Origin of the sequence: Micromonospora endophytica (assembly GCF_003236305.1) — a bacterium.
Taxonomy (GTDB): Bacteria; Actinomycetota; Actinomycetes; order Mycobacteriales; family Micromonosporaceae; genus Micromonospora; species Micromonospora endophytica.
Map to the genome: position 1 here is coordinate 1 of NZ_POTX01000029.1, position 40668 is coordinate 40668.

The window sequence follows — 40668 nt, forward strand, 5'->3', positions numbered from 1 at the left end:
GGGGTCGACAGGGGCGCGGGGCGAGGCCATAGACTCTCGGGAACCAGATCCTCTGGTGCCAGCGGGAGTGGCGTAATGGCAGCCGCGGTAGGTTTAGGTCCTATTGTCCGAAAGGACGTGGGGGTTCGAATCCCCCCTCCCGCACCTGTCCCTCTGTCTGCCTGGTCACCTGTCTGCCTGGTCACCATCGCGGGCGGTCCGACGCCCGGGTCGGTGAGGATGAGCGCCGTGAGTCTGCGCTTCGTCCTCGATCCCGAGCTGACCCCCGAGCTGCGCACGGCCATCGTCGCGCTCTGGGTCGACGTGACGAACGCCGGCGGCGCGGTCGGCTTCGTCGCACCGACCACCGCCGAGCAGGTACGCACCATCGCCGACCCGACGCTGGCCGGCATCGCGCACGGCCCGGACCGGCTGCTGCTCGGCTACGACGGGGACCGGCTGGTGGCGATGGCGATCCTCACCGACCCCCGGTTCCACCTGAAGACGCACCTGCGGGTGCTCACCCGGGTGATGGTCCACCCCGACACCCAGGGGCGCGGCGTCGGCGAGGCACTGCTGCGCCAGGCCGAGCGGGTGGCCCGCGACCTGGGGCTGGCCGCGTTGCACCTGACCGTGCGGGACGGCCTGGGGCTGGACCGGTTCTACCGCCGCCTCGGCTACCGCGAGGTGGGCCGCTGGCCTGCCGCGCTTCGGGTCGGCCCCGGCGACGACCGGGACGAGATCCTCATGTGGCTCGACCTCACCGACGACCCCGCGCACCTCAACTGACCCCGGCAGACACGGGGTAGCCGGCCGTCAGGTGTCGCAGCCCCCGGAGGACGCCGCCAGTGAATCGGTCTCCGCCAGCGCCACACCGTCCAACAGGGCGGTCGGCGAAGGCGTGGATGCTGCGGCGGTCGTGGTCGCGGCAGTGGGCGTGGGCGTGACGGTCGCGCTCGCCGTCGGCTTCGGGCTCGCGGTCGGCTTCGGGCTGGCCGAGGAGGGTCGGGACGAAGCGGCAGGTGCCGCCGTCCCGCCGTACATCCGTACGGTGCTGCGCTGGACCTGGCCCGGCGCCATCCGGATGCCGGTCGCGGTGACCCGGTGTCCGCGGGTGTCGGTGACCCGGACCTGGTACGGGCCGGGACCGGCACCCGAGTCGATCAGCCAGTAGTTGTACGACTCCCGGCTGGCCGTCCGCCACGCCCCCGAGCTGCCCTGGCGTACCTCGACCGCACTCAGCGGGTTGCCGTGGCCGGCGACCAGCACGGCGAACCAGTACTGCGACGCGCCTTCCTTGATCCGGAAGGTGAGCGGTCCGGACAGCGGCGGGTCGACCGCCAGCCGGTAGCTGACCTTGATGATGCCCTGCACCGGGTCGCCGATCCGGGCGAACGCCTCCTTGGACAGGTCGATGTGCCCGGCGGCGCACTCCGGGCACTGATCCATGATCATCACCCGGACCGAGCCTTTGGGGCCGGTCACGTCGAGATATCCGCCGCAGGCGGCACCGGCGGCGTACTCGCTCGGGCCGAGCGCCACGTAGAGCCGGTCGGCAGGCGCGGCCGGGTAGGAGCAGTTCCCGCCCTCGCCCTTCGAGTCGTAGAAGGTTGCCTTGCCCTGCTGGGTGCTGCCGGCGGCGGGCGGCGCGGCGCAGGCGGGCGCGGCACCCGTGCGGAGCACGAGGGTGAGCCCGAGAACTGTCGCCAGCGCGGCCACGGCCCCGCCGGCCAGCCAGCGGCTCCGGTGGGAACGCTGGACTGCTGTCCGCGCGGCGGGGCCGTTCGTACCGTCGGTCACGTGCTCTGATGCTGCCGGATCATGGCCATGCCAGACAAGCCAGCTAAGCGAAAGCTAAGAGAGCGCGATGGCGTCGCCGAGCCGCACCCGGCCCGACTCCAGCGGCAGGAGGTTCAGCCCAAACAGCAGCTTGCGCCCGATGTTGCGGTGCCGGGCCAGGGCGCGCAACGGCTCCCGGTCGCGTACCCCGGTCTGCTGGTCGATTGTGGTGACCAGGCAGCGGGCCGACGGACCGGCGGCGCGGAAGGCCACCCCGCCGATGCGCAACGGCCGCCCGACCCAGTCGTCCTCCGCCCAAGCGGGAGCGCCCTCGACCACCAGGTTGGGCCGGAACCGGGCCATCGGCACCGGCGACGCGCCCGCGTCGAAGATCGCGGCCAGCGACGTGGTGCTGGTCAGCAGCACCGGGTACGCGTCGGCGAAGCTGACCTGGTCGCCGGGGTCGTACTCCTTGTCCCCGCGCCGGACGTGCCGGGCCGGCTGCGCCAGCCAGACCAGCCGGACCGGTCGCTGCACCACCGCGCCGAGCCAGGCGTCGGCGCTCGGGCCGGCGGGCAGCGCGTCGACCCGCAGCGGTCGGCGGCGGAAGGTGCGCACCTGCACCGGACTGGCCTCGGCCGGCTCCGGTACCAGCAGGTCGGGCTGGCCGGCGGCGCGCAGCAGCAGGCCGCCGGTGACCGGCTGGGCGTGCACCCGGACCAGGGCGTTGGTTTCCCGCTGGGTGATGCCGACGCCGTCGGCGTCGACCACCATCCAGCGTCGGTCGGCGGCCAGGCCCCACGGCGCCACCTCGGCCGCGTCGTGGTCGAGCCCCTGACAACCCTTGATCGGGTACGTGTGGATCGCGCTCAGGTACACCCGGTTACCATGCCACGCCGATGCCGTCGCCCGGGTACCAGTGATTGGCCGGGGTCTCCCGGTAGGCGAGGAAGCGGCGGCCGGTGCCCTCGGCATGCTTGGCCAGCACGTTGGTGTGGGTGACGTTGTCGGTGAGCAGCATCGCCCCCGGGGCCAGCTTCGCCTCGACCGCCTCGAACTCGCGCCGTTCGTACTTGCCGCTGTGGTCGCTGTCGTGCAGGAACAGGTCGACCGGCCGGTCCAGCGCCTCGATCGACTCGACCGAGTCGCCGATGACCAGGTCGATCACGTCCGACCAGGGCGCGGTACGGGCCAGGTAGCCGGCCTCCGGATTGATGTCGATGGAGCTGACCCGGCCCGGGTGCCCCTCGGCGGCGTTGCGCAGCAGGGCGGCGGCAAGCACGCAGCTGCCCAGTCCCTTGTCGACGCCGGTCTCGACGATGTGCCTCGGTTTGCGGGCCCTGACGATGGCGTACCAGCCGACCCGGCGGGCGTACCGGACCTGCTTGTCGGCCAGGCCACGGCGGGCGGCGGACGCGGTGGCCGAGGTGACGTGCCGCCGCAACTCGTCGTCGGACTCGATCTCGGCCAGGTACGCCCGGACCTGGGCGACCGGCAGGTCGCAGACGACGCTGACGAACCAGCAGAGGTGACTACGGCTGAGTTTGGTCAGGTCGTACGTGTAGTTGTGATGCTCCCGCGAGCCGACCAGCCAACGAGCCGAGACGCGCAGCACCTTGGCGTCGTGTCGGGCGACCGTGGCCAGGCGTTTCGGAAAGGCGGCAACAGGGGCGAGGCGCGTACGGGCCAGCGCCCGACGCAGCTTGACGGCGTCCACGGCGAGGTTGTACCAGACCAAGGGAAACATGCGGGTAACAATGTGCCCGAACTGCCCGGTTCCGGGGACCCCGCAGCAAACGTGAACTCAGTAGCATCACCGCCATGCGCCAACAGCACGGGGACGGCGAACCCGACACCATGCTCTTCGACAAACCTCCGGCAGAGCAGGCGGGCAACGACGACCAGCAGGTGTCGGAGCGGGCCACCAGTAACCCGCCGCGTCGACGCCGGTGGAAGCGGATCGCACTGATCAGCTTCCTGGTGCTGGTGCTCCTGGGCGGTGCCGGCATGGTCGCCGGCGGCCTCTACTACCGCTCGGTCGAGTCCAGCATCGAACGCGTCGACGCCTTCGAAGGCGTCCCTGAGGAGTCCCGCCCACAGGCCGTGGCGACGGGTGCCATGAACATCATGATCCTGGGCAGTGACACCCGCGACCCGGACAGCGACTCCGGTTCCCGCACCGACACCATCATCCTGGCCCACCTGCCGAAGGACCGGTCGAGCGCCCAGCTGATCTCGATTCCCCGGGACACCTGGGTGCCCGTGCCCAAGTCGCCGGAGGGCCGGGGCGGCCGAGACGCAAAGATCAACGCCGCGTACGCGTGGGGCGGCGCGCCGCTGATGGTCCAGACGGTCGAGAAGTTCACGGGTGTCCGCATCGACCACGTGGCAATGGTGGACTTCGCCGGCTTCAAGGAGATCGTCGACGCGCTCGGCGGCGTCGAGATCACCGTCGAGGAGGGCTTCACCTCCCGACACTCGCTCAACCCGGACGGCCGGCGGGAGTTCGTCGCGGGCAAGCAGACCATGGACGGTGCCGCCGCCCTCGACTACGCCCGGGAACGGTACGCCTTTGCTGACGGCGACTTCACCCGCATCAAGCACCAGCAGCAAGTGATCAAGTCGATCCTGGACACCGCCGCCTCGGGCGGCACACTGGCCAGTCCCACCAAACTGAACTCTTTCGTCCGGGCCACCGCCGACGCCGTGGCGGTCGACAATTCGATGTCCTTGCTGGACCTCTCGATGGAGCTACGCCACCTGCGTGGCGGCAACCTGACCTTCCTCACCTGCCCCACCAAGGGCACCGGCACCATCGGCAACGAGAGTGTGGTGTTGGCCGACAAGGCCAAGGCCGACAAACTTTTCGACGCGGTCCGCCGGGATGCAGTACCGGACATCCTGAACGCCGTGAAGTAGCAACTCGAACCGGCTTGCCGACTGTGGTGGCGGGCCCCGCCCGGCCGTACTCTGCGGTCGCCCCAAGCCATCTCGCGAGGTCATGGGACTTACGGGGGGAGCGCACACCATGACGAGTCAACCGGCGGCCGGTCATGCCGGATCCCACCTCGGCGGGCTGGTGTCGCAGATGGTGCCGCAGCCGGAATCCCGAGTCACGGCCGGCACGACCGCGGTCCTGCCGTACGCGAGATCCCGGGCGTCATCCCGAACGCGCTGGGTCCGGGCCTGGATGGTCACGCTGCCCATCGACGTAGCCGCGCTGACCGCGCCGTTGCTGCTGACCCAGACGTACTGGCGCGGGATGCTGGCCTACGCCGCGTTGGCAGTGGCCGCCTTCTGGTCCGGCGGGCTCTACCGGCCGCGCCGGCACGTGAGCATTCTCGACGAGCTGCCGAGTCTCGGTGGTCGCCTGCTGACCTCTGCGGCGGTAGTCGCCATCATCGCGGCACAGCGGCACGCCTCGGTGGAGTACGTCAGCGGGTTCATGCGCGACGTCGCGCTCTCGGCGGGTCTCGTCATCACCGGGCGGACGGTCAGCCGCGCGCTCGTCGTCTTCGTGCGCAAGCACCGGTGGGTGGAACACAATGCCATCATCATCGGCAGCGGGCCGGTCGGCCTCGAACTGGCCCGGCTGCTGCGCCGCCATCCGCGCTACGGCCTCCGGTTCGTCGGTTGCGTGGACACACCGTCACGGCAGGAGACCGTGGCCCTACCGCTCAGCGGCAGCCTCGACGATCTCGAACATCTGGTGCGGCTGCTGGAGTGCGAGGTACTGATCATCGCCGATCCGGCCTGCGTCGAGTCACACCTCATGGAGGCCCTGATCCGGCCACGCAGCTCCCGCTGCGATCTCTGGGCTGTGCCCGGCCTGTGGGGCTCTCGCCCGCAGGGCGGCTACCCCGACCACATCGGGGCCATCCCGATTGTCAAGATCGGTGACTTCACCTTCGCCGGTCCGAAGTGGGCCATCAAACGGGCGTCCGACCTGGTCTTCGCCATGGTCGCGTTGGTGCTGTTGAGCCCGGTGCTGCTGCTCTGCGCCATCGCCACCTTTCTCGAAGGCGGGCAGGCCGTCTTTTTCCGTCAGGAGCGGGTCGGCCGCGACGGCAAGTCGTTCGAGGTCATCAAGTTCCGAACGATGCGTCCACTGGACGAACAGGAGTCGCAGACCCGGTGGTCCATCGCGGACGATCAGCGGGTCGGGCCGATCGGCCGGTTCATGCGCCGCACGTCGCTGGATGAGCTACCGCAGCTGTGGAACATCCTGCGCGGGGAGATGAGCGTGGTCGGCCCTCGGCCGGAACGGCCACACTTCGTCGAGAAGTTCTCGGCGGAATACCCGAACTACGCCGCTCGGCACCGGGTGCCCGTCGGGCTCACCGGGCTTGCGCAGGTGAGTGGCTTGCGGGGCGACACCCCGATCTCTGACCGGGCCCGGTTCGACAACTACTACATCGAGAACTGGTCACTCTGGCTGGACATCAAGGTCATGCTGCGCACGGTCGCGGAGGTCCTTCGGGGCGGTGGTCGCTGACGACCCGCGCAGCGCCCTCAGCCAGTGTTCACCAGCGGCAGCATGCGCGGCTGGTACCCGTCGAAGTAGCGGCTCGGATCAGCGTGCAGCACCGATCCCAGGACGCTGCCGAAAACGTCGCGGAAGTCCGCCGTGGCCTTGAGGTCGCCGTGGTCCAGGTCGGTCAGGCTGGGCTGCTCACCGTGGAAGCCACCCCGCACCTGGTGACCAAGAACCAGAACCGGACCGGCTGTACCGTGATCCGTGCCGTCCGACGCGTTTGCCCGCACCCGGCGGCCGAACTCGCTGTACACGATGACCGTGACCCGGCGACCCGCAGCGGACTGCGCCATCCGATCCGCGAATGCGGACAGCGCCGTGTCAAGCTGGCGGAGCAGCAGCTCCTGCGTGGACAACTCGTCGGCGTGGGTGTCGAAGCCGCCGAGGCTGACCGAGTAGACCCGGGTGGGCACGCCGACCTCGACGCAGTGCGCGACCAGGGCGAGTTGGGCGGAGAGGGCGCTCTCGCCACCGGTGCCGGTCGCGGGGACCGGTGGCTCCGGCACCTCTCTCGGCGACCCGGCCGACCCGGTCATGCCTCCGATGACCCGCTGCAAGGTGAGCAGGTCGGCGTAGGCCGAGGCAGCTCGCGCCTGCATGGCCGGTTCTCCCGGCTCTGCGATCCCCAATTCCGCCACCAACCCCGGGTCGACCCAGGGCGGCAGGTCCAGTCCCTGGTAGCTGACGCAGGAGCCGATGTGCCGGCGGCCCACCAGCAACGGCGGAATGACAGGCTCGAAGCTGACCGCCGTGCCTACAGGTGCCGCGGTGTCATCCAGCCAACGGCCGACCCAGCCGGTGGTCACCGGGCCGTGCGGCACCCCAGTCTGCCAGATGTCCATGGAACGGAAGTGGCTCCGGTCAGGCTGGGGGTATCCGACGCCCAGGACGATCCCCAGCCGCTTGTCGTCCCACAGCCGCCTCAACCCCGTCAGCGCCGGGTTCAGGCCGAGCGCACCGTCGAGCGGCAGCACCTTCTCCACCGGGTACGCCAGCTGGGGCCGGTTGGCGTGGTAGGCCGGGTCGGCGTACGGGATGACGGTGTTCAGCCCGTCATTGCCGCCGTAGAGGGTGACCACGACGAGCGTGTCGCCCGGTGGTTCAACGGCGCGAGCGGCGCTGCCCAACAGCCGGGAGAAGGCCAGCGCACCGCCACCGGCCGCCAACGCGGCCGCACCGGTCACCCCAGAGGCGAGCAGGAAACGACGTCGGGTGAGGGCGTCCATCTAGGTCACCGCGTATTCCGGGCTGATCAGGCTCAACGTCAGCAACATGCGGGAGTTGTGCACCTTTCGCAGCACTGCGTACGTCCGGTTGGTCCACCGGTCGACGCAGAGCATGGCCGCCACGTCCTCCGGAGTTAGGCGACCGGGTTCAAGTTGACTGGCCAGTTTGCCGGCGAGGCTGAGCTTCAGCCGTGCGGCGGCCGAGGTGAGCCAGGCAGCGCCGGCCGGCCAGCCACCGACGCTCGGCGGGGCGAAGGGCCGTTGCCCCAGCCCACCCAACCCGTCACAGAGTGGGATCAACACCTCGCGTGGAAAGTTCGCCGGCCGGACACCCAACTGGCGCATAGCCCCAACCATCCACTCGATCGGTTGTTTGACCATCGTGCCTGCGGTGGCGCGGAAGGCGTCGTCGGTGAAGAGAGCCCGCAGCATCGCCATCGGAACGGGAAACGCCGCGACCATCCGCTCCCGGGTGGCCGACGGGATCGGCTCGGTCGACGAGGCGTAGCGGAACCAGAGCCGGTCAGCGATGAAATCGGCGCAGCCGGGTTGCCGGAGCAACAGCTCGACCAGGCTCTGAGCGGTGAATGCGGCCTGCGTGCCGAGAATCGTCTTGCTGCCGGTGTCGTGCGTGCCGGGATCGAGGACCAGGCGCTCCGCCCGCCTGTCGAGCCGCCAGCCCGTCAACGCCCGACCAGCCTCCTTGACGTCGACCTCGGTGTAGCGCCCGCGGCCCAGCAGGAACAGTTCGAAAAGCTCCCGGGCGAGGTTCTCGTTGGGGGCCGTTCGGGTGTTGAGTTGCCCGTCGAGCCAGTACACGAGTGCCGGGTCGACCACCATACGGCGAGCCATGTCGGCGAAATCGGGAGCTAGGCGGAGGGTGCGGTGCTGGGCCAGCATCAGCTGTGGGCTCTTGACCTTACGGATGGAGGTAGCCCAGTGCCCGTGCCAGAAGAAGAGCTGCTTCTCCACCGCCTGGTGGTTGGCGACGGTCATCCGATCCAACCACCACCGCGTCAGCTGCTCCGTCTGCTCCTCCCGGGCCTGGTCCGCGGCAGCTCGTTGCTTGGTGCTCAGGTTCGGATTGGCCGCGTACCCATCAGGGCCGAGCTGTGGTACGGGGGCGCTCGTGGCACCGATGTCAGGCCCCGCCGGCACCATCATCGACAGGAGTGTGGCGGCATAGCCGACCTTGGTTGCCGCCGCCATCTCCGCTGCCGTCGGTCCGAAGCCGGCGCGGCGAAGCAGCAGCGCGACATCCTCGGCCATCCGACAACCATAGGCGATGTGGACGCGACGACGCGCACCGTCCGATGCGGACAACGCCATGACAACACGGTCATGGCTGGTCGACGAGCCTCGGCTAGCTGGTCCGTCGTGATGACGACTCAGGCCCCGACCGGCCGCCGTACCGCCACCAAATAGCCGTCGATCTCGGTCAACTCGAAGTGCTCTGCGGTGACCAACCGACTCGGGACCAGAATCGTCCTGGCCTTCGTACCGAACGGAAAATCGTCGTCGTAGGTGCGGTAGACCAGGTTGTCTCCATCCACCCGGAGCACGATGGCATCGATCCGGTCGTACGGGTTGTCGCCGGTCTTCGCGGCGAACTCGACAGGCGACACCGAGCCCGCCGCCTCTTCGAGCAGCCTCAGTCGATGGTGGTACTGGGCGGTCGGGTGTGAGTAGTTGGCGTTCCACTGCACGAAGCCGTAGTAGGGCTGGTAGGCGAAGAGATGGGTACGGTCCGAGAGGACCACCGGGTGACCGGTGCCCCGATAGGTGGCCTCGATCAGGGCGTCCACCCGGGTCGTCGCGGGCAGAGACGGCTGCTTGTCGGTGTCGTGGAAGGGGGGCAGGCTGCCATCCGGCAGTGTCTCGTTGTGCGCCGCGCGAACTCGCGGGTCATCAACCACCCGGTTGATGAATCCGTCACCGACCATGAGGGCGAGCAGACCTGCGCCGACGGCGACAACCGGCCACATCGCGGGCACCGAGATCCGGCCGAGGATCCATTGCACGCCCCGCACCAGCCCCAGCGCTGCCGCGCTCAGCAGCACCAACGGCACCAACGTCTTCATCCGGAACGACATCAGCGGCACGTCCAGCGCGAGAAAGACGAAGCCCAGAGCATGCCAGAGGTACAGCGCGACGAGCACGACCAGCAGTGATCGGGAAAGCGCCTCCCGGGCGGTGAGGACGAGGTGACCAAGACCGAAGAGGCAGAGCGCACCAACGACGGTGGGCTCGAGCATGGGTAGCGCCAGATCACCGGAGTTCAGTGTGATCCACCGGTTGTTCAGCGACTCAAAATGTGGTGCCGTGAGGAAATTCCAGGCCAGCGGCGCCCAGAAAATCGCCGAGCCCAAGGCGGCGATGGTGAGGACGACAATGCCTCGGCCCGCGACCCGCCGATCGAACTCACCGCGCAACCACTGCACGGCGAGGAACAGGGGGAAGACCAATATGAACAGGAAAAAATAGTAGTAGTAGACGCAGAACAGCGCCGCCCCGATCAATCCCAACACGATGGGGTGCCGACGACGCAGACCCGGCCTGGTCAACCCGTGGACGGCTTCCAGCCACCAGGGGATCATGGCCAACTGCACCAACCAGCCGTAGCTCTCGTACAGGTCCGGCACGATCAGCGGTACAGCCGAGATGAGCGCGGCGTGCCGGGGCGCCACAAGGCGCCGCCAGAACAGATAGGACACCAGCGGTACGGCGAAGGCGACGGCGATCCCGCCGAACTTGAGTATGTGCCAAGGAGCCACGCCGGTCAGGGCTGCGGCCCTGCCCAACAGCCAGAAGTACCCCGGGGCGTAGTAGCCCGGAAGGTCGCGGTAGGTGTAGTCGACGATCTGCCAGGTGTCTGCGAAACGCGTGACCATCGCCGTACGGAAGGACTGGTCACCCTGCACGCCGTACACGTCGAACGGAGTGCCGTGCAGCGCGGTGAGCATGGTCAACCCAGCGAGTCCCGCGAACAGGGCGGGCAGCAGGTCGCTGTCCCACGTCCGACCGGTCCGCCGAGCCCACCACACCGCACCTACGGCCAACGCAGCGACGACCATGGCGGCGGTGTGCAGCCCGTACTCCGTCCGCCCAGACCTCGGATGCGCGCCGGCTCTGAGCGCGAGGAGGTGAATCCCCAGCACGACGAGACCCACCAGGACAGCGAAGAAGATCGGGCGGGCCGACCCGCACCATCGCCGGAGCCCGGACCTCTCATGTGGTGTCTCATCCTCGGTCCGTCGCGGCCGCAGTGCGGCCTCCGCTTGGCGCGCACGCGTCAGCACGGCATCCGACCCCTCGGCAGAGTCCTGCATGTAGATCCCTCGCCCCCGTCGCTCGGGCAGCAGCGTAGCGGATCTGCCGAGCGCCAGCGGTCCTGCGCAAGGTGCCAGCGTGAGCAGTCGCGGACCCCGGTGCGGCCAGGATTCCGGTAGCATCACCGGCCGTCGGAATGCCGGTCACGCGGGGATGGGTGGATCGTCATGTCGGAGCGATCTCGCCCGATGTCCGGTGCTGCGGCACCGATCCACCGACAGGCTGCTCCCGGAGCGCAGCCGCCAGCCGCGACGCCTGCGGTGCTGGTCGGTCGCTCGGTAGCGCTCGTACACGAATGGTTCGGCGCCACTGGCGGATCGGAGCAGGTCTTCCGGCAGATTGCGGACCTGGTCCCGCATGGGGAGCGTTTCGTGCTCTGGCAGGACCGGGACGCCACCGAGCCCGGGCTCCGAGAGTCCTGGCTGGCCCGCACCCCGTTGCGGCGCAGCAAGGCGGCCGCCCTGCCACTGATGCCGCTGGTCTGGCGGACTCTCAGCCGAGAACGTTTCGACGTGGTGATCTCCTCGAGTCACGCCTTCGCGCACACCGTCAAGCTCGGCTCACCCGAAACGACCACCCATCTCAGCTACGTGCACGCGCCGGCCCGGTACGTCTGGAGCCCGGCCTTCGACGGTCGCGGATCGAACCCGCTGCTGCGGGTGCCTCGGCGGCTGCTCCAGAGCATCGACACTCGCCTCAGCGCACATGTGCACGGATACGCGGCCAACTCGCGGGAGGTACAGGCTCGGATTCGCCAGTACTGGCAGCGTGACGCGGTCGTCATCAACCCCCCGGTGGACGTCGACTGGTTCGCCGCCGCGCCAGCCAGCGACCGAGCACAGGCTCGTGAATATCTGCTCGGCGTGGGGCGCTGGATCCCGTACAAGAATTTCGACCTCATCGTGGCGATCGCGGAGGAGGCTCGCCTGCCTCTCGTGCTCGCGGGCTCCGGCCCTCAGGAGCCACAACTACGTCGACTCGCCGAGCGGGCGGCCGTGCCGATCACCTTCGAGGTCCGGCCCGACCGCAAGCGACTGCGGCAGCTCTACTGGGGTGCACGGGTGCTGCTCTTCCCCGTTCACGAGGACTTCGGCATCATCCCGGTCGAGGCCCAAGCGTGCGGCACGCCGGTGATCGGGCTGAGCCGCGGCGGCCTTCTGGAAACGGTGGTCGACGGCGAGACCGGATTCCTGGTGGGCTCCACGGAGCCCGCAGACCACGCGTCCGTCGTGCCGCGGCTCGGCGAGTTGTCGACAGAGCGGATCACCGCGCACGCCACCGCCTTCTCCCCGACTCGCTTCGCGGCGGAGATGACAGCGTGGATCGACAATGAGTGCCGCTGACCGCCCCGACGGTCAGGAACCGTCGATGCGGGTGCTGCACGTCAGTCACACCGGGCACCGGGGTGGTGCCGAACTGGCGCTGGCCCGGCTCCTCGCCGCCGGCCCAGCCTGGACGGCCGCGCTCTGCTGTCCCTCCAGCGGCGATGCTTTCGACGGGTTGACCGGTTGCGGGATCACAGTCGAGCAGCGACTGCCTCGGCTGCCGGTCGGTGGCACCCGCAGCCGCGGCCCGATGCTCGCGGCGCGGTACCTGGCGTCGCTGGGTACCGCCGCTCGCGCTCTTCGACGCAGCCCGCTGTTCGGCGAGGCTGATCTGATTCACGCCAACACCGCCGCCGCCGCGATCATCTGCGCTCTTGCCAACCGAGGTCGACAAGTACCTCTCGTGGTTCACCTCCGAGACCTGGTCACTCCCGAGAGCATGGGCCGATTCGGGTACCTGGCCTTCACCCGGCTGGCACTCCCGCACGCCGACGGAGTGATCGCCAATTCACGGACCACTCTTGCCTCGGCCGCCGAGCGGCTCCCAGCCCGGGTACGCCGGGTGGTGTTGCAGAGCCCGAGCGGTCTGCGCCACCGCGTGACCGAGCCGCGCGTGCAGGCCCAGGTCCGGGCGATCGGCATGGTCGGTCGCCTGCAACGGTGGAAGGGTCAGCATGTCTTCCTGCGTGCCTTCGCCGATGCCTTTCGGGGCACCGACGTCCAGGCACACCTGGCCGGTGCACCGTTGTTCGAAGAGGCGGCGTACGAGCGGGAGCTGCGGTTGCTCGCCGTCGAGTTGGGCATCGCGGACCAGGTCACCTTCCGGGGGCACGTGGACGATGTGCCCGCTTTCGTCGACTCGATGGATGTGCTGGTACACGCGTCCGTCCGACCAGAGCCACTCGGCCAGACCGTGCTCCAGGCCATGGCTCGCGCCAAGCCTCTCGTCGCGACCGAGGGCGGCGGACCGAGCGAGTGGATCCGCAGTGGGCACAACGGACTGCTGGTACGGCCCGACCGGTCGGAAGACCTCTCCGCCGCGTTGCGCCGGCTCGTCAGCTCGTATGAGATGCGTCTGAGACTCGCCGCCGGCGCGGCTGGGACGCCAGGCATCCTCTCCGACGCCGAATGCACGGCCGCCCATGCCGCCTTCTTCCAGGAATTCGCACCGGCAGCCAGCACGCCGCCGCAGCGAAGGCGGTCGGGATGAGCGCTGCCGACCGCCCACTACGCGTGGCGTACCTCCTACTCCGCGAACCGAGCTACAGCGAAACCTTCATCACCTCCGAGATCGACGCCGTCCGGGCCGCCGGTGCCGACGTCGAGGTCTTCGTGGCCCGCGACAATCGCGGGCCGCGTGAGCTTCGGCAGGTTGTCGACACCACGCTGCGGCATCCGATGCGCACCCTGCGGCAGGTGCACACGCTGGGGATGTCATACCTGCCGCGGGCAGCCCTCGCGGCCGCCCACGCGGCTCGGCTGACCGGGCTGATCGGGACCTTCGGGCCGGATGTGGTGCACACGCACTTCGTCAATCTGCCGACCGCCATCGCCGCGCTGGTCGGCCAGCGTACCGGGGTACCGGTGACAGCGACGGCACATGCCGCGGACTTCCTGCTGGATCCCGACGGGTACGCGCTGGATCGCCGACTGCGGCTGCTGAGTCACCTCTTCGTCATCTCGGAAGCCGCGGCCGGGCAGTTGACCGAGCGGGGCGTGTCACTATCGGCGATTCCACACAGCGTGGTCCGGGCCGCGTTCGACGGCGCGATCTCGTCACCGCCGCTGCGACCGGCCGGCGGAGTCACCCGTCTGGTCACGGTGGCGCGCCTGGTCGAGAAGAAGGGTGTGGACTCGGCGCTCGACATGGTCGCCCAACTCGTCCGGGCCGGCGTTCCGGTTCGCTACGAGGTGTACGGCGACGGGCCGCTGCGGACGAGGCTGGAAGAGCGGGCCAGGACGTCGGGCCTTACCGATGTGGTCACCTTCCACGGCGCGGTCAGCCACCGGGTCGCCACGGCAGCACTGGTCGGCGCGGACGTCGCGGTGTTGCCCTGCCGCCGCGCCGCCGACGGCGACCTGGACGGCATTCCCGTCTTCCTGATGGAGGCAGCCAGCAGAGGTGTGCCAGTCGTGACCACCGCGATGTCGGGCATCCCCGAGTTGGTCGGCTCGTCCGGCGGCTGGCAGGTGCCGCCGGACGATCCGGACGCGCTGGCCGACGCGGTACGGCAGGTGATCCACAGCCCTGAGGAGGCACAGCGGCGAGCCAGGGTGCTGGCCGACCGGTTGCGCGACGAGTTCTCTCCTGCGTTGCAGGCCCGGCGGCTGCTCGCCGAGTGGGGCCGGCTCGCTACGGCCAGAAAGGCGCGCACGAGGTGGACCTGACAGCCGTCGTCACGTTCTTCCCCCTTCCGCAGGATCGCGGTGACCCGGTCCGGGTGCTGATGATGTTGCGCGCCCTGGCTCGGGTACGACCGTTCACGTTGTTCGTGGTCCGACGCCCGGAGACCACCACCGCCCAGGTGGCGGAACTGCGCGCGCTTCTTCCCGGTGTCACCGTGCACGACTTCGTGGCCACGCCGTACCGGCTCAACGGGTGGGGGCCACTCGGCCGATACCAGGAGTCCCTGCTCGACGGCATGCCGCCGTGGGTGCGGACCCGGTACAGCAGGGAACTGCACGACGCGCTGCGCGCCCGGACGGGCGGGGGGCTGGCCATCGGCGAGGCGGCCGGTGCGTACGTCCGGGATGTGCCGCTGCGATGGCACTGGGACAAGGCGAACGTCCTCGTCGCCAGCAGCCGCCAGGACATCGATGAGGCAGACGGTCTGGCGCACCATCTCCGGGCGCAGTACCTCGCCCGGGTCTCCGCGAGGTTCGAGGCGCAGGCACTGCTCAACTGCGCCACTGTCTCGGTGACCAGTGACGAGGAAGCGACCCGCCTGGTGGAGGCGTACGGCCGCACTGCCGATTTCACCCTGCCCAGCTGCGTCCCGCTGCCCGAGGGGCACATACCCTGCCCAATCGACCGTCGGTTGGTCTGGCTCGGTAGCTTCTCCTACCGCTCCAACCTGCTCGGGCTGCACCGGTTTCTCGCGGAGGGCTGGCCGACTCTGCACCGGGCCGGATACGTCCTCGAACTCGTCGGATCAGGTCTCACGGCTTCGATCCGCGCTGGGCTGGCCGGCCACGACGGCCTGACGGTGACCGGCTGGGCACCGGATCTGCGTCCCGTGCTCGCCCGGGCCCGGGCCGCGGTGGTGCCTCTGTGGAGCGGCGCCGGGGTCAAGTTGAAGACCATGACGCTGCTCGCGCACTCGGTTCCGGTATTCGGTACGCCGATCGGCCTCGAAGGTGTCCCGCCGACGGAGGCGACCCGCTCGGCCGACACCGCGGCGGGGCTCGCCGACGCGATCCTGGCCGCCACCTCCGATCAGCTCGATCGGATGGCCGGGGCGGCGTTGCGGGTGAGCCGAGAGAGCTTCTCCGAGGCGCATTTCGCCGATCGGTTGGTCAGTTCACTCGGCCGCCACGGGTTGCTGAGCGAGGCCGCATCACACGAGGAACTCTGATGTCGGCACACAAGCTGATGTCGGCCTCCTTCGCGAACCTCCTGATCCCGGTCAGTGGCCTGCTCGTCAGTCCGTTTCTCTCCCGCGAACTGGGCCCCGAAGGACGCGGGGTGTACGCGGCGCTGACCCTGCCCATCGTGGTGTGGGGCTGGATCGGCACGTACGGTTTGCAGGACGCGTTGAGCTACCACGTCCGGCAGGGGCGGCTGTCGAGCAGGGCTGCGGCACGCTTCAGTCTGCTGGCCATGCTGCCGCTCAGCGTGCTCACGGTTGGCGCGTTGGCGACGCTCGGCTTCTTTCTGTTCTCAGACACCGCCCAGTACCGCCAGTTCCTGGTCCTGGTGGTCTTCGCGCCCTTGCACGTCCTGGCCAACCTGCTCATCGGTGCCCTGACCGGCAACGCGGACATCCGCGGGTTGAACCTGGTCAAGGTCGTGCCGGCGCTGGTCCGCACCGGCGTGGTGATCTTCGCGTGCCTGGCCTTCGATCTCGACGCGTACCAGGCCGGCCTGATATTCGCGGCCTCTGTCCTGGCGGGGTTGGCCTTCGGACTGGTCCGGCTCTGGACCGCCGCCGACCCGCCGACAGGGCAGGCGGCGGCGTCCGATCGGGGTACGACGCCGGTACCGACCGGCTCGCTGCTCCGATACTCCCTGGCGTGTCTTCCTGGCGTGCTGGCTGCCGTCTCCAGCGCCCGCCTGGCTCAGGTCATCGGTCTGCCACTGATCGGTCCCCGGGAACTCGGCTACTACGCGGTGGCCGTGAGCGTCGCGGAGATTCCCATGGTGATCGCCACTGCCGCGAGATCGGTGTTGATGGGACGCCAAGGCAGCGCTGCTCCTCGGGCAGTCACCCAGGTCGCCCGGCTGGCGGTGCTGGCAACGGTGATCGCGTGCGCGGTGCTGGCGCTCTCGGCGGGGTACGCGGTGCCATTGGTCTTCGGTGCCGACTTCGCCGCGGCCGTCGTACCCACGATCATTCTCTGCACTGCCACAGTTCTTTACGCTTGCATGATCATCTTCACCGCGGCGTTACTCGCACACGATCGTCCGATCTGGTCTTCGGGCGCGCTGGTGGCCGGTTCCGTCGTCGGCGTTCTGGCGCTGCTGGTACTGTCGCCGCTCGGCGCCGTCGGTGCCGCCATCGCAAGCCTCGCCGGCTACGCCGCCACCACGACCATGGCTGCCGTGGGCGTCAGGCGAGTGCCCGCACTGCGGTCGGTGCGGATGCTGACGGTGCCGTACGCCGACGACATTCGTCTCATTCGCGAGAGGACAGCTCGGATCGCGGCTGTGCTCCGGCGTCCGGGCGTCCCGACCGCTGGCCAGCGCGAGAAGCCCGAGACGACGGGGACGAAGGAGAATGCTCCGATGCCGGCTTCGATGACGGCCCGGGTCGTGGCCGCCGGTCGCCGACTGGGCCCCGGCACCGTCGGCGTGGGCGCGCTGTTCGTCCTGGCGTGGCTTCGAGTCGTGCCGCCCCAGGTGGTGCAGTTCCTCACCGGCGGACGGCCGGCATTCAACTCCCGCGAGGTCACCGGTTCCCCCGTCAGCGACCTGATCGGGGACGGGCTCACCCTGCTTTTCCTGCTGCTGGCTGCCGGGCTCACCGGGCACGGGCTCTGGCGACGAGGGGTCACCGGGCGCCGGTGGATTGCCGTCGCCCTCGCCGCGCTGCTGGCCATCGAAGTCGCCGGGCTGCTGCGCGGGCAGCCGCCCGGCGCGGTCGCGGCAGCCCTCCCCTTGGCGGCGCTCGCGATATGGGCGCAACGCCCTCCGGTGGAGGTGTTGGGTGTCATCGGAGCCCTGGGGGCGCTGACCGCATTCGGCTCGATGGTCTTCGCCGCGATACGTCCCGACTTGGCGTTGCTCTCCGGAACGGCCGCAGGCGAGAAACAGGTCCTGCTCGGCGGCCTGCTCGCCGGGCCCTATCTGCACTCGAACGTGCTCGGCCTGGCACTGGCCCTCAGCCTCCCGTTCGCCTGCTACCTCCGTCGCCCGGCAGCCCGCTGGGCCTGCCTCGCGCTGATCCTCGGCGCGTTGGTCTGGACCGGCTCGCGTACCAGCCAACTCGCCGCCGGGGTCGTCCTGCTGGCGTACCTCCTGATGCGGCTCTTGCGGGGTCGGAGCTGGCCGGCCTCCGCACTCGTCGCAGCCGGCGGGCTGCTGGTGATCGCCGTGCCGTTGATCACGACTGATCCGGACAGTTTCAGCAAGCGCGGCCAGATCTGGAGCGCGTTGCTCGACCGGTGGTCCGATAGCCCGCTGTTCGGTTGGGGCCCGAAGATCTTCCAGAACTCAACGCTCGCCGCCGAGCTCGGCGGCCAGTTCAACCACGGGCACAACATCATGGTGCACCTGCTCGTCGTCGGTGGTCTGACGGCCGTCGTACCGTTCGCGCTGCTGTGCTTCGTGGCCTGGCGGCGGGCGGTGTCGCTCGCGACCGACGGTGAGCAGGTGGCGCTGCTCTTCCTCGTCGCACTCGTGCATGTGTCGTGGCTCGAAGCGTCCCACCTGTCGACGACCCTGACCGGCTATCTGGCCTGGTTGCCGTTGGTGACCATCGCCCTGGCACGACCGGCGTCGTCATCCGCGCGCTCGGCGTGCCCGCCCGCCGCAGCGACCGCACCGGCTCAGTCGATGGACCCGGTGTCCGAGCCAGCATCGAACGGGAGTTGACCCCTCAGAAGAGAAGCACGTCGCGAAGGTAGTTGGCGACCCGGCGGAGGCGACCGGCGCCGTCGATCGGCGCGGTCATGCGGAAGACCAACTGGTGATCCAGTTGGCCGGTGCTCGCACCGCGCCAGTACGCGACGAAGACCAGGCCGTACCGCCGGTCTCCGTCGATCTGCAGCTGGCTGGATTCGGCATAGGCGACGTGCCGCCCTGCTCGCCTCCACTGCAGGCCCCAGGCGTCCTCAGCCTGACGCATGGCGGTCTGCTGTCGCTCATCACAGGGCTGCGCGCAGTTCCGCACGATCAATTCGCCGCCCAACGCCTGACCGCCCGCGGCGGGCGTACCGCAGTTGTACTTGACGAACCCATCGGCCCGACCGGCCAGGGTGCACTCCCATTCCATCGGAACCTTGACCGGAAAATTCAGGCCCTCGAGACCGGCAAGTGTGCTGACGGTGTCCAGTTCGGTGAAGCGCGGCCACGCATCCGGCCACGCGCCCTGCTCGGGCGGCTCGATGCCAGGCGACTGCGGCGGTGACGCCGGCGCCGGCGGAGGCAGGACGGTGGCGCTGGCGACCGGCGCCGCCGGTTCGTCCACATCGTCTGATCCAGCCCAGACGACGACTCCACCGGCACCGGCAACCAGCACCAGGACCAGGGCGGTCACCCCTAGCCAGAGGGTGGTCCGGCGCTTCGGCGGCGCCGAGGGTGTGATGCGGCGGACGGACGAGCCGAACGGGTCGTCGGACCGGGTGTCGGTCGGCGGCGGGGACGCGGGCGACGGGTACTGAGACGATGTCAGCGGGGCGCCCAGCGCCACCGGCGAGGCTGGAGTCCCCGAGATCGGAGTCCCCGAGATCGGAGTCCCCGAGATCGGAGATCCGGATATCGGGTGCGGGTGCCCGGAGACGGGTGCGCCGGACGCCGGTGACGCGGAGACGGGCGCGCCGGAGGCGGGTGCCCCGGAGGCGGGTGCGGGGGTGTAGTCCACCCCCAGCGCCCGGAAGAGCTTCTCGGGTGCCGCCCCTGCCTCGGCCGGGTACGCCACCCAGGGCTCGGTGGCGGAAAAGTCCGCGTACGCGAAGGAAAGGCCCCCCGGCGTCTGCGCGAGGGAGTTCACCGTTCCGGCGAACGCCTCCCGCCAACCTTCGGCGGCCGCGACGGTCGCGTCCAGGACGGCCACCGTCACGAAGCGGCCCTGCTGGTCGATGGCCGCCCACGCCTTGCCGACCGACGACCCGCCCAGCAGGTGGGTGTACCGGTAGGGGCCGTCCGGCTGCATGGCACAACTCCCTCTGCTCGACCGCCGTGCGGATCCTATCGACCTGCCGCACGTCACCCGGCTCACCGGTCCCCACACTCCCGGTAGTCGCCACGAATTCGCAGCTCAGTGGTGGTCCACTGGGGAAGCGAGGGAGGCCCTTCCCAATGAAAGTTTTTATGCATAGAGTCACGGCATGAATGAAGGAGCTGCGACGGGGTCGGCCGAGGGAGTCGTCGGCCTCTTCGACGGCGTACGCCTCACCCCCACGCAGCGCCGCATCGCGCACTGCCTGGTGCAGCACGCCCCCGCCGTCGGCTACCTTTCCGCCGCCGAGGTCGCCGAGCTGGCCGGGGTCAGCCAGCCCTCGGTCACCCGGTTCGCGGTGGCGCTGGGCCACGACGGCTACCCCGCGCTACGCCGCCGGCTGCGCGAGCTGACCACCTCCGCGCCCGGCCCGGCCACCGCCGGCAACGAACTTCAGCAGGCGGTACGCGCCGAGATCGGCAACCTGGACCGGCTGACCGAACAGCTCGCCGACCGGGAGCGGATCGCCGAGACCGGGCGACTGCTGGCCGCCAGCCGCCCACTGCCGGTGCTCGGGCTGCGGGCCGCCGCGCCGCTGGCCGCGTACTTCGCCTACTTCGCGGCAAAGGTGCACCCGGACGTGCGGGTGCTCGACGACGGCGGCAGCCTGCTCACCGACCGCTTGGAGCAGGCCGCCGAGGCCGGTGCGCGGGCCCTGCTTGCCTTCGTGCTGCCCCGCTACCCGCGGGAGACCCTGGACGCGCTGGCCGAGGCCCGCGCCGCCGGGCTGACCGTGGTGGCGATCACCGACTCGCCGGTCAGCCCGGCGACCGAGCACGCCGACGTGGTGCTGCCCGCCGCGGTCGGCGCCCAACTGGTGTTCGACCTGCACACCGCCCCGATGACCCTGGCCATGGTGCTGCTCCAGGCGATCTGCGACGCCGCTCCGGCCGAAACCCAACGCCGGTTGGAGGCGTTCGAAGCCTCCGCCGCCCGTCGCCAGTTGTTCCTCGGTTAGGAGGAGAATCCCGTGACACAACCCATCCGGGCCGCACGCGGCACCGAACGCACCGCCCGCGGGTGGCCGCAGGAGGCCGCCCTGCGGATGCTCATGAACAACCTCGACCCCGAGGTCGCCGAGCGCCCCGACGACCTGGTCGTCTACGGCGGCACCGGCAAGGCGGCGCGGGACTGGCCGTCGTACCACGCCCTGGTGCGGACGCTCACCGACCTGCGCGACGACGAGACCATGCTGGTGCAGTCCGGCCGTCCGGTCGGGGTGCTGCGCACCCACGAGTGGGCGCCCCGGGTGCTGCTGGCCAACTCGAACCTGGTCGGCGACTGGGCGACCTGGCCGGAGTTCCGCCGCCTGGAGCAACTCGGCCTGACCATGTACGGGCAGATGACCGCCGGTTCGTGGATCTACATCGGCACCCAGGGCATCCTCCAGGGCACCTACGAGACCTTCGCCGCCGTGGCCGCGAAGCTCGCCAGCGCCCGTGGCGATGGGCAGCCGGACAGCGGCGACACCCTGGCCGGCACGTTGACGCTCACCGGCGGCTGCGGCGGCATGGGTGGGGCACAGCCCCTCGCAGTCACCATGAACGGCGGCGTCTGCCTCATCGTGGACGTGGACCGGACCCGGCTGGAACGCCGGGTGCACGACCGCTACCTGGACGAGATCGCCGACTCGCTCGACGACGCGGTCGAGCGGGTGCTGGCGGCGAAGCGGGAGCGTCGGGCGCTCAGCGTCGGCGTGGTGGGCAACGCCGCCACCGTCTTTCCCGAGCTGCTGCGCCGGGGGGTGCCGATCGACATCGTCACCGACCAGACCAGCGCCCACGACCCGTTGTCGTACCTGCCGGAGGGGGTGGAGCTGGGCGACGCCCGGGACTACGCCGCGGCCAAGCCGGCCGAGTTCACCGATCGGGCCCGCGAGTCGATGGCCCGGCAGGTCGAGGCGATGGTGGGCTTCCTCGACGCCGGTGCCGAGGTCTTCGACTACGGCAACTCGATCCGGGGCGAGGCGAAACTCGGCGGCTACGCACGCGCCTTCGACTTCCCCGGTTTCGTGCCGGCGTACATCCGGCCGTTGTTCTGCGAGGGCAAGGGCCCGTTCCGGTGGGCGGCGCTCTCCGGCGACCCGGCCGACATCGCCGCCACCGACCGGGCGATCCTGGAGCTGTTCCCGGAGAACGAGTCCCTGGCCCGGTGGATCCGACTGGCCGGCGAGCGGGTCGCCTTCCAGGGTCTGCCGGCGCGGATCTGCTGGCTCGGCTACGGCGAACGCGATAAAGCGGGCGTACGGTTCAACGAGATGGTCGCCTCCGGTGAGCTGAGCGCCCCGCTGGTGATCGGCCGGGACCACCTGGACTGCGGCAGCGTCGCCAGCCCGTACCGGGAGACCGAGGCGATGGCCGACGGCTCCGACGCGATCGCCGACTGGCCACTGCTCAACGCGCTTGTCAACACCGCCAGCGGGGCGTCCTGGGTCTCCCTGCACCACGGCGGCGGCGTCGGCATCGGCCGGTCCCTGCACGCCGGGCAGGTCTGCGTGGCCGACGGCACCGCGCTGGCCGGGCAGAAGATCGAGCGGGTGCTCACCAACGACCCGGCGATGGGCGTGATCCGGCACGTGGATGCGGGGTACGACGCGGCGAGCACAGTCGCCGAGCGCACCGGCGTCCGCGTGCCCATGACCGAAGGAGGGGCCCCTTGTTAACGCATACGGTAGAGGAAGGGCCCCTTATTAACAGTTTCCGCCAACTCTGGGACGAGATCGCGCCGATCGGCCGCGACCCGCACAGCGGCGGCTACCTGCGGTACGCGCTCACCGAGCCGGAGCTGCGGCTGCGCGAGTGGTTCCGGGAGCAGGCCGACGAACGGGGCATGCCGGTCACCGAGGACGGCAACGGCAACCTGTTCGCCTGGTGGGGCGACCCGGACGCCGGTGACGCGGTGCTGACCGGCAGCCACTTCGACTCGGTGCCGCACGGCGGCGCGTACGACGGCCCGCTGGGCATCGTCAGCGCCTGGCTCGCCGTCGACGAGCTGCGCGCCGCCGGGGTGACCCCGGCCCGGCCCCTGGTCGTCGGCGCGTTCGTCGAGGAGGAGGGAGCCCGGTTCGGCGTACCGTGTCTGGGGTCGCGGCTGCTCACCGGGCAGCTTGCGGCCGACCGTGCGGCCGGGCTGCGCGACGCGGCCGGGGTGAGTTTCGCCGAGGCGCTGGGTGCCCGCCCGGCGGGCGCCGACCCGGCGCTGCTCGGCCGGTTCGCCGCCTTCGTGGAGCTGCACGTCGAGCAGGGCCGGGCCCTGGTCGACCAGGGCGCGCCGGTCGCGGTGGCCAGCGCCATCTGGCCGCACGGCCGCTGGCGCTTCGACGTCACCGGCGAGGGCAACCACGCCGGTACGACCCGGATGGCCGACCGCCGCGACCCCATGTTGACGTACGCGTTCACGGTGCTCGCCGCCAACAAGGAGGCCCGGTTGCGCGACGCGCACGCCACGGTGGGCCGGGTGTCGGTGGAGCCGAACGCCACGAACGCCATCCCGTCCCGGGTGACCGGCTGGCTGGACGCCCGGGCCGCCGAGCCCGACACGCTCGCCGCACTTGTCGAGGCGGTACGCGTCAAGGTCGCCGAACGGGCCCGCCGGGACGGCACCCGGGTCACCCTCACCGAGGAGTCGGCCACCCCGCTGGTGGCGTTCGACGGCGGCCTGGCCGACCGGCTGGCGGCGCTGCTTGACGCACCGGTGCTGCCCACCGGCGCAGGGCACGATGCCGGGGTGCTGGCCGCACACGTGCCGACGGCGATGCTCTTCGTCCGTAACCCCACAGGCGTGTCGCACTCCCCCGCCGAGTCGGCCGCCGACGCCGACTGCGCCGCAGGGGTGACCGCCCTGGCCAAGGTGCTGGCGGAGTTGACCACGTGAGCGGATCAGCGAGCGAAGCAGCAGGTGCCGGCATGAGCGAGGCCCTTTGGCTGGCGGAGTACGCGTGGCTGCCCGAACAGGACGCACCGACTCCGGACGTGTTGATCGAGACGACCGACGGCCGGATCACCGCCGTGACGCCCCTGACACCGTCGGGCCGACCGGACGCCGGGGTCGACGTGCTGGGCGATGCGGTCCGGTTGCCGGGGCTGACCCTGCCGGGCCTGGCCAACGTCCATTCCCACGCCTTCCACCGGGCGCTGCGCGGGCGTACCCACGGTGGGCGTGGCGACTTCTGGAGCTGGCGCGACCAGATGTACGCCGTCACCAGCCGGCTCGACCCGGACTCCTATCTGGCGCTGGCGCGGGCGGTGTACGCCGAGATGGCCCTGGCCGGGATCACCGCCGTCGGTGAGTTCCACTACCTGCACCACGGCCCGGACGGCACGCCGTACAACGACCCGAACGCGATGAGCGCGGCGCTTGTCGAGGCGGCGGCACAGGCCGGGATCCGGCTGACCCTGCTGGACACCTGTTACCTGACCGCCTCGGTGGGCGGCGAGCCGCTGGCCGGACCGCAGCGACGCTTCGGTGACGGCGACGCGTCGCGGTGGGCCGAGCGGGTCGGCGGGTTCACCCCGGACGGCGCGCACGCCCGCCTCGGTGCGGCCATCCACTCGGTGCGGGCGGTGCCCGCCGACCAGCTCGCCACCGTGGCCGGCTGGGCACATCAGCGGGACGCGCCGCTGCACGTGCACCTGTCGGAGCAGCCGGCCGAGAACGACGCCTGCCGGGCGGTGCACGGCCGCACCCCCACCGCCCTGTTGGCCGAGCACGGTGTGCTGGGCCGGTCCACCACGGCGGTGCACGCCACCCATCCGACAGGCGGTGATGTGAGCCTGCTCGGCGAGAGCCGGACCGCTGTCTGCCTCTGCCCCACCACGGAACGGGACCTCGCCGACGGGATCGGGCCGGCCCGCCGGATGGCCGACGCCGGGATCCCGCTCAGCCTGGGCAGTGACAGCCACGCGGTGATCGACCTGTTCGAGGAGGCCCGCGCGGTGGAGCTGGACGAGCGGCTGCGGACCCGCAAGCGGGGCCACTTCACCCCGGCCGAGCTGTTGACGGCCGCGAGCGCGGCCGGGCACGCCGCGCTGGGCTGGACCGACGCCGGCCGGATCGCGGTAGGTGCCCGCGCCGACCTGGTCACTGTGGCGCTGGACAGCGTACGCACGGCCGGGGTGGCACCGGCGGGTGTCTGGTTCGCGGCGAGCGCGGCAGATGTCAGCCAGGTGGTGGTGGACGGCCGGGTGCTGGTGCGCGACGGCCACCACCTGACCGTCGACGTACCGCACGAGCTCGCCACCTCGATCGCGACGGTGATCTCATGAGCAGCCTGCTGGTGGACAACATCGGTGAGCTGGTCACCAACGAGGCCGGCCGGGGCGAGGGCGGGCCGCTGGGCATCCGGCGCCGGGCCGCGCTGCTGATCGAGGAGGGCGAGGTGGCCTGGGTGGGGTCGGCCGCCGACGCGCCGGCCGCCGACCGGCGGATCGACGCCGACGGCGCGGCGGTGCTGCCCGGCTTCGTGGACAGCCACGCCCACCTGGTCTTCGCCGGGGACCGGGCAGGCGAGTTCGCCGCCCGGATGGCTGGGCAGCCGTACACCGGCGGCGGCATCCGGACCACGGTCCGCGCCACCCGCGCCGCCTCCGACGGCGAGCTGCGCGCCACCGTGCGCCGGCTGCGCGCCGAGGCGTTGCGGCAGGGCACCACCACCATCGAGATCAAGAGTGGGTACGGCCTGACCGTCGCCGACGAGGCGCGCTCGCTGCGGATCGCCGCCGAGGTCAGCACGGAGACCACGTTCCTCGGCGCACACGTGGTGCCGGCCGAGTACGCCGACCGTCCCGACGACTACGTCGGGCTGGTCTGCGGGCCGATGCTGCACGCCGCCGCCCCGTACGCGAAGTGGATCGACGTGTTCTGTGAGCGGGGCGCCTTCGACGTCGACCACGCCCGGGCGATCCTGGCCTGCGGGCAGGCCCTGGGCCTCGGCGTACGGGTGCACGCCAACCAGCTCGGACCCGGGCCGGGGGTGCGGCTCGGGGTGGAGTTGGGCGCGGCCAGTGTGGACCACTGCACCCACCTGACCGACGCCGACGTGGACGCGCTGGCATCGACCCGGTTCGACTGCATGTGTGCCGACGGTGGGCACACCACCACCGTGGCGACGTTGCTGCCCGGTGCCGAGTTCTCCACCCGCTCGCCCTATCCGGACGCCCGCCGGTTGCTCGACGCCCGAGTCACGGTGGCGCTGGCCACCGACTGCAACCCCGGCTCGTCGTACACCTCGTCGATGCCGTTCTGCATCGCGCTCGCCGTACGCGAGATGCGGATGACCCCGGCGGAGGCGGTGTGGGCCGCGACCGCCGGTGGCGCGCGGGCGCTGCGCCGCGACGACATCGGGGTGCTGCGGCCCCGCGCCCGGGCCGACCTGATCATCCTCGACGCACCCTCCCACCTGCACCTGGCCTACCGGCCAGGAGTCCCGCTGATCCGCCAGGTCCTGCACAACGGAGTTCCGCTATGACCGTCACCGTCCAGCCCACCGGGATCTCCCCCGCCGACCTGCTCGCCGTGGCCCGGGGCGGCACGACTGTCGTCCTCGACCCGGCCACCGTGTCGGCCATGGCCACCAGCCGGTCCATCGTGGACGGCATCGAGGCCGCCGGTCGCCCGGTGTACGGCGTCTCCACCGGCTTCGGCGCGCTGGCCAACACCTTCGTCGCCCCCGAGCGGCGGGCCGAGTTGCAGCACGCGCTGATCCGGTCGCACGCCGCCGGGGTGGGCGCGCCGATGCCACGGGAGGTGGTGCGGGCGATGATGTTGCTGCGGGTCCGCTCGCTGGCGCTGGGCCACTCCGGGGTCCGTCCGCTGATCGCCACCGCCCTGGTGGACCTGCTCAACCACGACGTCACCCCGTGGGTGCCGGAACACGGCTCGCTGGGTGCCTCCGGTGACCTGGCACCGCTGGCGCACTGCGCCCTGGTGCTGCTCGGTGAGGGCTGGGTGCTCGGCCCGGCCGGCGAGCGGCTACCGGCCGCCGACGCGCTGCGCCACGCCGGTCTCGCCCCGATCGAGCTGGCCGCCAAGGAGGGGCTGGCGCTGATCAACGGCACCGACGGCATGCTCGGCATGCTGCTGCTGGCGATCCACGACGCGGCGCACCTGTTCACCATGGCCGACGTGACAGCCGCCCTCGCGATCGAGGCGATGCTCGGCTCGGAGCGGCCCTTCCTGCCCGAGCTGCACGCCATCCGCCCGCATCCCGGGCAGGGCGTCTCGGCGGCCAACATCCACCGGCTGTTGCAGGACTCGGCGGTGATGGATTCGCACCGGGACGACCTGGCGCACGCGGTGCAGGACGCGTACTCGATGCGCTGCGCGCCGCAGGTGGCCGGCGCAGCCCGGGACACCCTGGACTTCGTCCGGACGGTGGCCGGACGGGAGCTGCTCTCGGTGGTGGACAACCCGGTGGTGCTGCCCGACGGTCGGGTCGAATCGACGGGCAACTTTCACGGCGCCCCGCTCGGTTTCGCCGCCGACTTCCTGGCCATCGCCGCCGCCGAGGTGGGCGCGATCGCCGAGCGCCGGGTGGATCGGCTGCTCGACGTCACCCGATCCCGGGAACTGCCGGCGTTCCTCTCCCCCGACGCCGGGGTCAACTCCGGGCTGATGATCGCTCAGTACACGGCGGCCGGCATCGTCGCGGAGAACCGCCGGCTGGCCGCGCCCGCCTCGGTCGACTCGCTGCCCACCAGCGGCATGCAGGAGGACCACGTCTCGATGGGTTGGGCCGCCACCAAGAAGCTGCGTACCGTGCTGGACAACCTGACCAGCCTGCTCGCGGTGGAGCTGCTGGCGGCCGTACGCGGCCTGCAGTTGCGGGCGCCGCTGGTCCCCTCGCCCGCCGGCCGGGCGGCCATCGCCGCCCTCGGCGGCGCCGCCGGCGAGCCCGGTCCGGACGTCTTCCTCGCCCCCGTGATGGAAGCCGCCCGCACCACGATCGCCACCCCCGACCTCCGCACCGCCATCGAGCACGAGATCGGCCCCCTCGACTAGCCCCCGACGACGTCGCGCGAGATGCCGCAAGTCGCGCCGTCAGCCACCCCGAATGCCGCGCGATGCCGCAAGTCGCGCCGGGAAGCCGGCAGGAGGCCGGTCAGAGGAGCTTGGCGACCAGGGCGGCCAGCTCGCGCAGGGCCTTGCCGCGGTGGCTGATGGCGTCCTTCTCCTGCGGGGTCAGCTCGGCGTTGGTGCGGTCCTGGCCGTCACCGAGGAAGATCGGGTCGTAGCCGAAGCCGCCGTCCCCACGCGGGGCGCGCAGCAACCGACCCGCCTGCCTGCCGTCGACCAGGTGCTCCTTGCCGCCGGGCAGCACCAGCGCGATGGTGCAGACGAACGAGGCGCCGCGATGCTCGTCCGGCACGTCGGCGACCTGGTCGAGCACCAGTTGGAGGTTGGCCTCGTCGTTGCCGTGCCGACCGGCCCAGCGGGCGCTGAACACCCCCGGCATCCCGTTGAGCGCGTCGACGGCCAACCCGGAGTCGTCGGCGATCGTCGGCAGCCCGGTGCGCCGGCAGCCCTCCCGCGCCTTGATCAGCGCGTTCTCGCCGAAGGTCAGCCCGGTCTCCGGCAACTCCGGGTACGCCTCGACGTCGTCCAACCCGATCAGGGCGATCCGGTGCGCGCCGAGCGCGGTGTCGAGGATGCGCTGCAACTCGACGAGCTTCTTGCGGTTCCTGGTGGCGAGCAGCACCTTGTTCATGAGGAAAGAGCCTTCCGCTGGGCTTCGGCGAGATCCAGACAGCCGAGGACGCCCAGGTCGAGCAGGGCATCCAACTGGTCGCGGGCGAACACACCGGCCTCGCCGGTGCCCTGCACCTCGACGAAGTCGCCGGTGCCGGTGCAGACCACGTTCATGTCGACCTCGGCGGCCACGTCCTCGTCGTAGCACAGATCCAGGCGCGGCTCGCCGTCGATCACGCCGACGCTTATCGCCGCCACCGACCGGTGCATCACGTTCTCCGGCTTGCCGGAGAGGGCCTTGCGGGCGGCGAGCCAGGTGACCGCGTCGTGCAGGGCCACGTACGCGCCGGTGATCGCGGCGGTCCGGGTGCCGCCGTCGGCCTGGAGCACATCGCAGTCGAGCACAATCGAGTTCTCGCCGAGCGCCTTGAGGTCGATGGCGGCCCGCAGGCTCCGGCCGATCAGCCGGGAGATCTCGTGGGTACGCCCACCGACCTTGCCCTTGATGCTCTCCCGGTCCGAGCGGGTGTTGGTGGCCCGGGGCAGCATCGCGTACTCGGCGGTGACCCAGCCCAGCCCGGAACCTCGACGCCAGCGGGGCACCCCCTCGGTGACGCTCGCCGTGCAGAGCACCCGGGTGTGGCCGAACTCCACCAGGACGGAGCCCTCGGGGTGGGTGCTCCAACCGCGGGTCAGGCTCACCGGTCGGAGTTGGTCGGGCCGTCGCCCGTCAGGTCGCGCCATGCCCTGCACCCTATGTGGTGGGCGGATCGGCGGATCCGCGCGGGCGGGTCAAATGTCGTAGCTGGCGCCGGGGCGGACCACTTCCAGCGGGCCGGGGTACGCGGCGGCAGCGGAGGCGACGGTGTGCGCCTCGCTGCCCCAGGCGTCCACCAGGTGGGTCAGCAGCAGCCGCCCGACGTGCGCCTTGGCCGCCGCCTCGCCGGCCTCCCGGCCGGTCAGGTGCAGGTCCGGTGGGTTGTCCACCCCGTCGAGGTAGCTGGCTTCGCAGAGGAACGTGTCGGCGTTCTGGGCCAGCCGCAGCAGCGCCTCGCAGGGGGCGGTGTCTGAGGAGTAGCAGAGCGCCCGACCGCCGTGTTCCAGCCGTACGCCGTAGGTCTCGACCGGGTGCAGCACCCGGTCGACGGTGACGGTGAACGGGCCGATCGGGAAGGTGCCGGGTTGCAGCGCGTAGAACTGGTAGACGTCCTCGACGGTACGGTCCTCCTGGCCGTACGCCGCGGCGATCCGGTCCGGTGCGCCGGCCGGCGCGTAGACCGGCAGCGGCGGATAGGGGCCGTCGGGGGCGTATCGCCGCACCACCACGTACGACGCGGCGTCGAGGATGTGGTCGCAGTGCAGGTGGGTCAGGAGGATCGCGTCCGGGGCGTGCAGCCCGGCGTAGCGCTGGAGGGTGGAGAGCGAGCCCGCGCCGAAGTCGACCAGGAGCCGGAAGTTGTCGGCTTCGACCAGATATGCCGAGCAGGGGGACTCGGGTCCGGGGAAGCTGCCCGCACAGCCCAGGACGGTCAGTCGCATCGAGTTGTCTCGCTGTCACGGTAAGTAGTAGTCCTACCGGCCATCGCCCCGGCGATGATGATCACTACCGACGCGTACGCCACGCTGGGAGCCTACGCCCGGCTCCGCAAGGGCAAGAATGATCTGCGGAAAGTTGTCGCCAACGTGACACCCACCTCGGCCGTCCGATCGACGCCGCGTTGGCTGAGTGGCCAATCAGGATGACCCAACGTGACGAGGGCCACCGACGGTTCGTCGGTGGCCCTCGCCCATGTCACTCTCCCCAGGTCAGGCCCAGAGCTGCCCCTCCAGGGCCTCCTCCGCGTCGGCGAGCGTGCCGCCGTACGCGCCGGTGCTGAGATATTTCCAGCCGCCGTCGCTGACCACGAAGGCCACGTCCGCGCGGCGACCGTCGCGGACCGCCTCGTGCGCCACGGCCAGCGCCGCGTGCAGCACCGCCCCGGTGGAGAAACCGACGAAGAGCCCCTCCACCTCCACCAACTGCCGGGTACGCAGCACCGCGTCGCGGGTGCCCACCGAGAACCGCCGGTTGAGCACTGTGGCGTCGTACAGCTCCGGGACGTAGCCCTCGTCGATGTTGCGCAGGCCATACACCAGCTCGCCGTAGCGCGGCTCGGCCGCGACGATCTGGATGCCCTCGACCTTCTCCCGCAAGTAGCGGCCGGTGCCCATGAGCGTGCCAGTGGTGCCCAACCCGGCCACGAAATGCGTGATCGTGGGCAGGTCGTGCAGCAGCTCGGGGCCGGTCGTCTCGTAGTGCGCCCGCGCGTTCGCCTCGTTGCCGTACTGGAAGAGCATCACCCAGTCCGGATGCTCGGCGGCGATCTGCTTGGCAGTGGCGACCGCCTGGTTGGAGCCGCCGGCCGCCGGTGAGAAGATGATCTCCGCACCGTACATCCGGAGCAGTTGCACCCGCTCGGCCGAGACATTCTCCGGCATCACGCAGACCAACCGGTAGCCGCGCAGCTTGGCGACCATGGCCAGGGAGATGCCGGTGTTTCCGCTCGTCGGCTCCAGGATCGTGTCACCCGGCCGGAGCTTCCCGGCCGCCTCGGCGGCCCGGACCATGAACATGGCCGCCCGGTCCTTGATGCTGCCGGTGGGGTTACGGTCCTCGAGCTTCGCCCAGAGCCGCACCGGTGGCGCCCCGTCCGGCACCGTCGGCGACAGTCGGGGCAACCCCACCAGCGGCGTACCGCCGCAGGCGTCCAGCAGGCTGTCGTACCGCGCCATGGTGGCCGCCTCAGCCGAGGGTGACGGGCACGCGGCGCCCGGCGGCGACGTGCTGGGCGATCGCCGCCGCGGCGGCGAAGCCGAACGCACCACCGGCCACCGCGGGCAGGATGGTGACGCTGTCGCCGTCGTTGAGCTTGGCGTCCAGCGCGCCGAGGAAACGGACGTCCTCGTCGTTGACGTAGACGTTGACGAAGCGGTGCAGCACACCGGCCTCGGTGACCAGCCGGCCACGCAGCCCGGCGTGCCGGGAGTCAAGGTCGGTGAGCAGGTCGTTGAGCGTGTCGCCGCTGCCCTCGACGACCTTCGCGCCGCCGGTGTAGCTGCGCAGGATGGTGGGGATGCGAACCTCGATGGCCATGATGTCGTACTCCTCGATCGGGTGTGCTCGGTGACGGAAAGGGCGTTGCGGGGCTGAGAGGGTCAGCGATCCGAACACTCGTAGTCGACCGTCGCCGGGCTCTGCCCGAACATGTAGGACTGCACGGCGTGCGGATCCACCCCGGCGTCGAGGATCCGCACCGGCTCCTCGGTCACCACCCCGTCCACGATGCGGAAGGAGCGGATCTCCTCCGTGTCCGGCTCACGGGTGGAGACGAGCAGGTAGTGCGCGCCCGGCTCACCGGCGAAGGAGATGTCCGTACGTGACGGGTACGCCTCCGTGGCGGTGTGGGAGTGGTAGATGACGACGGGCTCCTCGTCCCGATCGTCCATCTCCCGCCACACCCGCAGCTGCTCCATCGAGTCGAACTCGTAGAACGTCATCGAGCGGGCGGCGTTCTCCATCGGGATGTGCCGGGTCGGAGTGTCGCTGCCGACCGGGCCGGCGACCACGCCGCAGGCCTCGTCGGGGTGGTCCCGACGAGCGTGGGCGACGATCGCGTCAACGATCGACCGGTCGATGCTCAGCACGCCGCCCAGCCTAGCGCCCGAGGGCCGCCAGCGGCGAGGCGGTGCCCGTCACACTCACTCGATCAAGGCGTTGAGCAGGGACTCCTGGAGATAGCCCAGATAGGCGTAGACCGAAAGCTGGAACACCCGGCTGGACGAGGGGTCGGCCGAGACGGCGTCGTCCAGCTCGGCACCCAGATCCGTGCCGTCCTTGATCTCCAGGCGTACGCCCATGGCCAGCCGGGCGTCGTTGAGCGCCCGCAGCCACGCCTCGGCCGCCTCCGCGTCCAGGCGTACCTCCCCGCTGCCGTCGTCGGGCAGCGCGGCCAGGATCGCCCCGGCCTGGTCGATCTTCGCGGTCTTCAGATCACCCTCGGTGTAGCGGCGGAACTCCGCGGTCCCCGCCGCGTCGTCCGGGTACGCCTCGGGAAAGAGCCGGCACACCACCGGATCGGTGTGGTCGAAGCCGTCAGTGAGCAGGCCGACCACCTCCGAGGCGACCTTGCGCAGGACACGCACCTCGTCGATGGCGAAGGTGGCGACGTACCGGTCACCCCGGCGGCGGAACATGCTCACGACCGGTCCACCGTCGCCCAGAGGCCGTACGCGTGCAGCTGCGAGGCGTCGTGCTCCATCCGCTCCCGCGCGCCGCTGGACACCACGGCCTTGCCCTTGTGGTGCACGTCCAGCATGAGCTGCTCGGCCTTCTCCCGGCTGTAGCCGAAGAGCTTCTGGAACACCCAGGTCACATATGTCATCAGGTTGACCGGGTCATCCCAGACGATCGTCACCCACGGCCGGTCTGACGCCGGGACCTCATCGGTGTCCGGGGTCTCGACCGGTGCAACCTGCGGAGCCGCCATGCCCCCCATCGTGCCACCGGATCGGCGGAACCGAGGAACCGGAACGCCGGACCGGCCCGGCTCGTCGCCATCGGGGACCGTCCGGTGACCGTGCCCGCGACCGTCAGGCGTCCCGAGCGCACCTGCGGCGGGCCGGTCAGGCGAGCAGGGTGCCACGGTCGGCGGCATCGGAGAGCACCGTGCCGAGCGAGAGACGGATCACTTCGAAGCGGCGGGCCAACTCCCGGGGCAACTCCAGCTCGACCTCGCGCAGTGCCCGCTGGACCCAGGCCCGGGCGGCGTCCGGGTCGTTGCGTCCCGGGGTACGCCAGTGCTGCCAGCACCCACCGGCCAGCGCCACCGCCAGTGGCGGGAGCAGCTCCGTACGGACCGCGGCGGGATACGCCGACATCGCGTCGACAGCGGCGGCACCGGTCATCCCGGTCACGTCCGCGCCGCTGGTGACCAGCAGCGCCCGCCGCAGCTCCGGCCCACTGGTGTGGTAAGTCAGGCCCCAACTGACCGCGTCGTCGATGCGCCGGTGGACCCCCTCCGGCAGGGGTGCGCCGAACAGCCGCCCGGCGACGTCGCCGACGATGGTCCGGACGAGTTGGTCGCACTGCGCGGTGACCAGCAGCGAGATCGCCTCCAACTCCCGGTCGAGGAACCGGGGCAGACCGGCACAGCCGACGCCGAAGAGGATCTCCTGCACCGCCCGCCGATGCAGGTCGGCCAGGCTCAGCGCCAGGTGTTGGCGGATCCGTCGGGTCGCGGCGCGCAGCTGCCGGTCGAGCGACTCGGACCAGTCGCCCGGCTCGTCGAGCACCGGCACCCGGTCCCGGAATCCGGGCGGCTGCGGCGGCGCACTGCCCCGGCGCAGCACCTCGTCGGACGACCAGTCGACAAGTGCCTGCCGCAGCTCCTCCACGTCTGCGTCGACGATCGGAAACCACCGGGCGGCGGCCAGCCCCGGCACCACGGCGAGCAGCGCAGCCCGGTGTGCCGCGATGCTGACCGACACCTGGTCGACCACCGCGCCGGTCCTGACGTCGGCGGCCGGCACCGGGCCGGTCCTGACGTCGGCGGCCGGCACCGGGCCGGTCCTGACGTCGACGGCCGGCGTCACCGCGAAGAAGACCGGCACCGATGCCGCAGCCACCTCGGCGAGCAGGTTCAGCGCGACGCCACTGAACGACTGGTCCGCCGCGATCACGAACAGCAGTGCGCCGGCCCGGCCGACCGCGTCGAGCAGCACCCCGGTGCCGGGTTGCCCGAGCGATTCGATGTCCGGCGTGTCGACAAGTCCGAACCACTTCAGCACCGGCTTGGGCAGGCTCAGCTCGACCCGGCGGGGCGGTCGGGCCAGCGCCGGCCCGACCGCCGGCAGCTCCGGGCGGTACGACGCCGGCATCCGGTATCCGGGCACGTACGCGGCCCGGCTGGCCGTCGTGGCGTGCCGCACCACAAGCCAGCTGCCGGCCGGCACGTCCAGCATCTCGACGTCGAGGTCGGACAGTGCGGCGAGCACACCGGCCCGACCGGCGTCGGCGGGCCCCGTGGCGATCACCTCGATCGGCTCGTCCGGACCGGTGCGGCCCACCACGAGCCGTTCGGGAAAGAGGCCGGGACCGGCCGGCCGGGCACTGTCATCGGGCGTACCGAGGTGGTGGAGCGGGCCCGGCATCATCAGGCGACAGCCTCCGCGGCAGGACGGCCGGCACTGCCGGTCGCAGTGAAAATCCGGGTCACGCCTTCCGGATTCCGGAAGGTTACGGCGGTTCCGCGTCCAGACAGAGGTATTCAGATACTCAGTGGTAACTGTTGGCCTACTCAACTCCGCCGGCCGAGGCTACCTATCCGGCATCAGTTTCATCGATATGCTGCGCGAATGGGTCGGTGGCGGTTCGTAGGTCGCAGAGCGGAACTCGAACGTCTGCACAAGGCGGTCACCGGAACACTCGGGCGGGGCATCTTCTTCACCGGCAACGCGGGCATCGGCAAGAGCCGGCTGTTGCGGGAGGGCGTGGACAGCCTCCCCGCCGAGGCGTACGCGGTCGGGTGGATCGCGGCCAGCGCCACCACCGCGGCGATGCCCTTCGGCGGCATGGTGCAGGTGCTGCCGGTCGAGCAGCCGCAGGGGCTCTCACCGGCGGGTGTCCTGCGGTGGGCCGTCGACCTGTTGCAGCAGCAGGCCGCGGGGCGGCGGATCGTGCTCACCGTGGACGACGCGCACCTGCTCGACCCGCCCACCGCCGCGCTGGTGCACCTGGTGGCCCGGACCGAGAACGCCTGCGTGGTGGGTACGCTGCGCAACGGCGAGCAGATCCCGCTGCCGATCCGCGCACTGTGGACCGACGATCTGGTCGAACACGCCGAGCTGAGCCCACTGGCCCCCGCCGAGACCGCCAGGCTGCTCACCGCGATCCTCGGCGGCCCGGTCGACGGCCGCACCGCGGATCGGCTCGGTGAACTGAGCGCCGGCAACCCGCTGCTGCTGCGCGAGCTGGTGCACGCCGCGCAGGGCACCGGGGAATTCACCGAGCGGTACGGGCTCTGGAATTGGACCGGCCGGCTGGAGCTGGCTCCCAGCCTGACCGATCTGATCGACATCCGGATCGGGCAGCTCAGCCACGGCGTACGGTCCGTGGTCGAGCTGGTCGCCTTCGGCGAGCCGTTGGGCCTGCGCCTGCTCAACATGGTCGCGGAGGAGACCGACGTGGAGGCCGCCGAGGAGCGCGGGCTGATCACGATGGTCCACTCCGACCGGCGGCTCAACGTCCGGCTGGCCCATCCGCTCTACGGCGAGGTGGTGCGCCGGCAGTGCCCGGTCAGCCGGACCCGCCGGCTCCAGGCACACCTGGCCGACCTGCTGGAGGGGGTCGGCAAGCGGCGGCGGGAGGACCTGCTCCAGGTGGCGGTGTGGCGGTTGGACTCCGGCACCGCGCAGGATCCGGCCATGCTGATCGCCGCGGCCGGGCAGGCGTTCGCGCGCTACGACGTACCGTTGGCGACCCGGCTGGCCCGCGCGGCGCTCGACACCGGCGGCGGATTCGAGGCGGCCGAACTGCTGGCCAGCATCCTGATGTTCGCCGACCGGCCGGCCGAGGCGCTGGGGGTGCTCGACGCGGTCGCCACCGACACCTGTGACGAGGAGCGACTCAGCCGCTGGCTGACGGTCCGGGGCATGGTCAGCTACTGGGGGTTGAGCCAACCGGACGCAGTGGAGGAGATCGCCCGGCGCGGCACCGAGCTGACCGACCTCGCCGCTCAGGCCAGGCTCCGCGCCTTCGAAGCGATCATGCGCCTGCACCGGCTGGAAGCCCCAACCGCGCTCCGGCTCGCCCAGGGGGTGCTGGACCGGCCCGCGGCCAGCGTGGCCGCGCGCGAGCTGGCCCGCTGCACCATCGCTCACCTCCAGGCCGTGCAGGGTCGGCTGTGCCGCAGCGCGGCTGCGGTCGACCTGGTCCAGTTGAAGGCGGCCGACTGGCGGGCAGGCGCGCCGTACCTGCGATTGGCAGTGGAGCTGGCCCGGGGCACCCGGCTCGCCCTCTCCGGCGACCTGGCCGGCATCGACGCCCTGGGCGCCGACGAGTTCGCCGACCTGGCCGACCGGGGAGACTTCCGGCTCGGCAGCGGCTACCTGACGATCCTGCGGGCGTACGCGGCCCGGCTGCGCGGGCGCAGCGACACCGCGATGCAGGCCGCGTTGAGCGCCTGCGCGATCCTGGCGACCAGCCGGGTCTACGCGGGGCTGGCGCAGGCGGAGCGGGCGCAGGCCGCCGCGCTGCGCGGCGACGCCAGGCAGGCGGTCGCGGCGATGGCCGAGGCCGACAACAGCCACTCGCCGAACATGGCGGTGCTGTATCCGTGGCTGGAGCAGGCCCGGGCCACCACGCTCGCCGCCGGCGGTGACCTGTCCGGTGCCGTCGCCCACCTGCACGAGCTGGTCGCTCGGCTGCGCGCCGACGGCTTCGCCGGACACGAGACGCTGGCGCTGCACGACCTCGTACGCCTGGGCGAGGCCGCCGCCCCGACCGGGCCCACCTGCTCCGACGGCAGCCGACGCACCGTCGCGCAGCGGTTGACGGAGCTGTCGGAGAAGGTCGACGGTGAGCTGTCCCCGCTGCTCGCCCGGCACGCCCGGGCGGCGGCCGACGGCTCGCCCGAGCAGCTGCTCCACGCCGCCGACAGCTTCATGACACTCGGGCTGGTGCTGCCCGCCGCGGAGGCGGCTGCCGTCGCCGTACGGCTGCTGCGCAAGCACCGCTCCCCGGCCCTCACGGCCGCCAACGAGCGGCTCGCCGTCCTGCTCGGCTGCTGTGACATCGTGCACACTCCGGCGCTGCGGGCGGTCGCCCCGACGTTGACCGAGCGGGAACGGCAGGTGGCCCGGCTCGCGGCGGACGGCGAGACCAGCCGCACCATCGCTCAGCTGCTCTTTCTCTCCGCCCGGACGGTGGAGAACCACCTCCAGCGGATCTACAGCAAGCTCGGCGTGACCGGTCGGGCCGAGCTGCGGGCCGCCCTACGGACGATCCCGGGCCACGACGACGCGGCGGCGACGTGAAACATAGTCTGAGGGTGTGCAAACGCTTCGTCCCGCGCTGCTGACCGACCACTACGAGCTGACCATGGTCAGTGCCGCCCTGCGGGACGGCACGGCGGACCGTCCCTGCGTGTTCGAGGTTTTCACCCGCCGGCTGCCCGCCGGCCGCCGCTACGGCGTGGTCGCCGGCACCGCCCGGTTGATCGACCTGATCCGCGAGTTCCGCTTCGACCCGGCCGACATCGACTTCCTGCGTCGCACCCGCGTGATCGACGAGCCGGCCGCCGCCTGGCTCGCCGACTACCGGTTCACCGGCGACATCGACGGGTACGCCGAGGGTGAGCTGTTCTTCCCCGGCTCACCGATCCTGACCGTCTCCGGCACCTTCGCCGAGTGCGTGGTGCTGGAGACCCTGGTGCTCTCGGTGCTCAACCACGACTGTGCGGTGGCTGCCGCGGCGGCCCGGATGGTCACCGCGGCCCGGGGCCGGGCGCTCATCGAGATGGGTTCGCGGCGTGCCCACGAGGAGGCGGCGGTCGCGGCGGCTCGCTCGGCGTACCTGGCCGGCTTCCGGTACACCTCCAACCTGGCGGCCGGCCAGCGGTACGGCATCCCCACCGCGGGCACTGCCGCGCACGCGTTCACCCTGCTGCACGACGACGAGCGGGCAGCGTTCGCCTCGCAGGTCGCCACGCTGGGCAAGGAGACCACGCTGCTTGTCGACACGTACGACATCAGCCAGGGCATCCGCAACGCGATCGAGGTGGCCGGGCCGGAGCTGCGGGCCATCCGGATCGACTCCGGCGACCTGGCGGTGATCGCGCACCAGTCCCGCGAGCTGCTGGACTCGCTCGGCGCCACCGAAACCAAGATCATCGTTTCCGGTGACCTCGACGAGTACGCCATCGCCGCACTGGCCGCCGAACCCGTGGACATGTACGGCGCGGGCACCGCAGTGGTCACCGGCTCCGGAGCGCCCACGGCCGGGCTGGTCTACAAACTGGTCGAGGTGGCGGGCCGCCCGGTGGTCAAGCGCTCCGAGCAGAAGGCCACCATCGGCGGGCGCAAGGTGGCCGTCCGGCGGCACAAGCCCACCGGCACCGCCACCGAAGAGGTCATCGTCCCGCAGGGCGTGCCGGACCGGCACGCCAACGACCGGCTGCTGCAACGGTCGTACGTGGCCGACGGCGAGCCGGTGCCGCTGCCGACGCTCGACGAGTCGCGGGAGCACCTGCGCCAATGCCTGATCTCCATCCCGTGGGAGGGTCTGAAACTCTCCGCAGGTGACCCGGCGGTGCCGGTCGCCGTGGTGCCGGCCGACTGAGAGGAGCGATCCCGGTGAGCAACGCGCTGATCATCGTCGACGTGCAGAAGGACTTCTGCGAGGGCGGATCGCTGGCCGTGGCGGGGGGCGCGGGCGTGGCCGCCGGCATCTCCCGGCTGCTCGCCGCCGAGCCGGACCGCTGGGACCACGTGGTGGCGACCAAGGACTTCCACATCGACCCCGGCCTGCACTTCGCCGACTCGCCCGACTACGTGAGCACCTGGCCCCGGCACTGCGTGGTCGGCACCCCGGGCTCGGAGTTCCACCCCGAGCTGGCCACCGACCGGATCGAGGCCATCTTCCACAAGGGCGAGTACGCCGCCGCGTACTCGGGCTTCGAGGGGCACGCCGAGGACGGCGAGGGCCTGGCCGACTGGCTGCGGCGGCACGGGGTGGACCGGGTCGACGTGGTGGGCATCGCCACCGACCACTGCGTCCGGGCCACCGCCCTGGACGCCGCCCAGGAGGGCTTCGCCACCACGGTCCTGCTCGACCTCACCGCAGCCGTCGCGCCGGACACCACTGACGTCGCGCTGCGCGCCTTCGACGGGGCCGGAATCACCATGCACGGCGCACCTGTGATCAGAGCCGCATGAACCGGTAATACGTTGCGGGTGTCGTACCTCCGGTCCAGGATGTCCGACGGAGGTACGGACCGACGTGAACATGAAGCCTTACCGGGAGGCGCTCGCCCTACCCGGTCTGCGGTCGTTGCTGTTGGTGGCGGTCCTGGCCCGGATCCCACTGACCGCGGTCGGCGTCACGCTGACGTTCTACGTCGTGCAGGACCTCGGGCGCGGCTACGGTGCGGCCGGTCTGGCCGGCGGCGCGATCACCGTCGGCGCGGCGATCGGCGGTCCTTTGCTCGGCCGCCTCGTCGACCAGGGCGGGCTGCGTCCGGTCCTGGTCCTCACCACCGTGGCCGAGGCGATCTTCTGGTTCACCGCGCCGCTGCTGCCGTACCCGGTGCTGGTGCCTGCCGCTCTCCTGGCCGGTCTGCTGGCGCTGCCGATCTTCTCGGTGATCCGGCAGTCCATCGCCGCACTGGTGCCGCCGGAGCAGCGCCGACCGGCGTACGCGCTGGATTCGATGTCGGTCGAGCTGTCATTCATGATCGGTCCCGCGCTCGCCACCGTCGGCGTGACCATGATCTCGGCCCGCCTCACGCTCTACCTCGTCGGTGCCGGCATCGTCGCCGCCGGTGCCGTGCTCTGGCTGCTCAACCCGCCGGTACGCAGCGCCAGCGAGGCGGCCACCGGACCGCAGCCGAGAATCGCCCGCCGGCAGTGGCTCACCTCGCGCATGGTCGCCGTCTTCGCGGTGAGCGCCGCGGCCACCCTGGTGCTCGGCGGCACCGACGTGGCAGTCATCGCCGTGCTGCGTGAGAACGGCGACACCGCCTTCACCGGCGTGGTGCTCTCCGTATGGGCGGTAGCGTCGCTTGTCGGCGGCTTCGCGTACGGCGCGATCCACCGCTCCTTCTCCCCGGTCGCGCTGCTCGGCCTGCTGAGTCTGTGCACCATCCCGGTCGGGCTGGGCGGGTCACACTGGTGGCTGCTCTGCCTGGCGCTGATCCCCGCCGGGATGCTCTGCGCCCCCACCATCGCGGCCACCTCCGACGCGGTCAGCCGCCTCGCCCCGGCCAGCGTCCGCGGCGAGGCGATGGGGCTGCACGGCTCCGCGGTCACCGTCGGCATCGCCGTCGGCGCCCCACTGGCCGGCGCAGTGATCGACGCCTCGGCACCACTGTGGGGCTTCGCCGTCACCGGTGCCATCGGCGCCCTGGTAGCCCTCGTCGTGCTCCCCATCGAACTCCACCACCGCCGCACCCACACCC

The 40668-nt window shown here is 71.1% G+C and carries 34 protein-coding genes and 1 tRNA gene; 19 read left to right on the forward strand and 16 right to left on the reverse strand.

Annotated features, from left to right (window positions below):
- Positions 1 to 61 precede the first annotated feature (61 nt).
- Positions 62 to 144, forward strand: a tRNA-Leu gene (locus tag C1I93_RS06840).
- Between the two features lie 84 nt (positions 145 to 228).
- Positions 229 to 768: a GNAT family N-acetyltransferase gene (locus tag C1I93_RS06845; protein WP_181445046.1), complete on the forward strand. Its 540-nt coding sequence runs from the start codon at positions 229 to 231 to the stop codon at positions 766 to 768.
- A gap of 27 nt (positions 769 to 795) precedes the next feature.
- Here the strand turns inward: C1I93_RS06845 and C1I93_RS06850 are convergent, their stop codons facing one another.
- From C1I93_RS06850 to C1I93_RS06860, 3 genes are read right to left on the reverse strand one after another with little or no spacing between them, the layout of a single operon-like run.
- Positions 796 to 1779, reverse strand: a complete 984-nt coding sequence (locus tag C1I93_RS06850) for an expansin EXLX1 family cellulose-binding protein (protein WP_223256651.1) — start codon at positions 1777 to 1779, stop codon at positions 796 to 798.
- 54 nt (positions 1780 to 1833) lie between these two features.
- Positions 1834 to 2637 carry an MOSC domain-containing protein gene (locus C1I93_RS06855; protein ID WP_111242382.1) on the reverse strand — a complete coding sequence of 268 codons (804 nt, stop codon included), beginning with the start codon at positions 2635 to 2637 and terminating at the stop codon, positions 1834 to 1836.
- A gap of 4 nt (positions 2638 to 2641) precedes the next feature.
- Entirely contained in the window at positions 2642 to 3505 is an 864-nt protein-coding gene (locus tag C1I93_RS06860; RefSeq protein ID WP_223256652.1) for an O-methyltransferase, read from the reverse strand.
- 74 nt (positions 3506 to 3579) lie between these two features.
- Between C1I93_RS06860 and C1I93_RS06865 the strand changes: the two genes are divergently transcribed.
- Entirely contained in the window at positions 3580 to 4677 is a 1098-nt protein-coding gene (locus C1I93_RS06865) for an LCP family protein (protein ID WP_438819578.1), read from the forward strand.
- Between the two features lie 109 nt (positions 4678 to 4786).
- Positions 4787 to 6253, forward strand: a complete 1467-nt coding sequence (locus C1I93_RS06870; RefSeq protein ID WP_223256653.1) for a sugar transferase — start codon at positions 4787 to 4789, stop codon at positions 6251 to 6253.
- A gap of 17 nt (positions 6254 to 6270) precedes the next feature.
- Here C1I93_RS06870 and C1I93_RS06875 read toward each other — a convergent pair whose 3' ends face one another.
- The 3 genes from C1I93_RS06875 to C1I93_RS06885 form a co-directional block, all read right to left on the reverse strand.
- Positions 6271 to 7518: a DUF1501 domain-containing protein gene (locus C1I93_RS06875; RefSeq protein ID WP_111242383.1), complete on the reverse strand. Its 1248-nt coding sequence runs from the start codon at positions 7516 to 7518 to the stop codon at positions 6271 to 6273.
- Positions 7519 to 8787 (reverse strand): DUF1800 domain-containing protein, encoded by a 1269-nt coding sequence (locus C1I93_RS06880; RefSeq protein WP_111242384.1) that lies wholly within the window; start codon positions 8785 to 8787, stop codon positions 7519 to 7521. It abuts the gene before it with no gap.
- A gap of 119 nt (positions 8788 to 8906) precedes the next feature.
- The gene (locus C1I93_RS06885) at positions 8907 to 10688 is read right to left on the reverse strand and encodes an arabinofuranosyltransferase (RefSeq protein WP_181445047.1); all 1782 of its coding nucleotides are present in this window, start codon (positions 10686 to 10688) and stop codon (positions 8907 to 8909) included.
- Between the two features lie 327 nt (positions 10689 to 11015).
- Here C1I93_RS06885 and C1I93_RS06890 point away from each other — a divergent pair, with 327 nt between their 5' ends.
- The 5 genes from C1I93_RS06890 to C1I93_RS06910 are packed head-to-tail and all read left to right on the forward strand — an operon-like array spanning position 11016 to position 18426.
- Positions 11016 to 12191 carry a glycosyltransferase gene (locus C1I93_RS06890; protein WP_223256655.1) on the forward strand — a complete coding sequence of 392 codons (1176 nt, stop codon included), beginning with the start codon at positions 11016 to 11018 and terminating at the stop codon, positions 12189 to 12191.
- Positions 12178 to 13383 carry a glycosyltransferase family 4 protein gene (locus tag C1I93_RS06895; protein WP_111242387.1) on the forward strand — a complete coding sequence of 402 codons (1206 nt, stop codon included), beginning with the start codon at positions 12178 to 12180 and terminating at the stop codon, positions 13381 to 13383. The genes C1I93_RS06890 and C1I93_RS06895 overlap by 14 nt, the downstream gene beginning before the upstream one ends.
- Positions 13380 to 14561 (forward strand): glycosyltransferase family 4 protein, encoded by a 1182-nt coding sequence (locus C1I93_RS06900; protein ID WP_181445048.1) that lies wholly within the window; start codon positions 13380 to 13382, stop codon positions 14559 to 14561. Before C1I93_RS06895 ends, C1I93_RS06900 begins: the two co-directional genes overlap by 4 nt.
- A complete protein-coding gene (locus tag C1I93_RS06905; protein ID WP_146603453.1) occupies positions 14552 to 15748 on the forward strand; it encodes a glycosyltransferase in 1197 nt (398 codons plus the stop codon). Before C1I93_RS06900 ends, C1I93_RS06905 begins: the two co-directional genes overlap by 10 nt.
- The gene (locus C1I93_RS06910) at positions 15748 to 18426 is read left to right on the forward strand and encodes an O-antigen ligase family protein (protein WP_111242390.1); all 2679 of its coding nucleotides are present in this window, start codon (positions 15748 to 15750) and stop codon (positions 18424 to 18426) included. The genes C1I93_RS06905 and C1I93_RS06910 overlap by 1 nt, the downstream gene beginning before the upstream one ends.
- A gap of 4 nt (positions 18427 to 18430) precedes the next feature.
- Here the strand turns inward: C1I93_RS06910 and C1I93_RS06915 are convergent, their stop codons facing one another.
- Entirely contained in the window at positions 18431 to 19705 is a 1275-nt protein-coding gene (locus C1I93_RS06915) for a hypothetical protein (protein ID WP_111242391.1), read from the reverse strand.
- Between the two features lie 175 nt (positions 19706 to 19880).
- Between C1I93_RS06915 and C1I93_RS06920 the strand changes: the two genes are divergently transcribed.
- From C1I93_RS06920 to hutH, 6 genes are read left to right on the forward strand one after another with little or no spacing between them, the layout of a single operon-like run.
- Positions 19881 to 20729, forward strand: coding sequence for a MurR/RpiR family transcriptional regulator (locus tag C1I93_RS06920; protein WP_111242392.1), 849 nt, complete (start codon positions 19881 to 19883; stop codon positions 20727 to 20729).
- 12 nt (positions 20730 to 20741) lie between these two features.
- On the forward strand, positions 20742 to 22433 hold the full coding sequence (gene hutU / locus C1I93_RS06925) for a urocanate hydratase (protein WP_111242393.1): 1692 nt from the start codon (positions 20742 to 20744) through the stop codon (positions 22431 to 22433).
- Positions 22427 to 23644: an allantoate amidohydrolase gene (locus C1I93_RS06930; RefSeq protein ID WP_111242394.1), complete on the forward strand. Its 1218-nt coding sequence runs from the start codon at positions 22427 to 22429 to the stop codon at positions 23642 to 23644. The genes hutU and C1I93_RS06930 overlap by 7 nt, the downstream gene beginning before the upstream one ends.
- Positions 23645 to 23676: 32 nt before the next feature.
- Positions 23677 to 25035 carry a formimidoylglutamate deiminase gene (locus C1I93_RS06935; protein ID WP_111242395.1) on the forward strand — a complete coding sequence of 453 codons (1359 nt, stop codon included), beginning with the start codon at positions 23677 to 23679 and terminating at the stop codon, positions 25033 to 25035.
- Positions 25032 to 26237 carry an imidazolonepropionase gene (hutI, locus tag C1I93_RS06940; protein ID WP_111242396.1) on the forward strand — a complete coding sequence of 402 codons (1206 nt, stop codon included), beginning with the start codon at positions 25032 to 25034 and terminating at the stop codon, positions 26235 to 26237. The genes C1I93_RS06935 and hutI overlap by 4 nt, the downstream gene beginning before the upstream one ends.
- The gene (gene hutH / locus C1I93_RS06945; protein WP_111242397.1) at positions 26234 to 27769 is read left to right on the forward strand and encodes a histidine ammonia-lyase; all 1536 of its coding nucleotides are present in this window, start codon (positions 26234 to 26236) and stop codon (positions 27767 to 27769) included. Before hutI ends, hutH begins: the two co-directional genes overlap by 4 nt.
- A 100-nt stretch (positions 27770 to 27869) precedes the next feature.
- Here the strand turns inward: hutH and rdgB are convergent, their stop codons facing one another.
- From rdgB to C1I93_RS06990, 9 genes are all read right to left on the reverse strand, one after another.
- Complete coding sequence (rdgB, locus tag C1I93_RS06950; protein ID WP_111242398.1) at positions 27870 to 28475, reverse strand: RdgB/HAM1 family non-canonical purine NTP pyrophosphatase; 606 nt, start codon at positions 28473 to 28475, stop codon at positions 27870 to 27872.
- Positions 28472 to 29200, reverse strand: a complete 729-nt coding sequence (rph, locus tag C1I93_RS06955; RefSeq protein WP_111242399.1) for a ribonuclease PH — start codon at positions 29198 to 29200, stop codon at positions 28472 to 28474. Before rph ends, rdgB begins: the two co-directional genes overlap by 4 nt.
- Positions 29201 to 29248: 48 nt before the next feature.
- The gene (locus C1I93_RS06960) at positions 29249 to 29995 is read right to left on the reverse strand and encodes an MBL fold metallo-hydrolase (protein ID WP_111242400.1); all 747 of its coding nucleotides are present in this window, start codon (positions 29993 to 29995) and stop codon (positions 29249 to 29251) included.
- 267 nt (positions 29996 to 30262) lie between these two features.
- Complete coding sequence (locus C1I93_RS06965; protein WP_111242401.1) at positions 30263 to 31228, reverse strand: PLP-dependent cysteine synthase family protein; 966 nt, start codon at positions 31226 to 31228, stop codon at positions 30263 to 30265.
- A gap of 10 nt (positions 31229 to 31238) precedes the next feature.
- Positions 31239 to 31589 carry a MoaD/ThiS family protein gene (locus tag C1I93_RS06970; protein ID WP_111242413.1) on the reverse strand — a complete coding sequence of 117 codons (351 nt, stop codon included), beginning with the start codon at positions 31587 to 31589 and terminating at the stop codon, positions 31239 to 31241.
- Positions 31590 to 31651: 62 nt separating this feature from the next.
- Positions 31652 to 32140, reverse strand: a complete 489-nt coding sequence (locus C1I93_RS06975; protein ID WP_111242402.1) for a M67 family metallopeptidase — start codon at positions 32138 to 32140, stop codon at positions 31652 to 31654.
- A gap of 54 nt (positions 32141 to 32194) precedes the next feature.
- Positions 32195 to 32689 (reverse strand): DUF2017 domain-containing protein, encoded by a 495-nt coding sequence (locus tag C1I93_RS06980; RefSeq protein ID WP_181445049.1) that lies wholly within the window; start codon positions 32687 to 32689, stop codon positions 32195 to 32197.
- A 2-nt stretch (positions 32690 to 32691) separates the two neighbouring features.
- Positions 32692 to 32982, reverse strand: a complete 291-nt coding sequence (gene clpS, locus C1I93_RS06985) for an ATP-dependent Clp protease adapter ClpS (protein ID WP_111242404.1) — start codon at positions 32980 to 32982, stop codon at positions 32692 to 32694.
- Between the two features lie 136 nt (positions 32983 to 33118).
- The gene (locus tag C1I93_RS06990) at positions 33119 to 34648 is read right to left on the reverse strand and encodes a P-loop NTPase family protein (protein WP_111242405.1); all 1530 of its coding nucleotides are present in this window, start codon (positions 34646 to 34648) and stop codon (positions 33119 to 33121) included.
- A 201-nt stretch (positions 34649 to 34849) separates the two neighbouring features.
- Between C1I93_RS06990 and C1I93_RS06995 the strand changes: the two genes are divergently transcribed.
- The 4 genes from C1I93_RS06995 to C1I93_RS07010 form a co-directional block, all read left to right on the forward strand.
- Positions 34850 to 37528: a LuxR C-terminal-related transcriptional regulator gene (locus tag C1I93_RS06995; protein ID WP_111242406.1), complete on the forward strand. Its 2679-nt coding sequence runs from the start codon at positions 34850 to 34852 to the stop codon at positions 37526 to 37528.
- A 16-nt stretch (positions 37529 to 37544) separates the two neighbouring features.
- The gene (locus C1I93_RS07000) at positions 37545 to 38831 is read left to right on the forward strand and encodes a nicotinate phosphoribosyltransferase (protein WP_111242407.1); all 1287 of its coding nucleotides are present in this window, start codon (positions 37545 to 37547) and stop codon (positions 38829 to 38831) included.
- A 14-nt stretch (positions 38832 to 38845) separates the two neighbouring features.
- Complete coding sequence (locus tag C1I93_RS07005; protein WP_111242408.1) at positions 38846 to 39427, forward strand: isochorismatase family protein; 582 nt, start codon at positions 38846 to 38848, stop codon at positions 39425 to 39427.
- Positions 39428 to 39497: 70 nt separating this feature from the next.
- A partial coding sequence (locus C1I93_RS07010; protein WP_111242414.1) for an MFS transporter occupies positions 39498 to 40668 on the forward strand: 1171 nt, incomplete at its 3' end.

What these genes read in the sequence shown, in the direction of transcription:
- C1I93_RS06960 (WP_111242400.1), bottom strand. Translation starts at nt 29,995, where the DNA reads ATGCGACTGACCGTCCTGGGCTGTGCGGGCAGCTTCCCCGGACCCGAG.
- C1I93_RS06970 (WP_111242413.1), bottom strand. Translation starts at nt 31,589, where the DNA reads ATGGCCATCGAGGTTCGCATCCCCACCATCCTGCGCAGCTACACCGGC.
- C1I93_RS06890 (WP_223256655.1), top strand. Translation starts at nt 11,016, where the DNA reads ATGTCGGAGCGATCTCGCCCGATGTCCGGTGCTGCGGCACCGATCCAC.
- C1I93_RS06860 (WP_223256652.1), bottom strand. Translation starts at nt 3,505, where the DNA reads ATGTTTCCCTTGGTCTGGTACAACCTCGCCGTGGACGCCGTCAAGCTG.
- C1I93_RS06910 (WP_111242390.1), top strand. Translation starts at nt 15,748, where the DNA reads ATGTCGGCACACAAGCTGATGTCGGCCTCCTTCGCGAACCTCCTGATC.
- C1I93_RS06965 (WP_111242401.1), bottom strand. Translation starts at nt 31,228, where the DNA reads ATGGCGCGGTACGACAGCCTGCTGGACGCCTGCGGCGGTACGCCGCTG.
- C1I93_RS06875 (WP_111242383.1), bottom strand. Translation starts at nt 7,518, where the DNA reads ATGGACGCCCTCACCCGACGTCGTTTCCTGCTCGCCTCTGGGGTGACC.
- rdgB (WP_111242398.1), bottom strand. Translation starts at nt 28,475, where the DNA reads ATGAACAAGGTGCTGCTCGCCACCAGGAACCGCAAGAAGCTCGTCGAG.
- C1I93_RS06935 (WP_111242395.1), top strand. Translation starts at nt 23,677, where the DNA reads ATGAGCGAGGCCCTTTGGCTGGCGGAGTACGCGTGGCTGCCCGAACAG.
- C1I93_RS06920 (WP_111242392.1), top strand. Translation starts at nt 19,881, where the DNA reads ATGAATGAAGGAGCTGCGACGGGGTCGGCCGAGGGAGTCGTCGGCCTC.
- hutI (WP_111242396.1), top strand. Translation starts at nt 25,032, where the DNA reads ATGAGCAGCCTGCTGGTGGACAACATCGGTGAGCTGGTCACCAACGAG.
- C1I93_RS06870 (WP_223256653.1), top strand. Translation starts at nt 4,787, where the DNA reads ATGACGAGTCAACCGGCGGCCGGTCATGCCGGATCCCACCTCGGCGGG.
- C1I93_RS06895 (WP_111242387.1), top strand. Translation starts at nt 12,178, where the DNA reads ATGAGTGCCGCTGACCGCCCCGACGGTCAGGAACCGTCGATGCGGGTG.
- C1I93_RS06900 (WP_181445048.1), top strand. Translation starts at nt 13,380, where the DNA reads ATGAGCGCTGCCGACCGCCCACTACGCGTGGCGTACCTCCTACTCCGC.
- C1I93_RS06980 (WP_181445049.1), bottom strand. Translation starts at nt 32,689, where the DNA reads ATGTTCCGCCGCCGGGGTGACCGGTACGTCGCCACCTTCGCCATCGAC.
- C1I93_RS06990 (WP_111242405.1), bottom strand. Translation starts at nt 34,648, where the DNA reads ATGATGCCGGGCCCGCTCCACCACCTCGGTACGCCCGATGACAGTGCC.
- C1I93_RS06915 (WP_111242391.1), bottom strand. Translation starts at nt 19,705, where the DNA reads ATGCAGCCGGACGGCCCCTACCGGTACACCCACCTGCTGGGCGGGTCG.
- clpS (WP_111242404.1), bottom strand. Translation starts at nt 32,982, where the DNA reads ATGGCGGCTCCGCAGGTTGCACCGGTCGAGACCCCGGACACCGATGAG.
- C1I93_RS06880 (WP_111242384.1), bottom strand. Translation starts at nt 8,787, where the DNA reads ATGGCCGAGGATGTCGCGCTGCTGCTTCGCCGCGCCGGCTTCGGACCG.
- hutH (WP_111242397.1), top strand. Translation starts at nt 26,234, where the DNA reads ATGACCGTCACCGTCCAGCCCACCGGGATCTCCCCCGCCGACCTGCTC.
- C1I93_RS06995 (WP_111242406.1), top strand. Translation starts at nt 34,850, where the DNA reads ATGGGTCGGTGGCGGTTCGTAGGTCGCAGAGCGGAACTCGAACGTCTG.
- rph (WP_111242399.1), bottom strand. Translation starts at nt 29,200, where the DNA reads ATGGCGCGACCTGACGGGCGACGGCCCGACCAACTCCGACCGGTGAGC.
- C1I93_RS06865 (WP_438819578.1), top strand. Translation starts at nt 3,580, where the DNA reads ATGCGCCAACAGCACGGGGACGGCGAACCCGACACCATGCTCTTCGAC.